Source organism: Mycobacterium sp. P4_H6 (assembly GCF_056400845.1).
In genome coordinates, this window is record NZ_JBFUKN010000053.1 from 1 (window position 1) to 41,843 (window position 41,843).

Annotated in this window: 43 protein-coding genes; 18 read left to right on the forward strand and 25 right to left on the reverse strand. The window is 67.9% G+C overall.

What is annotated here, in order from left to right; translation table 11 throughout:
• Window positions 1–32 precede the first annotated feature (32 nt).
• From AC1DTF_RS20625 to AC1DTF_RS20640, 4 genes are read right to left on the reverse strand one after another with little or no spacing between them, the layout of a single operon-like run.
• Window positions 33–1,628 carry a SulP family inorganic anion transporter gene (locus AC1DTF_RS20625; protein ID WP_477475407.1) on the reverse strand — a complete coding sequence of 532 codons (1,596 nt, stop codon included), beginning with the start codon at window positions 1,626–1,628 and terminating at the stop codon, window positions 33–35.
• A gap of 12 nt (window positions 1,629–1,640) precedes the next feature.
• A complete protein-coding gene (locus tag AC1DTF_RS20630; RefSeq protein WP_477475434.1) occupies window positions 1,641–2,330 on the reverse strand; it encodes a cysteine hydrolase family protein in 690 nt (229 codons plus the stop codon).
• A gap of 2 nt (window positions 2,331–2,332) precedes the next feature.
• On the reverse strand, window positions 2,333–3,733 hold the full coding sequence (locus tag AC1DTF_RS20635; RefSeq protein ID WP_477475408.1) for an allophanate hydrolase: 1,401 nt from the start codon (window positions 3,731–3,733) through the stop codon (window positions 2,333–2,335).
• 57 nt (window positions 3,734–3,790) lie between these two features.
• Window positions 3,791–4,462: a GntR family transcriptional regulator gene (locus tag AC1DTF_RS20640; protein WP_477475409.1), complete on the reverse strand. Its 672-nt coding sequence runs from the start codon at window positions 4,460–4,462 to the stop codon at window positions 3,791–3,793.
• 131 nt (window positions 4,463–4,593) lie between these two features.
• On the opposite strand from AC1DTF_RS20640, the gene AC1DTF_RS20645 reads away from it, so the two are divergent.
• On the forward strand, window positions 4,594–5,217 hold the full coding sequence (locus AC1DTF_RS20645) for a PaaI family thioesterase (protein ID WP_057165497.1): 624 nt from the start codon (window positions 4,594–4,596) through the stop codon (window positions 5,215–5,217).
• Here AC1DTF_RS20645 and AC1DTF_RS20650 read toward each other — a convergent pair.
• Entirely contained in the window at window positions 5,189–7,189 is a 2,001-nt protein-coding gene (locus AC1DTF_RS20650; protein ID WP_477475410.1) for an FUSC family protein, read from the reverse strand. The two genes, AC1DTF_RS20645 and AC1DTF_RS20650, sit on opposite strands and share 29 nt — an antisense overlap.
• Window positions 7,190–7,268: 79 nt before the next feature.
• On the opposite strand from AC1DTF_RS20650, the gene AC1DTF_RS20655 reads away from it, so the two are divergent.
• Window positions 7,269–7,979 carry an EthD domain-containing protein gene (locus AC1DTF_RS20655; RefSeq protein ID WP_477475411.1) on the forward strand — a complete coding sequence of 237 codons (711 nt, stop codon included), beginning with the start codon at window positions 7,269–7,271 and terminating at the stop codon, window positions 7,977–7,979.
• Entirely contained in the window at window positions 7,976–8,731 is a 756-nt protein-coding gene (locus tag AC1DTF_RS20660) for an enoyl-CoA hydratase/isomerase family protein (protein ID WP_477475412.1), read from the forward strand. Before AC1DTF_RS20655 ends, AC1DTF_RS20660 begins: the two co-directional genes overlap by 4 nt.
• Window positions 8,732–8,735: 4 nt before the next feature.
• Here AC1DTF_RS20660 and AC1DTF_RS20665 read toward each other — a convergent pair whose 3' ends face one another.
• Both AC1DTF_RS20665 and AC1DTF_RS20670 read right to left on the reverse strand, forming a co-directional pair.
• Complete coding sequence (locus AC1DTF_RS20665) at window positions 8,736–8,930, reverse strand: (2Fe-2S)-binding protein (RefSeq protein ID WP_057165493.1); 195 nt, start codon at window positions 8,928–8,930, stop codon at window positions 8,736–8,738.
• A gap of 4 nt (window positions 8,931–8,934) precedes the next feature.
• Window positions 8,935–9,144 carry a hypothetical protein gene (locus AC1DTF_RS20670; RefSeq protein ID WP_156409009.1) on the reverse strand — a complete coding sequence of 70 codons (210 nt, stop codon included), beginning with the start codon at window positions 9,142–9,144 and terminating at the stop codon, window positions 8,935–8,937.
• Window positions 9,145–9,404: 260 nt separating this feature from the next.
• On the opposite strand from AC1DTF_RS20670, the gene bfr reads away from it, so the two are divergent.
• Genes bfr through AC1DTF_RS20690 form a run of 4 tightly spaced genes read left to right on the forward strand, consistent with a single transcriptional unit; the run spans window position 9,405 to window position 13,006 of the window.
• Window positions 9,405–9,896: a bacterioferritin gene (gene bfr / locus AC1DTF_RS20675; protein ID WP_057165492.1), complete on the forward strand. Its 492-nt coding sequence runs from the start codon at window positions 9,405–9,407 to the stop codon at window positions 9,894–9,896.
• 54 nt (window positions 9,897–9,950) lie between these two features.
• Entirely contained in the window at window positions 9,951–12,047 is a 2,097-nt protein-coding gene (locus tag AC1DTF_RS20680; protein WP_442928665.1) for an MDR family MFS transporter, read from the forward strand.
• Between the two features lie 42 nt (window positions 12,048–12,089).
• Complete coding sequence (locus AC1DTF_RS20685) at window positions 12,090–12,572, forward strand: carboxymuconolactone decarboxylase family protein (protein WP_477475413.1); 483 nt, start codon at window positions 12,090–12,092, stop codon at window positions 12,570–12,572.
• 47 nt (window positions 12,573–12,619) lie between these two features.
• Window positions 12,620–13,006 (forward strand): hypothetical protein, encoded by a 387-nt coding sequence (locus tag AC1DTF_RS20690; RefSeq protein ID WP_477475435.1) that lies wholly within the window; start codon window positions 12,620–12,622, stop codon window positions 13,004–13,006.
• Here AC1DTF_RS20690 and AC1DTF_RS20695 read toward each other — a convergent pair.
• The 5 genes from AC1DTF_RS20695 to AC1DTF_RS20715 all read right to left on the reverse strand — a co-directional run bounded on the left by AC1DTF_RS20695 (window position 12,957) and on the right by AC1DTF_RS20715 (window position 17,996).
• Window positions 12,957–13,823 (reverse strand): cytochrome c biogenesis CcdA family protein, encoded by an 867-nt coding sequence (locus AC1DTF_RS20695; RefSeq protein ID WP_477475414.1) that lies wholly within the window; start codon window positions 13,821–13,823, stop codon window positions 12,957–12,959. The two genes, AC1DTF_RS20690 and AC1DTF_RS20695, sit on opposite strands and share 50 nt — an antisense overlap.
• Entirely contained in the window at window positions 13,824–14,306 is a 483-nt protein-coding gene (locus AC1DTF_RS20700) for a protein disulfide oxidoreductase (RefSeq protein WP_477475436.1), read from the reverse strand.
• Window positions 14,307–14,389: 83 nt separating this feature from the next.
• Window positions 14,390–15,745: a cytochrome P450 gene (locus AC1DTF_RS20705; RefSeq protein WP_477475415.1), complete on the reverse strand. Its 1,356-nt coding sequence runs from the start codon at window positions 15,743–15,745 to the stop codon at window positions 14,390–14,392.
• Between the two features lie 30 nt (window positions 15,746–15,775).
• A complete protein-coding gene (locus AC1DTF_RS20710; protein WP_477475416.1) occupies window positions 15,776–16,219 on the reverse strand; it encodes a nuclear transport factor 2 family protein in 444 nt (147 codons plus the stop codon).
• On the reverse strand, window positions 16,209–17,996 hold the full coding sequence (locus AC1DTF_RS20715; RefSeq protein ID WP_477475417.1) for an N-acyl-D-amino-acid deacylase family protein: 1,788 nt from the start codon (window positions 17,994–17,996) through the stop codon (window positions 16,209–16,211). The genes AC1DTF_RS20710 and AC1DTF_RS20715 overlap by 11 nt, the downstream gene beginning before the upstream one ends.
• A gap of 94 nt (window positions 17,997–18,090) precedes the next feature.
• Between AC1DTF_RS20715 and AC1DTF_RS20720 the strand changes: the two genes are divergently transcribed.
• On the forward strand, window positions 18,091–18,996 hold the full coding sequence (locus tag AC1DTF_RS20720; protein WP_477475418.1) for a dienelactone hydrolase family protein: 906 nt from the start codon (window positions 18,091–18,093) through the stop codon (window positions 18,994–18,996).
• Window positions 18,997–19,002: 6 nt separating this feature from the next.
• On the opposite strand, the gene AC1DTF_RS20725 is transcribed toward AC1DTF_RS20720, so the two are convergent.
• Window positions 19,003–19,929, reverse strand: coding sequence for an SDR family oxidoreductase (locus AC1DTF_RS20725; protein WP_477475419.1), 927 nt, complete (start codon window positions 19,927–19,929; stop codon window positions 19,003–19,005).
• Between the two features lie 128 nt (window positions 19,930–20,057).
• On the opposite strand from AC1DTF_RS20725, the gene AC1DTF_RS20730 reads away from it, so the two are divergent.
• Together AC1DTF_RS20730 and AC1DTF_RS20735 are read left to right on the forward strand one after the other, a co-directional pair.
• Window positions 20,058–21,164 (forward strand): glycosyltransferase, encoded by a 1,107-nt coding sequence (locus AC1DTF_RS20730; RefSeq protein ID WP_477475420.1) that lies wholly within the window; start codon window positions 20,058–20,060, stop codon window positions 21,162–21,164.
• 56 nt (window positions 21,165–21,220) lie between these two features.
• On the forward strand, window positions 21,221–21,631 hold the full coding sequence (locus AC1DTF_RS20735) for a hypothetical protein (RefSeq protein WP_477475421.1): 411 nt from the start codon (window positions 21,221–21,223) through the stop codon (window positions 21,629–21,631).
• 3 nt (window positions 21,632–21,634) lie between these two features.
• On the opposite strand, the gene AC1DTF_RS20740 is transcribed toward AC1DTF_RS20735, so the two are convergent.
• Window positions 21,635–22,207 (reverse strand): winged helix-turn-helix domain-containing protein, encoded by a 573-nt coding sequence (locus AC1DTF_RS20740; protein WP_477475422.1) that lies wholly within the window; start codon window positions 22,205–22,207, stop codon window positions 21,635–21,637.
• A 61-nt stretch (window positions 22,208–22,268) separates the two neighbouring features.
• Window positions 22,269–23,024 carry a MetQ/NlpA family ABC transporter substrate-binding protein gene (locus AC1DTF_RS20745; protein ID WP_477475423.1) on the reverse strand — a complete coding sequence of 252 codons (756 nt, stop codon included), beginning with the start codon at window positions 23,022–23,024 and terminating at the stop codon, window positions 22,269–22,271.
• Window positions 23,025–23,182: 158 nt separating this feature from the next.
• Here AC1DTF_RS20745 and AC1DTF_RS20750 point away from each other — a divergent pair, with 158 nt between their 5' ends.
• Window positions 23,183–24,619, forward strand: a complete 1,437-nt coding sequence (locus AC1DTF_RS20750; RefSeq protein ID WP_477475424.1) for an APC family permease — start codon at window positions 23,183–23,185, stop codon at window positions 24,617–24,619.
• 8 nt (window positions 24,620–24,627) lie between these two features.
• A complete protein-coding gene (locus tag AC1DTF_RS20755; RefSeq protein WP_477475437.1) occupies window positions 24,628–25,953 on the forward strand; it encodes a glutamine synthetase family protein in 1,326 nt (441 codons plus the stop codon).
• A 4-nt stretch (window positions 25,954–25,957) separates the two neighbouring features.
• Here the strand turns inward: AC1DTF_RS20755 and AC1DTF_RS20760 are convergent, their stop codons facing one another.
• Together AC1DTF_RS20760 and AC1DTF_RS20765 are read right to left on the reverse strand one after the other, a co-directional pair.
• Window positions 25,958–27,241, reverse strand: a complete 1,284-nt coding sequence (locus AC1DTF_RS20760; RefSeq protein WP_477475425.1) for a cytochrome P450 — start codon at window positions 27,239–27,241, stop codon at window positions 25,958–25,960.
• A gap of 52 nt (window positions 27,242–27,293) precedes the next feature.
• Window positions 27,294–27,701: a DUF6188 family protein gene (locus tag AC1DTF_RS20765; RefSeq protein ID WP_057165476.1), complete on the reverse strand. Its 408-nt coding sequence runs from the start codon at window positions 27,699–27,701 to the stop codon at window positions 27,294–27,296.
• A gap of 255 nt (window positions 27,702–27,956) precedes the next feature.
• Between AC1DTF_RS20765 and AC1DTF_RS20770 the strand changes: the two genes are divergently transcribed.
• Window positions 27,957–28,847, forward strand: coding sequence for a cyclopropane mycolic acid synthase family methyltransferase (locus tag AC1DTF_RS20770; RefSeq protein ID WP_057165475.1), 891 nt, complete (start codon window positions 27,957–27,959; stop codon window positions 28,845–28,847).
• Window positions 28,848–28,850: 3 nt separating this feature from the next.
• Here AC1DTF_RS20770 and AC1DTF_RS20775 read toward each other — a convergent pair whose 3' ends face one another.
• A complete protein-coding gene (locus tag AC1DTF_RS20775) occupies window positions 28,851–29,282 on the reverse strand; it encodes an acyl-CoA thioesterase (RefSeq protein ID WP_477475426.1) in 432 nt (143 codons plus the stop codon).
• A 61-nt stretch (window positions 29,283–29,343) separates the two neighbouring features.
• On the opposite strand from AC1DTF_RS20775, the gene AC1DTF_RS20780 reads away from it, so the two are divergent.
• Window positions 29,344–30,330: a threonine ammonia-lyase gene (locus AC1DTF_RS20780; protein ID WP_057165473.1), complete on the forward strand. Its 987-nt coding sequence runs from the start codon at window positions 29,344–29,346 to the stop codon at window positions 30,328–30,330.
• Window positions 30,331–30,740: 410 nt separating this feature from the next.
• On the opposite strand, the gene AC1DTF_RS20785 is transcribed toward AC1DTF_RS20780, so the two are convergent.
• Window positions 30,741–32,219 (reverse strand): peptide MFS transporter, encoded by a 1,479-nt coding sequence (locus tag AC1DTF_RS20785; protein WP_477475427.1) that lies wholly within the window; start codon window positions 32,217–32,219, stop codon window positions 30,741–30,743.
• Window positions 32,220–32,641: 422 nt separating this feature from the next.
• Between AC1DTF_RS20785 and AC1DTF_RS20790 the strand changes: the two genes are divergently transcribed.
• Window positions 32,642–33,733: a DUF7159 family protein gene (locus AC1DTF_RS20790; RefSeq protein ID WP_477475428.1), complete on the forward strand. Its 1,092-nt coding sequence runs from the start codon at window positions 32,642–32,644 to the stop codon at window positions 33,731–33,733.
• Window positions 33,734–33,867: 134 nt separating this feature from the next.
• Window positions 33,868–34,584, forward strand: coding sequence for a L,D-transpeptidase (locus AC1DTF_RS20795; protein ID WP_477475429.1), 717 nt, complete (start codon window positions 33,868–33,870; stop codon window positions 34,582–34,584).
• Between the two features lie 5 nt (window positions 34,585–34,589).
• Here the strand turns inward: AC1DTF_RS20795 and AC1DTF_RS20800 are convergent, their stop codons facing one another.
• From AC1DTF_RS20800 to AC1DTF_RS20815, 4 genes are all read right to left on the reverse strand, one after another.
• Window positions 34,590–35,237 (reverse strand): sterol desaturase family protein, encoded by a 648-nt coding sequence (locus tag AC1DTF_RS20800; RefSeq protein WP_477475430.1) that lies wholly within the window; start codon window positions 35,235–35,237, stop codon window positions 34,590–34,592.
• Window positions 35,234–35,956, reverse strand: coding sequence for a FadR/GntR family transcriptional regulator (locus AC1DTF_RS20805; RefSeq protein ID WP_477475431.1), 723 nt, complete (start codon window positions 35,954–35,956; stop codon window positions 35,234–35,236). Before AC1DTF_RS20805 ends, AC1DTF_RS20800 begins: the two co-directional genes overlap by 4 nt.
• 73 nt (window positions 35,957–36,029) lie before the next feature.
• Entirely contained in the window at window positions 36,030–36,641 is a 612-nt protein-coding gene (locus tag AC1DTF_RS20810; protein WP_477475432.1) for a peroxidase-related enzyme, read from the reverse strand.
• A gap of 66 nt (window positions 36,642–36,707) precedes the next feature.
• Entirely contained in the window at window positions 36,708–37,442 is a 735-nt protein-coding gene (locus tag AC1DTF_RS20815; protein ID WP_156409024.1) for a helix-turn-helix domain-containing protein, read from the reverse strand.
• 128 nt (window positions 37,443–37,570) lie between these two features.
• On the opposite strand from AC1DTF_RS20815, the gene AC1DTF_RS20820 reads away from it, so the two are divergent.
• Window positions 37,571–37,924: a hypothetical protein gene (locus AC1DTF_RS20820; protein ID WP_057165607.1), complete on the forward strand. Its 354-nt coding sequence runs from the start codon at window positions 37,571–37,573 to the stop codon at window positions 37,922–37,924.
• On the opposite strand, the gene AC1DTF_RS20825 is transcribed toward AC1DTF_RS20820, so the two are convergent.
• On the reverse strand, window positions 37,869–39,125 hold the full coding sequence (locus AC1DTF_RS20825; RefSeq protein WP_057165464.1) for a cytochrome P450: 1,257 nt from the start codon (window positions 39,123–39,125) through the stop codon (window positions 37,869–37,871). The two genes, AC1DTF_RS20820 and AC1DTF_RS20825, sit on opposite strands and share 56 nt — an antisense overlap.
• A 208-nt stretch (window positions 39,126–39,333) precedes the next feature.
• Between AC1DTF_RS20825 and AC1DTF_RS20830 the strand changes: the two genes are divergently transcribed.
• Window positions 39,334–39,843, forward strand: coding sequence for a hypothetical protein (locus tag AC1DTF_RS20830; RefSeq protein WP_057165463.1), 510 nt, complete (start codon window positions 39,334–39,336; stop codon window positions 39,841–39,843).
• Here AC1DTF_RS20830 and AC1DTF_RS20835 read toward each other — a convergent pair.
• The coding region (locus AC1DTF_RS20835) for a molybdopterin-dependent oxidoreductase (protein WP_477475433.1) at window positions 39,840–41,843 on the reverse strand (2,004 nt) is incomplete at its 5' end. The genes AC1DTF_RS20830 and AC1DTF_RS20835 overlap by 4 nt on opposite strands.

Genomic DNA, 41,843 nt, shown 5'->3' on the forward strand with positions numbered 1-41,843 from the left:
GTTTTACGACGGGTACGCGAGTTTCGCCCGGTTCAGTGGCCGGCGACGATATCGGACTCGTCGACGACCACCGGGTCCTTCGCGCCGGGCAGCAGCGAGTAAGCCAGGCAGACCACGGCGAAGAACAGATAGCCAAGGGCCACTGCGGGACTGGCCGCCCAGGAGACCTCGGGTGCGTGGATCAGGCCGATGAAGCTCAGCGCGGCGCCGACGGTCGCCGCGATCGCGGCATAGCGGAACTTCTTGTCCAGGATGAAGGTCACCATGGTGCCGAGGATCAGGCCGACGAGCACCGCGCCCTCGCCGAGCGTCTTCAACCCCTCGTAGACCACGCCGGCACCGTTGAGCGCCTCCATGCCGACCTCGGACGCCGAGGTTCCCGCCGCGTTGAGCGCGTTGTCGACCTGGGTCTTGGCCCACTCGGCGAGGTTGGGCAGTATGGCGGCGACCACGGCGATGGCGTGCAGGCGGGGGACCGCCTGGAAGGCCTGCGCTCCGATGAGCAGGCCGATGTAGAGCAGGATCGGCACGATCGCGGGCACCGGCAGCAGCGCATCCAAGATGCCGAACAGCCCGACGAAACAGAAGATCCCGATCATCAGACCGCTGGCCAGGGAGTAGCTCGCCCGGCCGCCGGCGTCCTTCCAGCCGGGGTGGCCGATGTAGACCGCGGGCGGGAACGGCGATCCGAATGCCGATCCGACCACCGCGCCGGCACCGTCGGCCAGCAGCACGCTGCGCAGGTTGTAGTTGTCACCCGCGGCGGCCGCACTCTCGACGTTGCTCATCGCCTCGGTGAAGTTGTACACACCCAGGGGAATTGCGGTGCCCAGCAACGGCGCCAGGTTGGACAGCCCGGAGAACAATAGGTCCAGACGCAGATCGGGGATGCCGACGGCGATGTCGGAGAAGGCCTGACCGACATCGGGTGCCGACATGTAGCCACCGATCCAGCCGATCGCGGTGCCCACCAGTAGCGCCGCCAGTCCGACGGGGATGCCGAACGGCAGTTTCACGTCGGTGAAGAACCCGATCAGGATGATGGCCAGCACGGGCAGGCCGATCCAGGCCGCCTCCCACATCTGCGCGGCCGGTCGCATCGAGATGAAGGTGATCGAGATGCCGGCCAGGGTGCCGAGCATGGCCGCCCGCGGGGTCAGCTTGCGGATGTAGGGGCCGACGAACGCGCCGATCATCACGATCACACCGATCATGAACGCCCAGGCCAATCCGGCCGACCAGGCTTGGACCGCATCGTCGGTGTTCAGGTACACCGGCAGCATCACGACGAACACCACGATGAACATGTGCGGCACCGACGGCCCGTACGGCAGCGCGGTGACGTCGGACCGGTTCTCCCGCTTGGCAAGCCGCCGGGCCAGGAAGGTGTAGTACAAGTTGCCCAGGATCAGTGCGACGCCCAGGGCGGGCAGCACGGTGCCGAGCACGTCTCCGGCCGGCACGGCGATGACGCCGATCATCAGGCCGGTCAGGGTGAGGACGTTGACCAGGATGTTGAAGCCCAGACCGAAGAAGGCATTGGTGTCGCCACGGGTCCACCAGGCGACCGTCGGCGCGGGCTTCTCGGTGGGCGGGTCGACGGGGGGATCGGAGATCTCGGTGCTCATGACTGGGTCCTTTCAGGCGGCGGACAGCGCGAGGGTGTGTAGTGCGGGAATGACTGCCGAGCTGTCGGCGACCCAGCCGAAGATGCCCCCCTGGGCCTTGATCATTTCCAGCCCCACCCGCTGGAACTCCGGGAAATACGAACCCACGCAATCGGATACCACCAGGCATTCGTAACCGCGATCGTTGGCCTCGCGGGTGGTGGTGTGCACGCACACCTCGGTGGTGACACCGGTGACCAGCAGCTGGGTGATCCCGGCGCGTCCGAGCACGTCCTGTAGCTCGGTGGCGTAGAACGCGCCCTTGCCGGGTTTGTCGATCACCACCTCGCCGTCGACGGGGCTCAGTTCGTCGACGATGTCGTGGCCGTACTCGCCGCGGATCAGGATGCGGCCGTACTTCCCGGGATCGCCGATGCGTTTGGACGGGGCGCCGCGACTGAGTTTGGCCGGCGGGCAGTCCGACAGGTCGGGAACGTGTCCTTCCCGGGTGTGGATGACCAGGATCCCGGCCTCGCGGGCCGCGGCGACCAACGCGGCCAGCGGCGGCACCACCTTGAGCAGTTGGTCGACGTCGTTGCCGAGGCTTTCGCCGAATCCACCGGGCAACAGGAAGTCCCGCTGCATGTCGATGATGATGAGTGCGGTCCGGCCGCTGATGAGAGGGAACGGCGATGGCTCGGCGGGCACATCGACGGAAGTCATACTCATACCTGCTCCTTGTGGCGCGTCGTGGCTGGTGTTGCGGCGGGGGCGCGGGGTTCGTCGAGGATCTGTGCGGCCAAAGCCAGTGCGGTGTCATCGGATCCGGCGTTGGCCAGCAGCATGGCGCTGTGCGGCCGGCCGTCGGTGGTGGTGCCGGCCGGGACCGCGATGCCCAGCAGATCGAGCAGGTTCCCGAAATGGGTGTAGTGCCCGAGCATGGTGTTCGTGTCGATGGGACGTGCCAGCACCTCGTCGACGGTGAAGGTGGTGCCGATGGTCGGGACCACCAGCACGTCCATGGTCTGCCACACCCTGGCCACGTGCGCCTTGAGTTCCTGCAGACGTTGCAGCGCGGCGAACGCATCGACCGCGGTGTAGGCCAGTCCGCTGCGGAAGATGTCGCGCACCACCGGGTGAATGGAATCCGGTCGGGTGGACAGGAATTCGCCGAACTCGACCAGGCGCTCGGCCACCCAGGGCCCCTGATACAGCAGGGCGCCCGCGGCGAGGAACGGTTCCAGCGACACCTCGACGACCGTCACCTGACGGCTCAGCTGTTCGCGGAAGTTCAGGTGCGCCGCGCGCACCGAGTCATCGCCGAAGAACTCCAGGTCGTCCACCGGCGGCAGGCCGACCCGGATCGTCCGTCCGTCATATCGCGCACCGCGGTCCCGAGACCAGGCGTCGTCGTCATCGCGGCCGGCCATCACCTCGAAGACGCGGTCCACATCACCGATGCAGCCGGCCATCACGCTGAGGCAGTCCAGCGATTTGCACGCCGGTACCAGGCCGACGGTGCTGATCAGGCCGCGTGACGGCTTGAACCCGACCACCCCGTTGAGTGCGGCCGGCACCCGTCCGGACCCCGCGGTGTCGGTCGCGACCGCGAACGGAACCTGCCCGAGGGCGACCGCCAGAGCCGAACCCGAGCTGGAACCGCCGGATATCATCTCGTTGCCGAAGACGCTGCGCGGCACCGGGTACGGGGTCCGGGTTCCGTTGAGGCCGGTGGCGAACTGGTCCAGGTTCGTCTTGCCGACGTAGAGCGCGCCGGCATCGAGTAGCCGCTGCACGGCCGGTGCGGTCCGCTCGGCGAGGTAGGCGTAATCCGGGCAGGACAGTGTCGTCGGTATCCCGGCGACGTCGATGCTGTCCTTGACCCCGAACGGAACCCCGTACAGCGGCAGCGTGCGCGCCGCCGGGCGGCTCTCGATCTCGGCCGCGGCCGCCAGCAGCTCCTCGCGCGGCACCGTGGACAGCCAGGTCCCGTCGTCCCCGCGTGCGGCAATGGCATCGGCCACCCGAGCGGCCGTCTTCGTCGGCGAACCCGTCCCGCCCGCATGCGAGGCGAGGATCTCCGCTACCGACGGGCCGATGGACGGGCCGTGCGCTTCAAAACCCATAGTTGGAAATTGTCGACAAAATGATGGCGTTCGCGGAACGCCCGTGTGTCGATCGTGTTAGCGATTCGGCGGCAGGTTCAGATACTGCAGGTGACCGTGATCTTCCAGCGCGGTGATCACGGTGTCGGAGTTGTTGCTCTCCAGGGCGGTGAGGATGGCCAGATGCCGGTCGATCCCGTCACTGGACCGGTGGTGCCGGGCTTCCTCACGCAGGTTCATCGCCATCGGGAGCTGCAACTTGATCAGGATCGGTTCCAGGGCGATGTCGAGCTGACGCCGGCCCGCCAATCCGACGACCGCGGCGTGAAAGCGCCGGTGGGCGTCGTCGCGTTCCAGCTCGTCTGTGGCGCTGCGCATCTCATCGAGCACCCGGCGTACCGGTTGCAGTGCGGTCGGCGGATCGGCCAGCGGTAGCGCCGTCTCGATCGCATGCCGTTCCAGCACGTGCCGCAGCGCGAACAACTGCAGGATCTCGTCCGGGGACCAGTCGGCCACCCGTGAGCCGCGACGGGGGACCCTTTCGACGAGTCCCTGCTGGGTCAGCAGGCGCAGCGCCTCCCGCAGCGGGGCCCGGCCGATGCCGAAGTCGGCGCACAACTGTTCTTCGACGAGCTTGTCGCCGGGGCCGAGCGCGCCACTGAGGATGGCGGCACGCAGCCTGCTGCCGGCGACATCGACGAGCGTCGCGGGCGACTCGTGCTGCGATCCGTCAATCCTCGGTGCCGCCATGGCAGGTTCGGTGCCCCCTCATGCCGGCCTGTGCCGACTCAGTGGCCATCGTAGGAACTTTTGCGGTGCGCTGCCGGGTCGGCCGCGGCCGGTGACTCGACACCGCCGATAGAACGTGTTCTAGTTCTCGGATGCTGGACTTCACTCTCGAGGACCTCAGTGCCGAGGACGTCGAGCGCCTTCGCCACATCTACCGGCCCCTCACCGAATCGGTGCGCGAACTCATCGACGCCACCATCCGCACGGCGGCAGATGCCGAGACGGTGGCCGCCGCGAAGGCCCAGATCGATGCCGCGACGGCAGCCCTGCGCACCGATCAGCTCGACGGGCCGTTCGGGGTGCGATTCACCGCGCATGGAGACCGGATGCCGTGGGGTAACGCCGTCATCGGCCTGCGCAACCCGATCGCGCCGCCGCTGCACATTCAGCACAAGGACGACGGCGGGGTGTTCGCCGATTTCACGCTCGGCGCCGCCTACGAAGGTCCGCCGGGGCATGTGCACGGGGGAGTGGCCGCGCTGATCCTCGATCATGTGCTCGGTGAATCGGCGAGCCCCGCCACCAGCCCGCGATTGACCGGGACGATCAGCATGCGCTATCTGCGTCCGACGCCGCTGGGCGCACTGCACGTCGAGGCCGCGATCGTTCGTACCGAAGGTGTGAAAACCTATGCCGCCGGCATCATCTCGGATGCCGAGGGGCCTACCGTTCAGGCCGAGGGCGTCTTCATCCGGCCGAAGTGGGCCCGGGACTAGACAGCCCGATATCGCGTGTCGCGATCTCGGTGACCACCCCGGTGATGGTGGCGATCTCGCCCACCAGCAGCCGTTCCGCGGCGTGCGCGTCGGTCAGCGACGACGCGGCGTCGCGCACGCTCGCGCTGGCTGCCAGCAGTGCGTCGGTGTCCACACTCCACGGCGCGGCCGGAGTCGCCGGTTCACCGGACAGTGCTTTGACGTAATCGTCGACGGCGGCCACGAATTCGCGGTTCAGGTTGGGTGGCGGGTGCGCAGGCAGATGCGCCTCCAGGGCGGCACACGATGTGGTGACCGAGTTCAACGCGGCCCGGTAGGAGCGCATCCACCGCCGCAGCGATCCGGACTCCGTGCCGGTGGCGCCCGCGGTGGCCTCGAACGCGGCGCGCGCGCTGACCGCACGCCCCCACGCCGATTCCAGCTGTTCCTTCGGATGGTCGAGGTCGTGCACGAAGGCCTTGATGACGGTTGCCGCATAGTCGATTTCGGTCTTCAGGAGCTCGCCGGCGCGTTGCCGCAACCGGACCAGAGCGTTGTCCGGCACCAGCACGTGCACGGCGACGGCCAGTCCGCCACCGGTCACCACCGCCAGCAGCTGATCGCCGATCGCCCCGGCCCCGCCCGGGCCACCGGTGTCGATCAGGAAGACGAGCGCACCCGCGATGGCCGTGTTCACCCCGACGTAGCTGAATTCGGAGGTCAGATAACCGACCGCCAGGAAGGTCAACGCCAACAGCGCCGACACCAGTGCCGTGGGTTCGGTCAGGGACGCCAGCACCGCGGCCACGGCCACCCCGGCTGCGGTGCCGCCGATACGACCGACGCACCGGGTGTAGGTGTGCGCTGTCTCGGGGCGCAGCACCATCAGCACCGTCAAAGGCACCCACACGCCGTGCGGCATACCGCCGAAGCGCCACAGCGCCACCCCGACGGCCGTCGCGGCGGTCAGCCGCACCGTGTGACGCAGGATGGGCGAGTTTCCGGTGAGCTGGGAGCGCACCAAACCGGCGGTCGCGGTCAGCGCGTCGGGCACCACTGCGCGTCCCAGATCCGCGACCTGCTCGGGTTCGAACTGCCCGAACCGTAGTTCCACGGCCTCGCGGAGCTGGGTCGACAACCGCAGCGCGATTTCCCGTGCGTCACCCTGTACGCCGTCCGCCGCACCATCCAATTGGCCGGTCGCGTAGCCCAGTTCGCCTCGGGACCGCCGCCTGGCGTGGGCCACGATGACCAGCAACTCCGAGGCACTGTGCAGCACCCGCACGACGGCGTCGTCGTCATTGTGCGCGCCGAGCCCGGCCAACGACTCGGCGATGCGCTCGGGCAGGCTGTACCAGCCGCGGTAGATCGGTGGTCGACGTTTGGCCAGCGCCTCGCTCACGGTGAAGGCGTCCCGCAGCCGGATCATCGGTTCCGTGTCGATCCGGGTGTCGGAGTCGACGGCGATCCGGTCGGCATCGGCGGCCAGGGACAGGTAGGCGCGGGTGAGAGCGCTGCGCTGGGTGCGCCACCGGCGTTGCGGCCAGGCCGCGATCAGGACGGCCTGTGAGAGTCCACCGACCAGGGCGAGTGCCACGGTGGCCGACACCGATCCCACGGTGTGCGCGGTGGGGGCCGTCGTCAGGATGAGCGCCGCGCCGGCGGCGGCCACCAGCCCGGCGTTGGCGCTGATGGCCCAGTGCAGCCCGGCCGCGACGCACCACAGCGCCGTCACGACGACGAACGCGATGCTGTTGCCCTCGGTCACCGACCCCAGCAGGACGGCCAGGGCCATCTCCAGCGACACCACCACGACGGTGGGGAACCGGCTACGCGGACTGTCCTGCAGGGCGCTCGCCCCCGCGACGATGGCGGCAGCGCCGGCACTGACCGCGGCGGCGGCCGAACTCACCCAGGCCGCCACCAGCACGACCGCCAGCACCCCGGCAAGACTGCGCCCGACCGCGCCGGCGTCATACAACGTCAGTCGCATTTGACGGCCGATGGTCACCCCGCCATTGTTACCCGGCGGACGGGTGTGGCAGGTGCGATCGTCTTGTTAGGTTCAGCGGGTGGAAAAGGTCATGGTCACACTGCGCTCCGCGAATCCCGACGAACAGTGGTGCACCCGGTTGCGGACCCGGGTCGCCACCGAGTTGTCCGAGCTCGATCTCGCAGGCCTGACGGTGAACGTGCGCGACGCGGCGGTCAGCGCCTCGATGATGACGCTCACCACCCTGGATCCGCCGGTGGCGGCGGTGGTCAGCGTCTGGACCCAGCAGTATTACGGCGCGGCGCTGCGCAGAGCGCTGGAGCTGCTCGCGGCCGAATGCCAGGTATCGGCCGCCTATCTGGTGACGGAGTCGGTGCCGCTGCCGGGTCCGGAGGTGGCGCCGAGCGCCCGCACCCCGGGCCTGGCCAACGTGGCATTGCTGCGGCGGCCACCGGACCTGGACATCGCAACGTGGCTGCAGCGCTGGCACATCGACCACACGCCGGTGGCCATCGCGACCCAGGCGACCTTCGGCTACACCCAGAACACCGTCGTGCGGGCATTGACACCGGACGCGCCGCCGATCGACGCCATCGTCGAGGAACTGTTCCCCATCGAGGCCGTGTCGGATCTGCATGCGTTCTTCGGCGCCGCTGACGATGCGGATCTCGGCGACCGGATGGGCAAGATGGCGGCCAGCGTGGCGCGGTTCGGCGCGGACCGCGACATCGACACGGTGCCGACCAGTCGCTACGTGCTGTGGACCCCGACCCTTACGCTGCAACCGTGACACTGTTGATCGCCGATGAGAATCGGGTACGCACCCTGACGTTCAACCGCCCCGAGGCGCTCAACGCCTTCAGTGAGGCGCTCTACGACGCGACCACCGAGGCGCTGCTGGCGGCGGCCGAGGACCCCGAAGTCTCGGTGTTGCTGCTGACCGGCGCCGGGCGCGCCTTCAGCGCCGGCAACGACCTGGTGGAGATGCAGAAGCTGGTCACCGACCCGAACTATCAGCCCGGTAAGCACGGGTTCCGCGGCATGCTGGAAGCGCTGGCGGCCTTCCCCAAGCCGCTCATCTGCGCGGTCAACGGTGTCGGACTGGGCATCGGCACCACCATCCTCGGTTATGCCGACCTGGCCTTCATGTCCAGCACTGCCCGACTGAAGTGCCCGTTCACCAGCCTGGGCGTGCCGCCGGAGGCCGCGTCCTCATATCTGTTGCCGCGGTTGATCGGCCGGCAGAACGCGGCCTGGCTGCTGCTGTCCTCGGAGTGGGTGGACGCCACCGAGGCGCTGCGCATGGGACTGGTGTGGAAGGTCTGTGAGCCCGACGAGTTGCTGGCTGAGGCCCGGCGGCACGCCGAGGTGCTGTCCTCGCGGCCGCTCAACAGCCTGCTCGCGGTCAAGCAGACGATGATGGAGCCGGTCCGTCCGGGTATCGCCGCGGCGAGCGAACGGGAGAACGCCCTGTTCGCCGAGCTGTTGGGGCAGGCGGCCAATGTGGATGCGCTGGCCTCGTTCGTGGACGGTCGCGGCTAGGCCGTCAGCGCCCTGCGTGCACCGGGCAGTCGACGGCGGTGCGGGAGGCCGCCAGGATGGCCCGCACCGTGCGACGGCACCGGCCGCAGTCCGAACCGGCGCCGCAGGCGTCTGCGACCTGCCGGGAGGTGGTGGCACCCGCGGCGACCGCGTCGTGGACGGCCTGGGTGGTGGCTCCGGTGCACAGACAGACGAACATGCGCTCAGGCCGCCGTGTCCGTGGACAACATTGGAACGGGCTGCGGTGCGCCATTGTTTTCGCGCCCGGGCAGCGGTGCGTATCCGGAGAAAAGGCGGGCATTCATATTCGCCGTCGAATGGCGATCATTCATCTCGAATGTCAATGCGGAAATGGCGTTGCGCGGCGATAGCGCGACGGCGGGAACGGACGACTGGGAATTGAATTCCGCCACCGTTCCTCCCATTGCATCCGCGTTGATCCGGGCTGCCGACGTCGACCGTCAGCGGGTTAGGTCAGTGTAACCTAACTAAGGGTAGCCAGTCCATAACAAGGCCTCTGACTAGGGTTAGCCTCACCTACGGCGCGCCGAACCCGTCTGAAAAATGTCTCCGAACCGCCGTCGCCGCTCTCGCCGCCACCTGTCCACTGGACTAGATTCAGAGGCGCACGGCTATAACAAACTTGACCAGCCCTCAGGTGCCTAGGAGCGACATGCAAGGCGATCCAGACGTTCTCAAACTGCTCAATGAGCAGCTGACGAGTGAACTCACGGCGATCAACCAGTATTTCCTGCATTCGAAGATGCAGGACAATTGGGGATTCACCGAATTGGCCCGCCACACCCGGGAAGAATCATTCGAGGAAATGCGTCACGCGGAAACGATCACCGATCGGATTCTGCTCCTCGACGGCCTGCCGAACTATCAGCGGCTGTTCTCGCTCCGTGTCGGCCAGACCCTGCGCGAGCAGTTCGAATCGGACCTCGCGATCGAGTACGAGGTGGTGGCCAGGCTGCGTCCCGGCGTCGTCATGTGCCGTGAGAAACAGGACGCCACCTCGGCCGGCATCCTGGAGACGATTCTCGCCGACGAGGAAAGCCACATCGACTACCTGGAAACCCAGCTGCAGTTGATGGACACCCTGGGTGAGGAGCTGTACTCCGCGCAGTGCGTGTCGCGGCCGCCCAGCGTGGGTACCGGGTAACCGCGCGGTCGGCGGACCCGGCCCCCGCGTATATTAGGTAGCAAAGCTAATATTCTGCTGGGTCGGGGAGGACCGAGGATATTTGTGACGGCCGCTGACACCGGCACGGTGAGTGCGCTGATCAGTCCGCAGCGGCGCAACATCATCTTCGTCGCGGTGCTGCTCGGCATGCTGCTTGCCGCGCTCGACCAGACCATCGTCGCCACCGCGCTGCCGACGGTGGTATCCGATCTCGGGGGTGCGGGCCACCAATCCTGGGTGGTCACCAGTTACCTGTTGGCCTCGACGATCGCCACTGCCGTCGTGGGCAAGCTGGGCGATCTGTTCAGCCGCAAGTCGGTGTTCCAGGTGGCGGTGGTCTTCTTCCTGTTCGGCTCGGTGCTGTGCGGGCTGGCCGGATCGATGTCGATGCTGGTCGGCGCCCGAGCGCTGCAGGGCATCGGGGGCGGCGCTCTGATGGTCACCGCGACGGCCGTGATCGGCGAGGTGATCCCGCTGCGCGATCGCGGCCGCTATCAGGGAGCACTGGGGGCGGTCTTCGGCGTCACCACCGTGATCGGACCACTGCTCGGCGGCTTCTTCACCGATCACCTGTCGTGGCGCTGGGCGTTCTGGATCAACGTTCCCGTTGCCGTGGTGGTGTTCGTGGTCGCCACGGTTGCCATCCCGGCGCTGGCCCGCAAGTCCCGGCCGGTGCTCGACTACGCGGGCATCGCGCTGGTCGGTCTGGGCGCGTCCGGCCTGACCCTGGCCACCAGTTGGGGCGGCGGCGAGTACGCCTGGACCTCCCCGATGATCATCGGGCTGTTCGTGGGATCGCTCATCGCGCTGGCGGCGTTCGTGCGGGTGGAACTGCATGCGACGGAACCGATTCTGCCGATCCGGCTGTTCGCCGGACAGGTGTTCTCGGTGTGCTGCGTGCTGGCGTTCATCGTCGGCTTCGCGATGCTGGGCGCCATGACGTTCCTGCCGACGTTCATGCAGTTCGTCGACGGGGTATCGGCGACGGTGTCCGGTCTGCGCACCTTGCCGATGGTGGCCGGCATGCTGATCACCTCGATCGGCAGCGGTTCGATCGTCGGGCGCACCGGTCGTTACAAGATTTTCCCCGTCGCCGGTACTGCCATCATGGTCGTCGGCTTCCTGCTGTTGTCGACGATGGACGCGCAGACGGCGTTCTGGATGCAGTCGCTGTACCTGTTCGTGCTGGGCTCCGGTATCGGCTTGTGCATGCAGGTGCTGGTCCTGGTGGTGCAGAACACCGCGAACTTCTCCGATCTGGGGGTGGCGACCTCGGGTGTCACGTTCTTCCGGACCATCGGAAGTTCCTTCGGGGCGGCGATTTTCGGGTCGCTGTTCGCCAACTTCCTGTCCGGGCGGATCGCGGATGCGCTGGCCATCAGCGGGGCACCGCCGATCGCCGCCGAGTCCCCGCAGGCGTTGCGCGAGTTGCCGCCCGAAATGGCCGCGCCGATCATCGAGGCGTACGCGGATTCGCTGGGGCTGGTGTTCCTGTGTGCGGCCCCGGTGGCCCTGGTCGGATTCGTGGTCTCGTTGTTCCTCAAGGAGATCCCGCTGCGCGAAATGGATGCGGTCTCGGCCTCCGATCTCGGCGAAGGCTTCGGGATGCCCGCACCCGAAACCTCCGATGAGATCCTGGAGATCGCGGTGGCCAGGGTTTTCCGGGACTCGCCCGATATCCGGTTGCGCAGGCTGACCGAGTATCCGGGCTGTGAACTCGACGTGGCCAGGTTGTGGGCGGTGGTCCAGATCTACCGGCACAGCCAGGTGTACGGTTCGGCGACACTGAGCCAGATTGCCGAACTGCGACGGCTGCCACCGGAGGTGTTGGAGCCGGCCTTCGACCGGTTGGTGGAGACCGGCTACGCACTGCGCACCGGGGATCAGCTGTGGCTGACGCAGGCCGGCGCGCACCAGGTGGGCGTGGCGATCGACGCCTTGGTCAGCAAGTTGGTAGACCGGCTTGCCGGGGTGACGGGCATCGACGAGACCGCGCCGGATCGCCAGGGGCGGCCGGATCGGCTGCAGGTCGAGGCCGCGCTGGAACGCATCGCGCACCGGATGGTGCTGCAGCCGCAATGGGTCGAAGACCGTGCCGAGCTGACCGCTGCGGCCGGTCCAAAAAACTAGAACACGTTCCAATTCGAGGTCATCGGGCGTATCTTCGTTTCCATGAGCCGTATCGGAGATTTCGCTGACGACGACGCCGCCGCGTGGATCACCAAGTCACCCGACATCGGTGTCGCGATGGCCGGATTCACCCACGCCGTCTACAACAAGAACCGGCTGCCCATGCGGGTGCGGGAACTGGCCAGGATGGTGATCGCGCTGGACAACGAGTGCGTGGTCTGCCAGAACACGCGTGACTCGGCGGGGATCGAGGCCGGCGTCGACGAAGACCTCTACGACCATGCCGCCGTGTGGCGCACCTGGCCGGGCTACAGCGAGCAGGAGCGCGTTGCCGCGGAGTTCGCCGAGCGTTTCGCCGGCGATCACACCGGGCTGCGTGATGACGAGGAATTCTGGGAGCGGTGTCGCGCCCAGTTCAGCGATGAGCTGCTGACCGACCTTGCCCTCTCCTGCGCCATGTGGCTGGGCATGGGCCGGATGCTGCGCACCCTCGACATCGGCCAGTCCTGCAAGATCACGCTTTGACCGTTGCTTCGGCGGTCGGCGCCGCGCTGACCTTCGTGTGGCTCGGCATGGTGCTGGCCATCTCGTTCCTCGAGGCCCCGCTGAAGTTCCGGGCACCCGGCGTGACGCTGCAGATCGGGCTCGGTATCGGCCGGGTGGTCTTCCGTGCGCTCAACGCTGTCGAGGTGGTGTTGGCCACCGCTGTCGCCGTCGCGCTGGTGTCGGCGGCTCCGCCCCGCACGGCGCTGATCGCGGGTGTCATCGCCGCTCTCGCGCTGATTGCCCAGTTGACCGTCGTACGACCACTTTTGAGCAGACGCTCCGATGCGGTACTGGCCGCCGGGCCGGAGGCCGCCCGGCTACCCCGGTCCCGGGCACACCATGTCTATGTAGTCCTGGAGCTGATCAAAGTTGCGTCACTGATCGTCGCCGGGACCGTGCTGCTCGCCGGCTGACTCCGATCGCCACCGCCGGCGTCAGTACCACCAGAAGCAGTGCCAGCCAAGGCCATCCACCGTGGTCGTGCACCCAGCCGGCCAGCGCTCCCTGTAGGCGCCCGGCCGCGCCGACCACCGGGTCGGCGGGGTCGCCTGTGCCGTGGAAGAGCCGGATCTCGTAGACGCCGTAGTACGCCACGTACGCACCCACTACGATGAGCAGGGCGCCGCTGATCCTGTTGACGTACGGCAGTATTCGGCGGATCCGGTCGAGCAACGCGGAACTGGCCAGTGCGGTGGAGACCGCCAGCGCCCCGACGATCACCGCGAAGCCGCCCGCATACGCCAGGTAGACCAGCACGCTGTCGCGCCATGACGCCGAGCGGGCTGCGCCGGCGGTCACCGCCAGGAACGGCCCGACCGTGCAGGACAGTGACGCCAGCGCGAACCCGACCCCGTATCCGAGCATGGATCCGACGCGCGCGGTCGGTGCCCACCGCGACCCCGGTTGCACCGGCAGCTTGAGCGATCTCCCGAGCAGCAGCCACCCGCCGAGAACGACGAGTGCGACGCCGATCAGCACGGTGGCGAACGGCACGTATTGCTGGACCGTGGACGCAACGGACACAGTGAGCGCCCCGAACGCGGCGAACACCACCAGCACGCCGAGCGTCATGGCGGCCGTCGCGGTCACGGCGCGCCCGACCGCCCGTCCGGTGCCCACATCGGGCTGAATGACCAGACTGAGATAGCCGGGCAGCATGGCGAACCCGCACGGGTTGACCGCCGCGATCAACCCGGCCCCGAACGCCAGACCGAGCAGATCACCTTCCATCTAGGCGGTGAGTGCGCTGACCCGGGCCGCCAGATCCTGCTCCGACATCGCCGAGGTCGGGTTGTTCACGAAACTCGATGTGCCGTCGGCCGTGACGAAAAGATAGGCCGGCTGCCAGGGCACATTGAACTTCGTCCACAGGGACCCGTCGGCGTCGTTGAGGTTGGTGAAGCCGAGGTTGTAGCGCGTGACGAATTCCTGCATGGCGCCGACATCGGAGCGCGCCGCCACCCCGACGAACGTCACGTCCGGGTTGGCCGCCGCCACCTTGCTGACGGTGGGCGCCTCCTGGTTGCAGAACGGGCACCACGGCGTCCAGAACCACAGCACCGCAGGCTTGCCCTGCAAGCTCGTGCCGTCGAAGGGGGCACCCGACAGGGTGGTACCGGTGAACTGGAGCCGGTCGTCGGCCACCGCCGTTGGGGCGCCGGCGATACCGAATATCAGCCCGGAGGCGAACAGTGTGACGGCGAGCGAACGCAGCCGCCGAGCGAACGGAAATGTCACGGGGACCTCCGGGGATTTCAGCTGGTCCACAGCCAGGATGCTGCGGGCCTCAGCTGGTATCACGTACCCCGTGCCAGTCCGGTTCGAACATCGGCGCTCTCGTGATGCGGGCATGACGCCACCGGTGCGGCGTGGACCGCCCTGGCGCGGATCCGGGCGCCGCGGTGCGGGATGAGGATGACGCCCTTGACCCGTGGGCGCTCGGCACGAGCGGTGCTGGTGTGCAGATCGACGCGGCGCAGCACCTCGCGCAGCACGACCGCCATCTCCACCAAGGCGAAATTCGCGCCGAGGCATCGGCGATTGCCGCCGCCGAACGGCAGCCACGTCGTCGGTCCCAGCGARGCGCCGAGCATCCGGTCCGGGTCGAATCGATCGGGATCGGCGTACTGGCCGGCGTCGCGGTGTACCAGTCCGATGCCCGGAGCCACCATCACCCCCGCGGGCAGCCGGTAGCCGGCGACCTCCGTCGGTTCGGTCAGGATGCGCCCGACATCGAAGACCACCGGCCGGATCCGCAGCACCTCTTTGCACACGGCATCGAGGTACTCGTCGGTGCCGCCGCGCGCCGCGTGCACGGCCCTGCTCAGCACCTCCGGGTGCCGGGTCAACCGTTCCAGCGCCCACGACAGCGCGGTCGCGGTCGTGTCGTGACCGGCGACCAGCAGGGTCATCAGTTGATCGCGCAGTTGGACATCGGTCATGTCGCCGGCGCGGATCATCATGGCCAGCGCGTCGGTGCGGCTGTCCAGTTCCGGGTCGGCCCGGCGCTCGGCGATTTCGGCGTAGAGCAGACGGTCGGCCTCCCGCAGGCGATCCCGGAACGGGCGCCACGGCGCCAGGCGTTGCAGGCCCGGGGTGTTGATCGCGAACGACTCCCAGACCCCGACGCTGAGCAGTTTCGGCATGATGGCGCGCAACTGCGCCAGCCGGTGTTCGTCGGTGGCGCCGATGACGGTCCGCAGGATCACCTCAAGCGTGATCTCGGACATCCTCGGGCCCACCGCGAAGCTACGGCCGATCGGCCAGCCCGCGATGTTGTCCGCCGCGATCGCGGCGATCAGTCCGGTCTGACGGGTCACTGCCTCGCGGCGGAAGGGCGCCAGCATGAGCCGCCGGCGGTCGCGGTGTTCCTCGTCGTCGACGACCAGTACCGAGCTGGAGCCCAACAGTCCGGCGAGCATCGAGTTCGCCTCGCCCGCGTGGTAGACCGCCGGGTCGCCACCGAACACGGTTTTGATGTCGTCGGGCCGGGCCAGGTAGATGAGGGTGCCCATGGAGGCCACCCGCAGCGTGAACACGTCCCCGTAACGGCGGCGGCAGGTCGAGACGAACCGGGGCCAGAACTTCATCAGCAGCGCGGCCTGGATGCCTGGCGGCAGCGGTGGCCCGGGCGGCAACGCGATCTCGGTCACGTGTATGAGTCTAGGCGCGGACCGCGGTCCTCACAGCAGATCTGTCGCGTCGTACACCCAGGACATGTCGGCGGTGGCGAAGTCGGCCAGCCAGTTCGGCGGCGCGAAGTTGGCTAGCGCACTCATGTCCCAGTAGTCCTTCCAGATGGTGATCCTGTCGTCGACGACCTCGTGCACGGTGACGAAGCGCAACTGAGCGACCTCACCGGTCGGCCACGTCCAGGTCTCGGAATGCTCGTACATGACGTTCGGTCCGTCGGCGACCAGCAACCCGTCGTGGTTTTCGTAGCCGGACAGGACCTCCAGGCCGATCTTGAGCCGCTTGACGATGTCCTCGGGGCCGCGCGCCGCGGCGGCCGGGCCCACCGGCATGTCCGCGTAGATGCAGTCGGGCGCGAGGTGGGTCTTCACCTGATCCCAGTCGCGCGCGGACAGCGCCCGCCACATGCCCAGGACGGTAAGTTCAGCTGACACGTGCCAATTCGCTCTTGTCGGTGGGCAGTGCGGGGGCGCGGTGTGCGGCCCGCAGGAATCGCCCGGTGCGCTGGTTGCCGAGCAGGTCGGTCGGGCGGCCATCGAGGAACACCGCGCGCCCGCCCACCAGCACGGCGCTGACGGTGTCGTCGTTGCGGTTGACCATCCTGGGCAGCCCGCCGTAGCAGTCGACGGGTTCCTCGGCGTAGGCCTCCAGGGAGGCGTCCAGCCGGGCGGGGTCGACGATGACCACGTCGGCGCGGTCCCCGATGCGCAGATGCCCGGCATCGAGCCGGTACCAGTCGGCCAACTCGCCGGTGAGCCGGTGCACGGCCTGCTCGATCGTCATGAACGGCTTGCCCGCGTTCTCGGCGTCACGCACGTGCTTGAGCAGCCGCAGACCCATGTTGTAGAACGCCATGTTCCGCAGGTGCGCGCCGGCGTCGGAGAATCCGAGCTGAATGCCGGGTTCGCGGGCCAGCTTCTTGAGCACGTCGGGCCGGTGGTTGGAGATGGTGGTACGCCAGCGCAGGGCTTGTCCGTGCTCAAGCACCAGATCCAGGAATGCGTCCACCGGGTGCACGCCGCGGTCCAGGCCCACCTGACCGAAGGAGCTGCCGATGACCGTGCTGTCCGGGCAGTCCACGATCTCGGCGTCATGGAAGTCGCGCTGCCAGACCCGGACACCGAAACGGTTCTCGTAGTCTTTGCGGAACTGCCTGCGATACAACTCATCTCGCAGCAGATCGTTGCGCGCCACTTCATCGCGCAGGTGTAGTGCGGCGGCACCGGCACCGAACTCCTCGAACACCACCAGGTCGATACCGTCGGCGTAGACCTCGAACGGGACCGGCAGGTGTTGCCAGCGGAAGTTGCCGCCCAGGGCATTGATGACCCGGGCCAGCGGGCCCAGCAGCTTGATGGCGTGCGGATTGGCCTTGATGTCTGCCGCGGACAGCAGGCTGGTCTTGAGCGGATTGCGGAAGACGCCCAGCGACTGGGCCAGCTGTGAGGCCAGGTTGACCGGGTTCTGGATATCCGGCCCGGACTGCAGGACCCGGCCGGCGCGACGCAGCAAGGACTTGAGTCGGCGTAGCTCGCGTGGGCCGGCGTAGGTGGACGGCAGCGTTCGCGAGCGGCAGACGTCTCCGTCGATCTTGTCGAAAAGCAGTTGTTGCGAGGACATTCCGACGAATCCGGCGTCCAGCGCCTCGGTGAGCATGGCTTCCATTCGGGCCTGCTCGCGCCGGGTCGGTCGGTGCCGTCTGCGGGTGGCGCGGTCCAGGCCCATCACCGCGGTACGCATATCGGAGTGGCCGATGAACGCCGCGAGGTTGGGCCCCAGCGGCAGCGACTCCAGGGCCTCGACATACTGCTCGGCCCCGGTCCAGGTCTTGTTCCGGTCGACGGTGTCGATCACGAATTCGCGGGGGATGGCCTCGACCCGGCCGAAGAGATCCCCGGCGTCGACGCCACCGACGTGCACGGTCGACAGTGAGCACGAGCCGAGCATCACCGTGGTGACGCCGTGGCGCAGTGACTCGGGCAACGACGGTAGGCCGAGCACCTCGATGTCGTAGTGGGTGTGGATGTCGAGCATGCCGGGCAGCACCCATTTCCCGGCRGCATCGAGGATCTGGGGGCAGCCGGTTTCGTCCAGGGCTTCGGCGGAGATCGCGGCGACCTGGCCGTCGCGGATGCCGATGTTGCGGAGCGCCGACGGCGCACCCGTCCCGTCGAACCAGCGGCCGCCGCGGATGATTGTGTCGTAGGTCACCCAGACATCAGAGCAGTGCGGTGCAGGGGTGTCAACGAAAATCGTGAACAGATTCCAAAAGGTGTCTACTCCGGGGCGGCGCATAATCGACACCGTGACTCCTTTGCAGCGTTATATCGCCGAAGAGATCGCCACCGACCATGTCGATGGGCTGCTGTCCCGACGGGAAGCGCTGCGCCGGCTCGCGCTGCTGGGCGTGGGCACGGCCGCGGCAACCGCCCTGATCGCGGCCTGCGGATCGAACTCCGCCCAGCCGAGTCCGTCGTCGACCGAGACGTCCACCCCGCCGGCGTCCACCCCGCCAGGGATGGAGACGGCCCTGGAGACCGCCGCGATCACCTGGGCGGGCCCCAAGGGTGAACTGCAGGGAGCGTGGGCGCAGGCGGCCGATCCCAAGGGTGCCGTCCTGGTGATCCACGAGAACAAGGGCCTCAACGACTGGGTTCGCACCGTGGCCGGCCGCCTCGCCGGCGTCGGCTACTCGAGCCTCGCGATCGACCTGCTCTCCGGGAATGGCGGCACCGCGACCTTTGCCGACCCCGCCGAGGCGACCGCCGCACTGGGCAACCGCGCGCCCGAGGACATGGTCGCCGACCTGAAGTCGGGGATCGCCGAGGTCTCGGCACGCACCCCGGGGGCCAAGGTCGCGGCCATCGGTTTCTGCATGGGCGGTGGACTGGTGTGGCGGCTGTTGGCCGCAGGCACTCCCGAACTCGCCGCGGCCCTCCCGTTCTACGGGCCCACCCCCGACAACCCGGACTTCGCCGGATCGAAAGACGTCGCCGTGCTCGGCTTCTACGGTGAGCTGGACCAGCGGGTCAATGCGAGCGAACCGGTCGCCCGGGCCGCGCTGGAGCGGGCCGGCCTGGTCCATGAACTGGTGACCGAGCCCGGGGCCAACCACGCCTTCTTCAATGACACCGGTGACCGGTACGACGCCGGGGCCGCCGCGGACGCGTGGCGACGGACCTTGGACTGGCTGTCCGCGCACGTCGGGTGACCTCGCTCAGGTCGTGCCCCACCCGTCCGGGCAGTAGCCGTCGATATCGGTGAAGCCGTACTCCCTGGCCAGCTCCACCGACGTCACCGATCGCTGATTCCAGCGCGCCCGCATCTCGTCGGCCGCGATCGCGGCCACCCCACGCCCGGCGAACCGCGGTGTCTCCGACTCGGCGAATCCTGGCGGCGCACTCGGGTAACCGTCGTCGCGACCGGCGTGCAGCGCCGTGCGCCAGTTGTCCTCGGTCACCCCGTAGTTGTCCAGCATCATCTCCGAACGCAGCCAGCCGGGGCTGACGGCGACGGCGGTCGCGCCGACCTGCCGCAGTTCGTGTCCGTGGCTGAAGGCGAGCCGGTTGACGGCCAACTTGGCGAGGTCGTAGAAAACCGACAGCCGGAACGTATCGGCGTTGTATTCGGTTGTGCCATCAGTGATTTCCACCAGCAGGCCGCCGGGTCGGGTGACCATCAGCGGTAATAGGCAGTGTGAGGTGATCAGGTGCGTGCGGACCCCGAGATCGATGATGCGCAGCCCGTCATCGAGGTCGTGCTCCCACATCGGCCGCCCCCAGGTCGCCGGCGGGCCCTTCAGCACCTCCGCGCCCCAAATGTCGTTCACCAGGATGTCGATGGTCCCGTGTTCGTCGCGAATACGGTCCGCGAGCGCGCGAACCTGGTCGGGGACCAGATGGTCGACCTGGATCGCCACGCCGGTGCCGCCCAGCGAATTCACCAGTGCTGCAGTCTCTTCGATGGTTTCCGGGCGGTCATAGTCCGAACCTCCGCGTCCGGTGACGCTGGTGCGGCCGGTGCAGATGACGGTCGCCCCGGCTTCGCCCAAGGCCGCAGCGATACCCCGGCCGGCGCCCCGAGTGGCGCCGGCCACGACGGCAACCCGGCCGCGAAGCGCCCCGGGGCCCGGTAATCCGGCCATGGACGCAAAGTATGCGCGTGGACACCGAACCTCGTGGGCGAACCCGCATAGCGCACATTCACCCTGAGTTAACACACTGGTAGGGCGGGCGTGTTCGACCGCACATGGGTGGCAGCTGTGATGGGCACATGCGAGTCGTCCAGGTCGCGAACTTCTACGGTCCGCGGTCCGGAGGCCTGCGGACCGCCATCGACCGACTCGGTGCGGAGTACACCGCGGCCGGCCACCAGGTCACCCTCGTGGTGCCCGGTGACCGCCCGTCCCGACACATCCTGGACTCGGGTGTCACCCGGCTGTCGCTGCCGGCACGGCTGATTCCCTTGACCGGTGGTTACCGCGCAGTGCTGCCCGGCCCGGTCACCGCGCTGCTGGACGAACTGGAACCCGACGCACTTGAGGTGTCCGACCGGCTGACGTTGCGATCGCTCGGCCCGTGGGGCAGACGGCACGGCGTCGCGACCGTGATGATCTCCCATGAACGGCTGGACCGCCTCGTCGGGCAGGTCCTTCCGCCGCGTGCTGCCCGCGCGGTCGCCGACATCGCCAATCGCCGGACCGCGCGGAACTACGACGCCGTGGTCTGCACCACGGCGTTTGCCCGTGCGGAGTTCGACCGAATCGGTGCGGACAATGTCGTCACCGTCCCGCTCGGCGTGGACCTCGATCAGTTCCATCCCCGGCACCGCAGCGCGCAGCTGCGCAGCCGGTGGGCGCAACCGGAACAGACCCTGTTGGTGCACTGCGGCAGGCTGTCGGTGGAGAAACACGCCCACCGGAGCATCGATACCGTTGGTGCACTGCGTGATTCAGGTATCGACGCGCGTCTGGTGGTGGTCGGGGAGGGGCCGTTGCGGACCCGACTGGAACGGCAGGCCGCCGGGCTGCCCGTGGACTTCACCGGGTACATCGGATGCCGCGACACCGTCGCCGGGATCCTGGCCTCCGCGGACGTCGCCCTGGCGCCGGGCCCGCACGAGACCTTCGGCCTGGCGGCACTGGAGGCACTGGCCTGCGGCACCCCCGCGGTGGTGTCGCGCACCTCGGCGCTCGCCGAGATCCTGACCGCCGACAGTGGCGCGACCGCCGACAACGATCCGGCGGCCATCGCGCGGGCGGTCACCTCCGTCATCTCCCGGCCCGAAGGACCGCGCCGTAGCAACGCCCGCCGCCGCGCCGAGCAATTCACCTGGCCCCGCGCGGCCGCCGGCATGCTCGACGTCCTTGCCCGGCGCTGACACCGAAATCTCGCAGCCGGACATGGACGGCGCATCGGTGCCATACGATTCCTGACATGTTGGTCTCCGCTGTGATGTGGCCCGGGCTCGCGATACCCGTCGTGGTGGTGGCCGCACTCAGCGGCGCGGGCCATGCCGCCGCGGCGCCCGGAGACCCGGGCTGTGCGACGACGCTGTCGGCACCGCAGGTGATCGACGTGTCCGGGACCGCCATGGTGTCGGCCTCGGCTTCGCCGGGGGCCTGCAACCGGGCCGAGCCGCAGCTGCAGGTCGCCTGCCTGCAGCGGGTGGGCAGCACCGTCGCGCCGGTCTGTGTGCAGGCCGAAGGGCCGGGCACCGCACGGGTGAACTTTGCGCCGTACACCCCGGGGGCCAGTTATGTGGCCACCGGCCGCAGCTGCGCCAACGCCGGTAGCCCGCCCGTCACTTACTGTCGCTCGGCCGGACCGCTGACGGTCACCCTGTAGGCGTCACGCCCCGTAACGGTCCACGGCGGCCGGTACATAACGCACGTCGGCACCCGCATCGAACCGGTACCCCCGTCCCCGGATGGTCGTGATGACACCGGCATGGCCGCCGAGCTTGACCCGCAGCCTGCGCACATGGGTGTCCACGGTGCGGCCCGACATTTCGGGATCCAGCGGAACCCGGGCGTCATCCCACACCTCGCGCATCAGCCGCGCACGGGACATCGGCTGACGCGGATGCTCGGCCAGGAAGCACAGCAATTCGAACTCGCGGTAGCTCAACCGCACCGGCACCCCGCGGACGCGGACCTCGCGGCCGGCCCGGTCGATCAGCAGACCGTCGAAAGGCTCGGACACCGCGGCACGCCTCGCGGCAGGCACCTCATCGGCCGTCGCGATGACAGCCGCACGGGCCCGCACACCCGGCACCGAGTTCGCGATGACGCGGCCGAACTCATCGGCGAGTTGCGCGGTGCGGGAGGGCAATTCGGGGAATCCGGCGGGCACGTCGAGCACCAGGACCACCTGCACCGACGCGGTCGCGTCGGGAGCCGGAGGCGGGCCAGCTTGGTACACGCCACCTACGGTGCCGCAGCAGGCGCCGCCCGGTCAGGGTTTGCCGCGGCGTGAGCGCAACTCAGAATGCCGGGGTCACCTGTCCGGCGTAGGTCAGCTCGATGAACTGCCTGGTGGCTGCCCCGGTCAGCAGACCGGCCAGCACACCGACATCGGGATTGGCCTGGTCGTGCGCCGTCGTCACCAGGTATTCGGCGTAGGTCGGGTCACCCCGGTCGCAGTGCAAGGCGGTGTCGGTGTGCACATTGCGTTCCATTGCCTGGTTGCCGAACAGGAACACCGCGTCGAAATCGTCGAGGGCAGAGGGCAGTGTCCAGCTGGTGAGCTCCTTGAACACCAGCCGGCCCGGATTGGCGCGGACATCGGTCGCGGTGGCGAGCTGCCCGGAATCGGGTCGGCAGTCGATCAGCCCGAGCCGGTCCAGCATCATCAGCGAGCGATCCGCATTCACCGGGTCCGCGGGCAGCGCGATTTCGGCGTACTCCGGTAGCGCGGCGAGCTGGGTGACCCGGCTGGAGTACAGGCCGAAAGGCTCGATGTGCACGGCCACCACCGGCACCAGTGCGCTGCGGCTGCGGCGGTTGAATTCGTGCAGAAATGGCAGGTACTGGAAGTAATTTGCGTGCAGTCTGCCGGCCGCGAGCCAGTCGTTGGGCTCGTCGAAGCTGTCGAACACGGTCACCTGCAGGTCGATGCCGGCGGCGGCCAGGTGCTGGCGGATGTTCTCCAGGATCTCCGCATGCGGCACGGGTGTAGCGCCGACCCTAAGGGGGCGTTGGCCTTTCGTGCTGACCGACCGCACGCTGCTCGTCAACATGTCCCGAAGGGTACTGATGTCTGCGTCGATTGCAACGTCGCCCAATGTGTCCGATTGTTACGCCCTTTAACGCACGGTGAATGCAGCGGTGGTTGTCGCGGCGTGACCGCCCTACGGTCGCGACAGCATCATCCGGCCAGCAGGAAGAGCGGTTCCCCATGTCTGAAATCACGGCTGTACCTGAGCAACTGAGCGGCCCACCGGGGGAGCGCAAGCTGCGCGGCAACCTGGGTGTGGCATCCATCGTGTTCATGGTGGTGGCCGCGGCGGCCCCGCTCGGCGTCGTCGGCGGCGTCTTTCCGCTGGGAATCGCCGGTGGCAATGGTGCCGGGTTCCCGGCGACCTTCGTCGTGTCGACGCTCATCCTGCTGCTGTTCGCGGTCGGTTTCACCGCATTGACCCCGTTCGTCGAGGAGGCGGGCGCCTTCTTCTCGTATGTCCGTCATTCCCTTGGCTTCTCGACCGGTATCGGTTTCGGCTTCGTCGCGCTCGTGAGCTACGTCGCCCTGGAGGCCGGGGTGTACGGGCTGCTCGGGCCGGCCGGGGTCGGCGTCGTGACGCTGTTCGGTGGGACCGAGATCCCCTGGTGGGTGCTCGCCGCAATCGCGTTCGCGGTAACGACGTTCCTGGGCTACCGCAACATCCAGCTGTCCAGCCGCGTGCTGGGCGTGCTGCTCACCGCGGAGATCGCGATCATCCTCGTCCTCGACCTGATCATCGTGGCGCGCGGCGGCGGTGACGACGGGCTGTCCACCGGCATCGTCAACCCGTCGACGGTGTTCTCCGGCTCGCTCGGCATCGGACTGCTGTTCGCGATGCTGAGCTACATCGGTTTCGAGGCGACGGCGATCTTCCGCGACGAGGCGAAGGATCCGGAACGCACCATTCCCCGCGCCACTTATGCGGCGCTGATCCTGATCGGCGCCTTCTACGCCGTCACCAGCTGGGCGCTGATCTCGGCGTGGGGCGACACGCAGGCCGTCACCCAGGCGACGGATTCCGGCGGCACGTTCCTGTCGGACGTCGCCCAGACCTACATCAAGGCCGCAGGCAACGACATCATCACGGTGCTCTACTTCACCAGCCTGTTCGCCTGCATCCTGGCGTTCCACAACGTCGCGTCGCGCTACGTGTTCGCGCTCTCGCAGCACCGCGTGCTGCCCCAGTCGCTCGGCATCGCGCACGCTGCGCACGGGTCCCCGCACAAGGCGTCGCTGTGGATCTCGGGCGTCGTCGCGACCAGCATCGCGCTGGCCGTGCTGTTCGGGCTCGATCCCGTCACGCAGTTCTACACCTGGTTCGCGGCGGCCACCACGGTCGGTTTCGTGGTGCTGCTGATCGCCACCAGCGTGGCGGTGCTGGTGTTCTTCGCCCGCGACCGCCGCGGCTACTCGCAGTGGCGGGTGCGCATCGCACCGGCGCTCGGGCTGCTCGGACTGGGCGTCACACTGGTGCTCATCCTGACGAACCTGGAGGGGCTCGCCGGCTCGAATGCGCTGGGCTGGGGCATCGTCGGACTGCTGGTGGTGGCGTTCATCGTGGGCGCCGTCATCGGCCGCCGGGTCAGCGATCCGGCCGGGGTCGTGCGGTCGTGACGGCATCGGTGCGACCCACCGAATCGGCTGCGGCCGCGGATCTGCGGCGCCGGCTCTCGGAGGGCTCGCTCACCGAGATCGAGGTGGCCTGGAGTGATCCGCTGGGCCACGCGCAGGGCAAGCGAATCCCGGCGGCACAGTTCCTGGACCGCGCCCAGGGCAGCGGGTTCGCCTTCTGTGAGGCCTCGCTGGGCTGGAACGCCGACGGCACCGTCATCGACGGTCTGCGGCTGACGAACTGGGACGGCGGATACCCGGACGTGTTCGCGGTGCCGGATTTCAGCACCTTCCGCGGGGTTCCGTGGCGGCCCGGTGTCGGGCACGTGATCTCCGATATCGTCGCGCACGACCGTTCACCGTCGCTGCTGGACCCGCGCGCGGTGCTGCGCCGGGTGCTGGACCGGCTGGCTGGGCTCGGCTACACCGCCAAGGTCGGGGTGGAGCTCGAGTTCTATCTGCTCAATCCGGACGGCACCACGTATCTGGATGACATTCACGCCTACTCGCTGGAGAATGCGAACGCGCTCGACCCGATCCTGTCCGATCTGTACGAGACGCTCGGTGCCTTCACCCGGCTGGAGGGCATCCAGACCGAGTACGGCCCCGGCCAGGTGGAGACCAATCTCGTCTACACCGACGCGCTGGAGGCCGCCGACGACAGCGCCCGGCTGAAGTACGCCGCCAAGGAGGTGGCGCGCCGGCACGGCAAGCTCGCCAGTTTCATGGCCAAGCCGTTCGCCGATCAATCGGGAAGCTCTGCGCACCTGCACATCTCGCTGTGGCGCGACGGCGAACCCGCGTTCGCGAGCACCGGTGGCACCGAGAACGACCTGGCGTTGTTCGCCATCGCCGGGCTCCTGGAGCATCTGCCCTCCATCACCGTCTTCGGAGCGCACTCGGTGAACGCGTACCGCCGCTTCGTGCCCGATTCGTTCGCCCCGGCGACCGTCACCTGGAGCCGCGACAACCGCAGTGCGGCGGTGCGTTCCCTGGTGGAAGCCACGCCGGAGGCCAACCGCATCGAGTTGCGCACCGGCGCCGCCGACGCCAATCCGTACTGGCTGGTCGCCTCGGCGCTGGCCGCTGTGGTGGCCGGGATCGAGGCCGGCCGCAGGCCCGATGCGGCCGAGGGCGGCAACCTCTACGGCTCGGGCACACCGCTGCCCGAGTCGCTCGCGGTGGCCGTGGCCCTGGCAGTGCGCGATGACACCATCACCGAGATCCTCGGTGCCGATTCCGTGGCGGATTTCGCGGCCATCGCGCACAGCGAGTGGCAGGAGTACTCCAAGCAGGTCACCGACTGGGAGCGGCGGCGCTACCTGACGACCTCGTGAGCACCTAACCTGCGGGCGTCCAGCGCACCGGCAGGCGCTTGATGCCGTGGATGAAGGGCGACAGCAGTCGATCCGGCTCGGCGTCGGCCGCCAGATCCGGTATCTGCCGGTGCAACTCCTCGAACGCGACCGTGATCTCGCGACGGGCCAGATTGGCACCGAGGCAGAAATGTGCGCCGCCGCCCCCGAAACCGACATGCGGATTGGGGCTGCGCCGGATGTCGAAACGCCACGGGTCGGTGAAACGGGTTTCGTCTCGGTTCGCCGATCCGTACCACAGGGTGACCTTGTCGCCGGCGGCCATCGCGACACCGCTGAGCTCGGTATCGCGGGTGAGGGTGCGCCGCATGTAGGCCACCGGGGAGGCCCAGCGGACGATCTCCTCCACGGCGGTCGGCGCCAGCGCCTCATAGTCCGACCACCAGAGGTCGCGTTGCTCGGGAAAGCGGCTCAACGCGGCGACACCGTGGCTGATCGCATTGCGGGTGGTCTCGTTGCCCGCGACCACCAGCAGGATGAAGAACGACGCCACCTCCGCCGATGTCAGCTGTTCGCCGTCCACTTCGGCGGCCACCAGTGCGGTGGTCAGATCTTCGCCCGGTCGGGCCCGCCGGTCCTCGGCCAGGTCCTTGGCGTACGCACCGATATCCATGGCGACGTGCGCGAACTCGTCGAAATCGGTGGTGAGGTCGGGGTCTCCGAAACCGAGGATCACATTCGTCCAATGGAAGATCTTGTCGTGATCGTGCTCGTCGATGCCCATCATGTCGCAGATCACCTGCAGCGGAAGTGGGCCGGCCAGCGTCGTCACCAGATCGGCCCGGCCGTCAGGATGGTCGGCGACCATCCGCGAGACCAGGTGGCGAGCGCGTTCACGTACCGATTCCTCGATCCGGGCGAGCACCTTCGGCGTGAAGGCGCTGCGCACGATATTGCGCAGCCTGCTGTGCCGCGGGTCGTCCATGGCGATCATGGACCCGAAGTACTCGGCGAGTTCGGGGGTCTGATCGCCGATGGTGATGTTCGGGCTGGAGCTGAACACGTCGGGGTGCCGGCTCGCGAAGTGCACGTCGTCGTAGCGCGCGAGCGCCCAGTGCCCGGCACCGGCGTCGACACCTTCACCGGTGATCGGGGCGTGGAACGACACCGGGGCCTCCCGGCGCAGGGTCGCGAAGGCGCCGTCCCGGAAATCGTCGTCCTGTGACCAGAACCGCCAGGACCCGAGATCGATCTCGGACAGCTCGACCTGGCGGGGCTGCGATCCGTTGACATGTGTCGCGATCGGCATGGCCGTAGCTTAGGTTCGCCGCGCGCGGGTCACCGGCTTTTGACGGGGCCGCTCAGTCGGGCAGATCGTGGCGCACCACGCGGACCCGTCCGTGTGGCAGGCAGGCCGCGTACCCGTGGTGCTTGCCGTACAGCTCCCACGAGGTGTGCGCGTCGTCGCTGGGAACGTCGATGTGCTGCCCACCGGAAAATTGCAGGTGCAGGCTGCCGTCGTCATCCCAGTCGGCATGCGTGCAGGTGGTACCGGCAAAGTCGAAGAGCGGCTTCTGCTCGTTGCGTACCGCAGTCGGATCGATGGCCACGACCTCGGCCGCGCCCGAGGCGCCGCCGCCGAGTTCCGGCAAGGTCAACTCCATGGGTGCGGAGATGACGAGTTCGTTGTATTCGTCGAGGTTGAGCACCAGACCGTCGCGGAACATGATCCGCTGTAGGGTGCGCCCCTGGATCCATTGTTCGGTCATTTTTCCACTTTGGGCCGTTGCTGGGCCCAGCACAAGAGATGATGGGCGGTTCGCTCCGGAGCGGATCCGTTTCTGTTGTCCAGACTCGGGACCGCTGGTGAAAGCAGCTGGTAGAACGCCTGCCGGAGACCACACCATGCGCGACACTGTTCGCTGATGTAAACGCATCAGGCTCCCGGGCGTAAACTCCACGCAACGGGGGAGGGTTCACGCAACGAGCCGGTCCATGTACGCGCCACTAGTGAAAGGGCTGACTTGCCCGCATCAGACAACCGAGTTCCCGAAACCGGCCTCACACCGCATTTCGAGGACGTTCAGGCGCATTACGACCTGTCGGACGATTTCTTCCGGCTGTTTCTGGATCCCACCCAGACCTACAGCTGTGCCTATTTCGAACGCGACGACATGACCTTGGAAGAGGCTCAGTACGCGAAGATCGACCTGTCGCTGGGCAAGCTGGGGCTGCAGCCGGGGATGAAGCTGCTGGACGTCGGCTGCGGGTGGGGTGCCACGCTCAAGCGCGCCATCGAGCGTTACGACGTCGACGTGGTCGGGTTGACGCTGAGCCGCAACCAGCAGGCCCACGTGCAGGAGCTGTTCGACGGCCTTGACACCGAACGGTCCCGCGAGGTGCTGCTGGAAGGCTGGGAGCAGTTCAGCGGCTCCGTCGACCGCATTGTGTCGATCGGCGCATTCGAGCATTTCGGCGCCAACCGGTACGACGACTTCTTCAAGATGGCCTACTCCGCGCTGCCGGCCGGGGGCTCGATGCTGCTGCACACCATCGTCAAGCCCAGTGATGCCGACTTCAAGGAACGCGGGCTGCCGCTGACCATGACGAAGCTGAAGTTCTTCAAATTCATCATGGACGAGATCTTCCCGGGCGGGATGCTGCCGTTCGTGTCGGTGGTCGAGGAGCATGCCGCCAAGGCCGGCTTCGAGGTGCAACGGGTGCAATCGCTGCGGTTGCACTACGCGCGCACGCTGACGATCTGGGCCGACGCTCTGGAGGCCCGCCGCGACGAGGCGATCGCCATCCAGTCCGAAGAGGTCTACGACCGCTACATGCGGTACCTGACCGGCTGCTCCGAGCTGTTCCGGGACGGGTACACCGACGTCTGCCAGTTCACCTTGCACAAGGCCTGATCCCTAACGCGCGGCTCCCAGCGCCCGGCGCAACTCGTCGGGTACGTCGCGCTTGGCCCAGCTGTCGGTGGACACCACCACGTACACGTTGCGTCCGCGCACCGCGACCTGTTCGGAGCGCTGCGGGTCACCGGCGGCGGTGCGCAGCACCGTGAAGGCGACCGCGAAGCTGGTGGTGCCGATGTGGTCGCAGACCGCCTCGACCCGGACAGCGTCGCGCCAGCGCACCGATGTCCGGTAGTCGATGTCGCTGTGCACGACTTTGAAGTCGACTCCGGACGACATCAGTTGGGCGTAGTCGACGCCGTGCTCGCCGAGCAGCGCGGTGCACGCCTCGTCGAACCAGGTCAGGTAGTGGCCGTTGAACACCACGCCCTGCTGATCGATCTCGGCGTACCGGGGCACGATTTTCAGTGAGCTCACGCCAGTCACCATGCACCACGACTGCGCGCCACCGCTAGCATCGAACGGTGATCTCTGCAGCGGCGGAACGTCGATGAGCGCGCCCACCCTCGTGACGGTCGACGAGATCAGGGCGGCGGCGGATCGGTTGCGCGGCAGCATCATGCGTACCCCGCTCATCCCGGCGCCGTGGGCCGATCACGACCGGCCGCTGTGGATCAAGCCGGAGAGCCTGCAGGTGATCGGCGCCTTCAAGGTGCGCGGTGCGCTCAATGCCATCGGCAGGATCGACGCCGGTCTGCGGCAGCGAGGTGTCGTCGCGTACTCGAGCGGGAACCACGCGCAGGCAGTCGCTTACGCCGCGGCACAATTCGGCATCGACGCGCACATCGTGATGCCCGAGGAGACCCCCGCGGTGAAGGTGGCGCGAACCAGAGGCCATGGTGCCCGGGTGGTGCTGTGCGGCGCGGGTGAGCGCGAAGCGGTTGCCGCGCAACTCGTCGAAGAGACCGGCGCGACGCTGGTGCCCCCGTTCGACCATCCTGACGTCATCGCGGGCCAGGGCACGATCGGCCTGGAGATCGCCGAGGATCTGCCCGATGTGAGGACGGTCCTGGTCCCGGTCAGCGGGGGCGGGCTGGCCTCTGGCATCGGCACCGCCATCCGCGCGCTGTGCCCACAGGCCCAGATATTCGGCGTGGAACCGGAGCTGGCGGCCGACACCGCGGCGGGCCTGCGTCAGGGCAGTCGGGTCAGCATGTCGATCGGGGACCGCAACCGGACCATCGCCGACGGCCTGCGCTCGGAACCGTCGGAGCTGACGTTCGCTCATCTGCAGCAGGTGCTCACCGATGTGCTGACGGTCAGCGAAGACGAAATACGTTCTGCGGTAGCCGAATTGGCCATACAGGCGAGGCTGGTCAGCGAGCCCAGCGGCGCGGTGGCTCTGGCCGCCTACCGACGCCACCGGACACCGCCGGGCAAGACGGTGATGATCCTGTCCGGTGGCAACATCGAACCGGCCCTGCTGGCCCAGATCGTGGCGGACTCACCAACGCGCGGGGTTCACCAGGGGGACTGACACGGCGCAACCGACGCGCGCGCAATGTGACCAGGCATCCTGTTCGGCGGCGGCCTTCAGGCGGCGCCGCCGGCCAGCCCAACCGCACGAACAGTTGGCCGTCGAGTGGCCGAAGCCACGGTTGTACACGTAGACCGTTCCGTGTCGTCGGGTGGTGTCCGCGAACAGATCTTCGAGCAGCATGGACATCATGGGTACATCTCCTTCGTCGACCTGACCTCGGTGTCATGTAGACGTGCTGGCGTGCTTCGATTCTGCGCCAGATCACCTCGGGTTGGCGGGTGCCGCGGGTCACGACTCGGCGCAGATCCCATCAAGCCGAAGTAACTGGTGACCGGTCTCTACCCGGGGCTCTGTGTTGCTAAACCTGGTGCCTGCCCACGTAATTGACGCCTCGGCAGGTTGCTGGTCTAGTGCACGCCCTCCATCAGCCGGCTGATGCGACCGGTGAACGCCAGCACGATCAGACCCGCGGCGATCGCCACCAGGCCGAGGATGCCGAAGTAGGCGAACTCGTGTGCCGGGTCGTAATAGCCCGAGAGCACCCCGGACATGGACGTCCCGAGTCCGACGGAGAAGAAGTACAGCGCCATCATCTGCGCCCGGAATGCCTCCGGCGCAAGTTGAGTGGTCACGGCCAGGCCGATCGGGGAGATCATCAGCTCGGAGACCGCGAAGCCGGCCATGACCGCCACGATGAACAGCGCGGGAACGGCGCGGCCCGTGGTGCCTGCGAACGGGAGGAACAGCAGGAACGCCGCACCCATGCCGATGACGCCGTAGGCGAACTTCCGCGGTGTGGTGGGCGCCCGCTGGCCCAACCGGGTCCACATGACGGCAAACAGTGGCGACAGCACGATGATCCAGACCGGCTCGATCGAGCCGATCCAGCTCGACGGTGCCGTCCACCCGAAGATCGACCAGTTCATCCGTTCGTCCGAGTAGACCGCGAGGACGGTGAAGATCTGCTGGAACAGCGACCAGAACACGGCGTTGGCGATGAACAGCGGAATGAAGGCGCGCACCCGGGTGCGTTCGAGCGCAGTCACTTTGGCGCTGGTCAGCAACAGGGCGAAGTAGCCGATCGCGGCGACGATGATGACGCCGGTGGTGACCTGGGACAGGTTGTCCAGTGTCACCAGCCCGGTCGCGAAGGCGATGACCGCAACGGCGATCACCCCGACCGCGACCCCGACGGCCGGGAACACACCGCTGCGGGGCAGCGGGTTGGGCACCTCCCGTCCGTGCGTCCCCAGGTTGCGGCGGAACACCACGTACTGCACCAGGCCGAGCGCCATACCGATGGCGGCGGCCCCGAATCCGTAGTGGAACCCGACGTGGGTCTGCAGCAGGCCCGTGATCAGGGGCCCGACGAAGGCACCCAGATTGATGCCGAGATAGAACAGCGTGAAACCGCCGTCGGCGCGCGCATCGCCCTTGTCGTAGAGCGTGCCCAGCAGCGATGAGGCATTGGCCTTGAGTGCGCCGGAACCCAGGGCGACGAAAACCAGACCTACTGCTACTCCGGTGATTCCGGGCAGTACCGCCAGCGCGATGTGTCCGAGCATGACGACGACGCCGCCGTAGAACACGGTGCGTTCCATGCCGAGGACGCGGTCGGCCAGCCAGCCGCCCAGCACTGTCGACAGGTACACCAACCCGCCGTAGGCGCCCACAATGCCGGTCGCCGTGGCCTTGGACAGTTCCAGGCCGCCATCGGTGGCCGAGTAGTACAGGTAGTACCCGAGGATGGTGAGCATCCCGTAGAAGGAGAACCGTTCCCACAGTTCGACACCGAACAGGTTCGTCAATCCGATCGGGTGGCCCAACAATGTGCGCGCCGCCTGCTGATCTGTCTGGCCGCCCCCGGCCCGTTCCGACCCAGTCATAGCGCCACCTTCCCACGATGTCCGGTCGGGCCGATGCATTGTCGGAAAGTCGTGGCGGGTCGCTCCCGCCCGGCCAACATCGGCAAACGCTCTGATTGAGCTCACATGTACAGATCGACGAATCAGCAAACGCCAAGCCCGGAATTCCCCTGCACGGGTGGGTTCCTGGCCGCTGCGCAGGTAGTCTCAGCCGGATAACGCGACGGTGGATGCATCGTCACGACGCGGCTGCCTGCGTGCGGCCGAAGAGGGTCCGAAGGGGTACATGTGGACGCGGTGCTCGGCTTGTCGATGACACCAAGGTCGCTGTCAGTGGTGGTCGTCGGCGGCGGTGACCAGCCGGATGGCGGCCGCAACGACGCATACGAGGTCGCCTCGACGGTTCCGACGGTCGGTCGGCCACCGAACGGGCCACCGCCGCGGTGGAGGCGATCGCGGCCGCACGCGGTGAACGGCTCAAATCCATCGGTGTCACCTGGAGTGACGACGCGGACGTCGAGGCGTCGCTGCTGATGGAATCGCTGACCGAATCCGGGTTCGAGAATGTTGTGCCCATCCGCCTGCCCGAGGCCACCGAGGCGCTGGCCCGCGGAATGGCCGATGTCATCGGCTACCGGACCTCCGCGGTGTGCGTCATCGAACCGGACACCGCGATCGCCCTGATCGTGCACACCGGCGACGGTGCCGTGCAGACCGCGATCAACCACACCATCGACTCCGACGAGAGCCTCATCGGCTGGTTGAGCACCGTCTTCGCCCGGGCCGACTGGCAGCCCGAGGCCCTGGTGGTGGTCGGGTCGGCCGGCGGGTTCGACGCCGTGCTGCCCCAACTCGAGGAAGCGCTGTCGGTTCCGGTCTTCGCGCCCGCCGAGGCACCGCTGGCGTTGGCGCGCGGGGCGGCACTCGCCTCGACCCACAATGCCGGGCTGCCGCTGGACTCGAGCCCGTTGTTCTCCTCGGGTGCCGCCGGCCGCCACGCCGCCGCCGACGCATCCCGGGTGACGCCCGCCCGCGTGCTCACCGGCCTGCTGGTGGCCGGGGCGGTGACCTTCGTGGCCTCGGCCTCGGTGGCGGTCGCCGTCCAACTCTCACCGTCCCCGCAGGCCACACCGCAGCCGGCGGTCAGCGCCGAACGCGTCGTCGACAAGGCGCCGGTGGTCCGGCCCGCGCCCAGTGTCGCCGTCCCGCCGCCCGCCGAAGCTCCCGTCATCCCGGAACCGGTCGAAGCGGTCGTCGCGCCGGTCGTCGAACCCGTCGTCGAGTCGGCACCTCCGCCCGAGGTGAACACCGTCGTGGACAACGTCCCCGCCGAGGGGCCGTATGTCCTCGAGGTGCCGGCCGCACCGCCACCGCCGCCCGTCGTGGCGCCGCCGGCCGTGGTCGCACCGCCGCCGGTGGTGGGACCGGTCTATGACCAGCCGAAGAGGCCGCTGCTGCAGCGAATCCGGGACAAGCTGAGGATCGGTGGGGACGATCAGCCGCCGCCGATCATCATGAATCCGCCGATGGGCTGAGCGCCGATGCGCTGCGCTGGCTAACATTTCCCGCACCCGGCACGATCTACCATGTAGTCCATCAGGCCAGGTCCGGATGTCCGGAATCAGGGGAGGTTCGGAACTTGCGCAGAAACTTTCGGAATGTGCTGGTCATGGCGGGTATCGCCGCGGCCGCACTGATCACGTCCACAGCAACCGGTGTGGCTGCGGTGCCCACACCGCCGGCGGCGGTCTCGGTATCGCCGGCCCCCGGCGACGTCGTCGGGGTGGCCTATCCGGTGACCGTGTCCTTCGCCGATCCGGTCCGCGACCGTGCCAGGGCGCAACGCGACATCACCATCTCGGCGGACACCGTCCCGGCCGGCACCTTCGAATGGCTGGACGACGCGACGGTGCGCTTCACACCGACCGATTTCTGGCCGGCCCACTCGACCATCTCGGTGCAGGCGACCGGCTTCAAGTCCTCGTTCGAGACCGGGGCTCAGGTCGTCGGTGTCGCGGACATCAGCGCCTACACCTTCACCGTGAGCATCGACGGTGTCGTCGCGCGGGAAATGCCGGCATCGATGGGTAAGGCCAAATTCCCCACCCCGATCGGCAGGTTCACCGCGCTGGGCAAAGAGAGCGTGGTCGTGATGGATTCGCGCACCATCGGCATTCCGCTGGACGACCCGGAGGGCTACAAGCTGACCGTCTACGACGCGGTGCGGGTTACCTGGGGCGGCGTGTATGTGCACGGTGCTCCGTGGTCGGTGGGTTCTCAGGGGTACGCGAACGTCAGCCACGGTTGCATCAACCTCAGCCCCGACAATGCCGACTGGTACTACAACAACGTCAGCATCGGCGACCCGATCATCGTGCAGGCCTGAGGTTTTCACGTCTGAGCGTGCAGATTGCGCGCTGTCGGTGAGGCTTCGACGGTGCCCGGATCCGGGTAGGTGCCCAGCACCCGGTCGGCGGTGCCACTGCTGGTGACGGTGAACCAGTAGTGCTCGTTCTTGAAGTGGTGCCGGCGATGATTGCGCCAGATCGACCGGTAGACAGCCGTTTTCGGCTTGTAGTCGGTGTGGATCAGGTAGTGGCACCATTCGTAGCCGATGCCGAGCAGCGCCAGGAACGTCAGAAACGTCAGACCCCGCCCGAGGCTGGGGAAGGCGAGCAGAGCGATCGCCACGGCCAACGGCAGTACCCACAGCAGCGACTGCCAGGGGATGAACACCAGCGGCAGATCGCGCGGCTCGACGTGGTGGTCGCGATGCTTGCGCGCCAGCAGCGGATCCACGGTGACACCGGCGATCCGGCGCGGCCGCCAGTGCAGGATGACCACGTGGATCACCCATTCGGCGAACGGGAACACCGCGAGCATGGCCAGCGGTACCACGGCATCGGTGATCTGCCAGTCGCCGACGGCCAGCCGGGTTGCCGCCGCGGCGAGCAGCGCCGCGGTGAGCATCCACGGCGTCGGGTGGCGCCGGAACTCCCGTCCCGCATCGGCCAGGGTGACACCGCGGCGAATGCTCATGCGAGGTCCTCCAGTTCGGTGAGCGCGCCCAGCAGCGCGGTGGTGGCGGGTTCGAGCAGGGCGCGGGCGGCGGCCGCGGCCGCGTCGGTGTTGCCGGTGCGCACGGCGTCGGCGATCGCCCGATACGCCTCGGGGTGGCCGACCTCGGCGGCCATCATCACGGCCAGCGCGGGCAGGGCGGGTTCGTAGGTCGCGCGCAGCGTGTTGTACATCAGCCGGAAGGCGATGGAGTCCGCGCCGTCGACCAGGTGGTCCCAGAAGGTCAGCGCATGACGTTGCCGCTGAACCGGGTCGGTCTCCGCGCTCAGATCGTCGATGGTCGCGTCGAGCAGGGCGGCCAGTTCCGGTCCGCGTCGTGCGGCGGCAAGTTCGGCCACCTTGGGACCGTTGTGCAACCGGGTTTCCAGGATGGAACGCACCACGGCGATGTCGAGTTCGCCGGCCCGGAACAGCAGCCGGGGGAGCAGGTCCAATCCGGCATGCCTGCGGAAATCGCGCACCGTGGTGGTGTCGCCCTGCCGGATGTCCACCAGGCCCGTCGAGGTGAGGCGTTTGAGCGCCTCGCGTACGGCGGGCCGGGACACGCCGAGGACCTCGGCGAGGCGACGCTCGCTGGGCAGCGCGTCACCGGGCTTCATCTCGCCGTTGAGCACCTCGGCGACGATCTGTTCGAAGACATCCTCGGGGACCGAGCGACGGTTGACCGGTTGCAGTGCCATGCATCGAGCATCGCAGCCACCCGGTAAGAGGTCAAGTGGTCATACCAGTGGGACTGACTGCCGACTCGGCAAGTCAGCCCGGGACGCCGGTGTACTCCGGATTGGGCGGCACCGCCAGCGCGATGCCGATGCGGTTGGTGGCGCCGATGAACGCGGCGATGGAGATGCCCTCCAGAATCAGGTGGTCATCGAGGCCGAGCTCGCGCAGCCGGGCGAAGTCCGCCTCGCGGATGGACTGCGGGTTGTTGTTGACCGCGATCGCGAGATCGGCGAGTGCCCGTTCGCGGTCGGTCAGCTCGGCCACCTGGTGGTGATCGATGGCCACCCGCTGGCCGAAGGACCAGTCGCCGGCGACCTTGCCCAGTTTGTTGGCGTGATTTGTGTGGCAGTAGGCGCACCGGTTCTCCCCGGACACGACGGTCGCGATGACCTCCCGCTCACGATCGGTCAGCCCGCCCCGTCCGTCGGTGCCCAGCAGCGGAAGCAGGTAGCCGTTGAGGCGTTCCAGGTCGCCTTCGTTCAGGGACAGCGCGCGAAACCAATTCGACGTCAGCCCCTCGTCGCGTTGTTGCTTGGCGAAGAACCCCTTCACCGCCGGGCGGGACAGCTCGTCGACCTCCGGCACCCGCAGCCGGGAGATGGTGGCCGGGGTCAGCGTGGTCGGGGAATCGGCGGTCGCAGTCATGACTGCACCATGGCGCGCAGGCCGTTGCTTCGGCAACGGTTTTGTGCCCCGCGACGTAAACGGTTGTCAGCGTAGCGCTTCGGCGGTCGAGTCATCGGCGGGCAGGAACGCCTCGATGCTGAGCTCGGCCGCGGTCAGGTCGAGAGCGGTACCGAAGGTCGTGACGGTGCTGAGGAAGGTGAGGACCTGCCCGCCCGGACCCATCAGTTCCAAGGGGACCACGACACCGCCCAGATCGGTGCTCTCATCCAGGCCACCCGGATACGACTCGATCTCGGCGAGCAGCTCGGCGGACTGCGCCGAACCGCTGACCGCGGCCTCGCGCCGCAACCGCCCGATGACGTGATGACGCCACTGCGCCAGGTTGCGGATCCGCGGGGCCAGCCCGTCGGGGTGCAGCGAGATCCGCAGCGCGTTGGGCTGGGCCAGCAGATGGGCGGCCACCCCGTCGAGCAGGATCGCCGCACCCGCGTTGACCTGCAACACATTCCAGCCGCGGTCGATGGCCAGGCACGGGAAGGGGTTGTAGGCGTTGAGAACTCGCTCGACACCGGCCCGCACCGCGGACATCCCGGGATCGTGCAGTGTGCGTTCGGAATACGCGGGGGCCAGGCCGGCGGCAATCAGCAGCTGGTTCTGCTCACGGGCGGGTACCTCGAGAGCCGCGGCCAGCCGCAGCACCATGGCGCGGCTGGGTGCCGATCGTCCGGTCTCGATGAAGCTGACGTGCCGCGCCGACACGTCGGCCTCCAGCGCGAGGTCGAGCTGGCTCAGCCGTCGACGTTGCCGCCACGATCGCATCAACGAACCGAACGGGGGAGTCTGCAGGTCAACACCAGTCACTCCGTCAGTCTTGACCACATCCGGTCACGGCACCATTACCTCACCGGTAATTGCGGCGCTGACCTCTGTGGACGACGGTGGTGGTCATGACAGAGACCCGGAATCCAGACGTCCCCCGGTGGCTGCGCCTCGTGCTCCGGTGCGACCGCGCCGGATCATCCTGGTACATCGGCACCGGTTTTTTCTTCGCGCCGGTCCTCGCGGTGCTCTCACCGTGGCCAGCGCTGACCACGGTGCTGTGGGTGGCGATCGCGCTGGCCGGCCTGTGGCTGGGACTGCTCGGCATCGCGATGGCGACCGGTCTGGCCATCGTGCTCCGGCGTGACGGCGAGATCGACGAGGACTACTGGAGATCCATCCTGGACTATCGAGCGGCRCCCGGAGTCAGTGCGCGACAGGCTGCCTGGTCGCACCGGCATAGTCGACCTGCCAGTGCTTGATGCCGTTGAGCCAGCCCGAACGTAAGCGTTCGGGCTTCTCCAGCGGGGTGAGATCGGGCATGGCGTCGGCGATCGCGTTGAACATCAGATCGATGGTCATCCGGGCCAGGTTTGCGCCGATGCAGTAGTGCGCGCCGGTGCCGCCGAAACCGACGTGCGGGTTGGGATCGCGAAGGATGTTGAAGCTGAACGGATCCTCGAAGACCTCTTCGTCGAAGTTGGCCGAGCGGTAGAACATCACCACCCGCTGTCCCTTCTTGATGGGCACTCCGTCCAGTTCGGTGTCCTCCAGCGCGGTGCGCTGGAATGACGTGACCGGTGTTGCCCACCGGACGATCTCGTCGGCGGCAGTGCCGGGGCGGTCGCGCTTGAACAGCTCCCACTGGTCGGGGAAGTCGGTGAACGCCATCATCCCCTGGGTGATCGAATTGCGCGTGGTCTCGTTACCCGCCACGGCCAGCAGGATGACGAAGAACCCGAACTCGTCGTCGGAGAGCTTGTGGCCCTCGACATCGGCCTGCACCAGTTTGGTGACGAGATCGTCGGTGGGATTGGCGGACTTCTCCGCCGCCATCTGCATGCCGTAGGTGATCAGTTCCACCGAGGCGCTGATCGCGTCGTTGTTCGCGAACTCCGGATCCTGGTCGCCGACCATCTGATTGGACCAGTGGAACAACTTCATCCGGTCCTCTTGCGGCACGCCCATCAGGCCCGCGATGGCCTGGAGAGGCAGTTCGCAGGACACCTGCTCGACGAAGTCGCCGCGGCCCTCGGCGAGGGCCGCCGCAGCGATCTCCCGGGCCCGGTCGGCCAGGTCGGCGCGCAGCTGTTCGACGGCACGCGGCGTGAATGCCCGGGACACGATCTTGCGCAGATGCGTGTGGTGCGGTGCATCCATGTTCAGCAGCACGAACTTGCCGGAGTCGATCTGCGCCTGGACGGTGCCGTCGGCGTAGCGCGGCAGGGCGGTCTTCTCCAGGCTGGAGAAGACGTCACTGCGCCGCGAGACCTCCTTGACGTCCTTGTGCTTGGTCACGACCCAGAAGCCGCCGTCACCGAACCCACCCTTGTCGAGCGGCTGCTCGTTCCACCAGATCGGAGCCACCTTGCGCATCTGGGCGAGTTCGTCGACCGGGAGTCGTTCGGCGTAGATGTCGGGATCGGTGAAATCGAAACCGGTGGGCAGGTCGGGTGTCGGCATTGCACAACCTCCGCAATAGGCACTGGTGGCGTTACCGCATTGTGAACCAGCGGTACACCTCGCGTCCTGAAGTCGGACAAGGTGACCGAGGCTGACAGAACACACCCGGAAACTCATATGAAAGTCACAGCAGTCTCAGCTGTAACGAAATAGGCCCCGCGACGGAAAATCCATAGAGCAGTATGTTCACCAGAAAGGAGCGTCGGCGATGATCGATGTCGGAGCCAAGGTGTTGAGCGCAGCCATCGGAGGCGGATTCGCCGCATTGATGTTCGCCGCCCCGGCCGTCGCCGAACCCGCCCCGCCCCCACCTCCCGCGCCGGTGGTGGATGTGGCTCCCGTGCCGGCAGCCCCGGCGTCCGCCGTCTCGGTACAGGCAGCCCCGGCACCGGCGCCCACCGAGGGCGTGCCGCACCTGCCCAGCCCGGAAGCTCTGCCGCCGGGCTCGACGATGGATCCCAGCGTCATGGCCGGTGGCGAATCCCCGAACGTGAGTTACCTGCGGGATCTGTGGCACGCGGTGCAGAACCAGGAGCTCAGCGGTAAGGAAGCCCTGCTGCTAGGCATCTCGCAGCGCAACCTGAACACCCCGATCCCGGCCCAGGCGCCGGGCCCGAACGTGCCGATCACGCCCGCCGGTCCGGCGTCCGGCCCGGCCGCGGGGCCGGCTCCCGCCGCCCCCGCTGCTCCGGCGCCTGCCGATCCCGCGACGCCCTAAACCCCGACGGGGTCGATACGCGCCGGCACGTGCTTGTGCCACGGCGTGCCGGCAAAGGCGTCGCGCCAATCCGACGCGGTCAGCGCATTGGGTGCGACCCCCGGTGCCGTCACGGTGCCGTCGACCGCGGCGAAGTCCAGCCCGTAGCCGTTGGGCAACGAGGCGTGCCCGGGCAACATGGCCTCGCTGATCTCGACGCAGGCCTCCGCGGCACCGGAGGCGGTGGTGATGCGGGCGCGGCCTCCGTCGGTCAATCCCAGTGAGCGGGCATCCTCGACGCTGACCCGCAGCGCGCCGTCGGTATCGCGTTTGCGCCACACCGGGTCCCGGATGATGTCGTTGGCCGTGAACGCGCGGCGTTCCCCGGCCGACAGCACGATCGGATATTCGCTGCTGGTCAGCAGCGGGCGGTCGGTGGCCAGCGCGCCGAGTTCGGTGATCAGTTCCGGGATCTCGAGCGCGATGCGGCGGTCCGCGTGGCTGATCAGCGCCCAGTCGTCGGCGTACTCGTGTTCGGTGAAGGTCAGCCCGGAGCGGCTTCCCAGGATCGCGGTGAACAAGGCGTTGCCGTCGGTGTGCCCGGCGCGCTGCACCGCCTCCGGATAGGTCAACGCCACCTTCTGCGCCAGCCCCCACAGACCGGCCGCGCCGGCCAGCCCGTCGGGCAGGCTCGGGCCCAACGTCTCGTAGAGCACATAGGGCAGCACTTTGCCCAGCGACGGATTTGCGCCGAGCGCGGCGAAGAAGGCCTGCGTGTACGCCTCCAGCCCGTCGGCGGCGGCCCGGCGCAACGGGTGCAGCTCGGCATCGTCGACGACGCCGAGTTCACGTACCAGCCGCGCCCAGATCTCCGGCTCGGGCAGGGTGCCCGGTAGCGGGTCCAGCAGCGGGTGGCGAAGATGGAAGGTGTTGTGCGGGAACTCGAGATTGAAGAAGGTCGCCTCGACCTTCTCGAACTGGCTGGCCGCGGGCAGCACGTAGTGCGCCAGACGCGCCGTCTCGGTCATCGCGACGTCGACCACCACCAGCAGCTCCAGCGCGCGCAGCGCGTCGCCCACCGCGGCAGAGTCGGCGATCGAATGCGCCGGGTTGCTGCTCTCGACGATCATGGCGCGGAACCGGTCGGGATGGTCGCCGAGGATTTCCTGGGGCACCGCATTGGAGGGCACCAGGCCGGCGATGATCGGTGCCCCGGTGACCGGGGTGCGGCCCACACCACCGGCGCCGAACAGCGGCGCGAAGGTCGAATGCAGATGCTGGCCACCGCGTTTGGCGAAGTTGCCGGTGAAGATCCACAACAACTTGTTCAGGTACGAGCACAACGTGCTGTTGGGTGCCTGCTGGATACCGAGATCCTCGAAGACCGAAACACTTGCGGCCGCGGCGATCCGGCGCGCTGCGTTCCGCAGCAACTCCGCGTCCACCCCACTGCGCCGGGCGTAATCCTCGACGTCCACCTCGGCCAGCGCCCGCCGTACCGGTTCGACGCCGGTGACATGCTCGGCCAGGAACGCCTCATCGCACAGGTTTTCCTGCACCAGCACCGCCGCCAGCGCGGTCAGGCACCAGGCGTCCGTGCCGGGCCGCACCCGCAGATGGAAGTCGGCGAGCTTCGCGGTATCGGTGATCACCGGGTCGATGACGATCATGGACCGGGCCGGGTCCTTGGCGATCTCGTTGAGCACCGTGCGGGCCCGCGGAAAGCTCTGCGACATCCACGGGTTCTTCCCGACGAACACCGAGACCTCGGCATGCTCGAACTCGCCACGGGTGTGCCCGCCGTAGAGCTGGCTGTCCACCCAGAACTCACCGGTTTTCTCCTGCGCCAGGGCATTCGAGCGGTACCGGGCGCCGAGTGCCTTGAGGAACGCGCCGCTGTAGGCGCCGCCGAGGTGGTTCCCCTGGCCGCCGCCCCCGTAGTAGAAGATCTTGTCCCCGCCGTATTCGTCGCGGATGCGGGCGAAGCCCTCGGCGATCTCGGTGATCGCGGTGTCCCAGTC

Coding starts and splice junctions, on each gene's coding strand:
- AC1DTF_RS20805 (WP_477475431.1), bottom strand. CDS start 35,956: ATGGCACTGCAACCGGTCAACCGTCGCTCGGTCCCCGAGGATGTCTTC.
- AC1DTF_RS20635 (WP_477475408.1), bottom strand. CDS start 3,733: ATGGGTTTTGAAGCGCACGGCCCGTCCATCGGCCCGTCGGTAGCGGAG.
- AC1DTF_RS20735 (WP_477475421.1), top strand. CDS start 21,221: ATGTTGGTCTCCGCTGTGATGTGGCCCGGGCTCGCGATACCCGTCGTG.
- AC1DTF_RS20665 (WP_057165493.1), bottom strand. CDS start 8,930: ATGTTCGTCTGTCTGTGCACCGGAGCCACCACCCAGGCCGTCCACGAC.
- AC1DTF_RS20795 (WP_477475429.1), top strand. CDS start 33,868: ATGGCGGGTATCGCCGCGGCCGCACTGATCACGTCCACAGCAACCGGT.
- AC1DTF_RS20800 (WP_477475430.1), bottom strand. CDS start 35,237: ATGAGCATTCGCCGCGGTGTCACCCTGGCCGATGCGGGACGGGAGTTC.
- AC1DTF_RS20745 (WP_477475423.1), bottom strand. CDS start 23,024: ATGTTGACGAGCAGCGTGCGGTCGGTCAGCACGAAAGGCCAACGCCCC.
- AC1DTF_RS20725 (WP_477475419.1), bottom strand. CDS start 19,929: ATGGCCGGATTACCGGGCCCCGGGGCGCTTCGCGGCCGGGTTGCCGTC.
- AC1DTF_RS20815 (WP_156409024.1), bottom strand. CDS start 37,442: ATGCGATCGTGGCGGCAACGTCGACGGCTGAGCCAGCTCGACCTCGCG.
- AC1DTF_RS20650 (WP_477475410.1), bottom strand. CDS start 7,189: ATGCGACTGACGTTGTATGACGCCGGCGCGGTCGGGCGCAGTCTTGCC.
- AC1DTF_RS20785 (WP_477475427.1), bottom strand. CDS start 32,219: ATGACTGGGTCGGAACGGGCCGGGGGCGGCCAGACAGATCAGCAGGCG.
- AC1DTF_RS20695 (WP_477475414.1), bottom strand. CDS start 13,823: ATGGAAGGTGATCTGCTCGGTCTGGCGTTCGGGGCCGGGTTGATCGCG.
- AC1DTF_RS20760 (WP_477475425.1), bottom strand. CDS start 27,241: ATGCCGATCGCGACACATGTCAACGGATCGCAGCCCCGCCAGGTCGAG.
- AC1DTF_RS20730 (WP_477475420.1), top strand. CDS start 20,058: ATGCGAGTCGTCCAGGTCGCGAACTTCTACGGTCCGCGGTCCGGAGGC.
- AC1DTF_RS20625 (WP_477475407.1), bottom strand. CDS start 1,628: ATGAGCACCGAGATCTCCGATCCCCCCGTCGACCCGCCCACCGAGAAG.
- AC1DTF_RS20830 (WP_057165463.1), top strand. CDS start 39,334: ATGATCGATGTCGGAGCCAAGGTGTTGAGCGCAGCCATCGGAGGCGGA.
- AC1DTF_RS20685 (WP_477475413.1), top strand. CDS start 12,090: ATGAGCCGTATCGGAGATTTCGCTGACGACGACGCCGCCGCGTGGATC.
- bfr (WP_057165492.1), top strand. CDS start 9,405: ATGCAAGGCGATCCAGACGTTCTCAAACTGCTCAATGAGCAGCTGACG.
- AC1DTF_RS20750 (WP_477475424.1), top strand. CDS start 23,183: ATGTCTGAAATCACGGCTGTACCTGAGCAACTGAGCGGCCCACCGGGG.
- AC1DTF_RS20640 (WP_477475409.1), bottom strand. CDS start 4,462: ATGGCGGCACCGAGGATTGACGGATCGCAGCACGAGTCGCCCGCGACG.
- AC1DTF_RS20630 (WP_477475434.1), bottom strand. CDS start 2,330: ATGACTTCCGTCGATGTGCCCGCCGAGCCATCGCCGTTCCCTCTCATC.
- AC1DTF_RS20780 (WP_057165473.1), top strand. CDS start 29,344: ATGAGCGCGCCCACCCTCGTGACGGTCGACGAGATCAGGGCGGCGGCG.
- AC1DTF_RS20775 (WP_477475426.1), bottom strand. CDS start 29,282: ATGGTGACTGGCGTGAGCTCACTGAAAATCGTGCCCCGGTACGCCGAG.
- AC1DTF_RS20825 (WP_057165464.1), bottom strand. CDS start 39,125: ATGCCGACACCCGACCTGCCCACCGGTTTCGATTTCACCGATCCCGAC.
- AC1DTF_RS20765 (WP_057165476.1), bottom strand. CDS start 27,701: ATGACCGAACAATGGATCCAGGGGCGCACCCTACAGCGGATCATGTTC.
- AC1DTF_RS20810 (WP_477475432.1), bottom strand. CDS start 36,641: ATGACTGCGACCGCCGATTCCCCGACCACGCTGACCCCGGCCACCATC.
- AC1DTF_RS20690 (WP_477475435.1), top strand. CDS start 12,620: ATGGTGCTGGCCATCTCGTTCCTCGAGGCCCCGCTGAAGTTCCGGGCA.
- AC1DTF_RS20645 (WP_057165497.1), top strand. CDS start 4,594: ATGCTGGACTTCACTCTCGAGGACCTCAGTGCCGAGGACGTCGAGCGC.